60 protein-coding genes, 1 pseudogene and 1 riboswitch (1 of these 62 running past the window's edge) are annotated in these 57,671 nt (G+C 40.1%); of the genes and pseudogenes, 40 read left to right on the top strand and 21 right to left on the bottom strand.

All coding sequences use genetic code 11. The annotated features are described in order from the left end of the window. The 9 genes and pseudogenes from mreC to EKM65_RS11220 form a co-directional block, all read left to right on the top strand. Positions 1–571, top strand: partial view of a rod shape-determining protein MreC gene (mreC, locus tag EKM65_RS04895; protein ID WP_125606182.1) — the 3' portion only. Its footprint begins 290 nt before the window's first position; the window shows 571 of its 861 coding nt (coding positions 291–861); its start codon lies off the left edge, out of view; it ends in the stop codon at positions 569–571. After that, positions 572–1,096 carry a rod shape-determining protein MreD gene (gene mreD, locus EKM65_RS04890; RefSeq protein WP_125606179.1) on the top strand — a complete coding sequence of 175 codons (525 nt, stop codon included), beginning with the start codon at positions 572–574 and terminating at the stop codon, positions 1,094–1,096. Positions 1,097–1,121: 25 nt separating this feature from the next. Beyond that, on the top strand, positions 1,122–1,787 hold the full coding sequence (locus EKM65_RS04885) for a septum site-determining protein MinC (protein WP_125606176.1): 666 nt from the start codon (positions 1,122–1,124) through the stop codon (positions 1,785–1,787). Continuing rightward, positions 1,787–2,542: pseudogene (gene minD, locus EKM65_RS04880) on the top strand (septum site-determining protein MinD); the annotation flags it as partial. The gene EKM65_RS04885 and the pseudogene minD, both read left to right, overlap by 1 nt. A 740-nt stretch (positions 2,543–3,282) precedes the next feature. Continuing rightward, positions 3,283–3,930, top strand: coding sequence for an amino acid ABC transporter permease (locus tag EKM65_RS04875; protein ID WP_125606170.1), 648 nt, complete (start codon positions 3,283–3,285; stop codon positions 3,928–3,930). Between the two features lie 12 nt (positions 3,931–3,942). Next, positions 3,943–4,578, top strand: coding sequence for an amino acid ABC transporter ATP-binding protein (locus EKM65_RS04870; protein ID WP_125606167.1), 636 nt, complete (start codon positions 3,943–3,945; stop codon positions 4,576–4,578). A 9-nt stretch (positions 4,579–4,587) separates the two neighbouring features. Then, complete coding sequence (locus tag EKM65_RS04865) at positions 4,588–5,424, top strand: amino acid ABC transporter substrate-binding protein (protein ID WP_125606164.1); 837 nt, start codon at positions 4,588–4,590, stop codon at positions 5,422–5,424. A gap of 63 nt (positions 5,425–5,487) precedes the next feature. Further along, positions 5,488–5,586, top strand: a riboswitch (TPP riboswitch). 45 nt (positions 5,587–5,631) lie between these two features. Next, entirely contained in the window at positions 5,632–6,207 is a 576-nt protein-coding gene (gene thiT, locus EKM65_RS04860) for an energy-coupled thiamine transporter ThiT (RefSeq protein ID WP_125606162.1), read from the top strand. A gap of 106 nt (positions 6,208–6,313) precedes the next feature. After that, positions 6,314–6,457, top strand: a complete 144-nt coding sequence (locus EKM65_RS11220; protein WP_164506827.1) for a hypothetical protein — start codon at positions 6,314–6,316, stop codon at positions 6,455–6,457. Between the two features lie 743 nt (positions 6,458–7,200). Here EKM65_RS11220 and EKM65_RS04855 read toward each other — a convergent pair. Then, positions 7,201–7,425: a hypothetical protein gene (locus EKM65_RS04855; protein WP_125606159.1), complete on the bottom strand. Its 225-nt coding sequence runs from the start codon at positions 7,423–7,425 to the stop codon at positions 7,201–7,203. An 88-nt stretch (positions 7,426–7,513) separates the two neighbouring features. On the opposite strand from EKM65_RS04855, the gene EKM65_RS04850 reads away from it, so the two are divergent. Continuing rightward, positions 7,514–9,616, top strand: a complete 2,103-nt coding sequence (locus EKM65_RS04850) for an ABC transporter ATP-binding protein/permease (RefSeq protein ID WP_164506826.1) — start codon at positions 7,514–7,516, stop codon at positions 9,614–9,616. A gap of 397 nt (positions 9,617–10,013) precedes the next feature. On the opposite strand, the gene EKM65_RS04845 is transcribed toward EKM65_RS04850, so the two are convergent. The 4 genes from EKM65_RS04845 to EKM65_RS04830 all read right to left on the bottom strand — a co-directional run bounded on the left by EKM65_RS04845 (position 10,014) and on the right by EKM65_RS04830 (position 15,227). After that, positions 10,014–10,751: a sulfite exporter TauE/SafE family protein gene (locus EKM65_RS04845; protein WP_125606153.1), complete on the bottom strand. Its 738-nt coding sequence runs from the start codon at positions 10,749–10,751 to the stop codon at positions 10,014–10,016. Positions 10,752–10,820: 69 nt separating this feature from the next. Then, positions 10,821–11,822 (bottom strand): choloylglycine hydrolase family protein, encoded by a 1,002-nt coding sequence (locus tag EKM65_RS04840; protein WP_125606150.1) that lies wholly within the window; start codon positions 11,820–11,822, stop codon positions 10,821–10,823. Positions 11,823–11,947: 125 nt separating this feature from the next. Then, on the bottom strand, positions 11,948–12,238 hold the full coding sequence (locus tag EKM65_RS04835) for a DUF1827 family protein (protein WP_225420402.1): 291 nt from the start codon (positions 12,236–12,238) through the stop codon (positions 11,948–11,950). A gap of 760 nt (positions 12,239–12,998) precedes the next feature. Then, positions 12,999–15,227 (bottom strand): ATP-dependent Clp protease ATP-binding subunit, encoded by a 2,229-nt coding sequence (locus tag EKM65_RS04830; RefSeq protein ID WP_125606147.1) that lies wholly within the window; start codon positions 15,225–15,227, stop codon positions 12,999–13,001. A 387-nt stretch (positions 15,228–15,614) separates the two neighbouring features. On the opposite strand from EKM65_RS04830, the gene EKM65_RS04825 reads away from it, so the two are divergent. From EKM65_RS04825 to EKM65_RS04795, 7 genes are all read left to right on the top strand, one after another. Next, positions 15,615–15,800: a hypothetical protein gene (locus tag EKM65_RS04825; RefSeq protein ID WP_125606144.1), complete on the top strand. Its 186-nt coding sequence runs from the start codon at positions 15,615–15,617 to the stop codon at positions 15,798–15,800. A 173-nt stretch (positions 15,801–15,973) separates the two neighbouring features. After that, positions 15,974–16,240: a phosphocarrier protein HPr gene (locus tag EKM65_RS04820; protein ID WP_125606141.1), complete on the top strand. Its 267-nt coding sequence runs from the start codon at positions 15,974–15,976 to the stop codon at positions 16,238–16,240. Next, complete coding sequence (gene ptsP / locus EKM65_RS04815) at positions 16,240–17,961, top strand: phosphoenolpyruvate--protein phosphotransferase (RefSeq protein ID WP_125606138.1); 1,722 nt, start codon at positions 16,240–16,242, stop codon at positions 17,959–17,961. Before EKM65_RS04820 ends, ptsP begins: the two co-directional genes overlap by 1 nt. A gap of 381 nt (positions 17,962–18,342) precedes the next feature. Beyond that, entirely contained in the window at positions 18,343–19,134 is a 792-nt protein-coding gene (locus EKM65_RS04810) for an ABC transporter ATP-binding protein (protein ID WP_125606136.1), read from the top strand. Further along, positions 19,131–20,117, top strand: coding sequence for a FecCD family ABC transporter permease (locus EKM65_RS04805; protein WP_125606133.1), 987 nt, complete (start codon positions 19,131–19,133; stop codon positions 20,115–20,117). The genes EKM65_RS04810 and EKM65_RS04805 overlap by 4 nt, the downstream gene beginning before the upstream one ends. Further along, positions 20,110–21,102 (top strand): FecCD family ABC transporter permease, encoded by a 993-nt coding sequence (locus EKM65_RS04800; protein WP_125606130.1) that lies wholly within the window; start codon positions 20,110–20,112, stop codon positions 21,100–21,102. Before EKM65_RS04805 ends, EKM65_RS04800 begins: the two co-directional genes overlap by 8 nt. 120 nt (positions 21,103–21,222) lie before the next feature. Then, positions 21,223–22,179 carry an ABC transporter substrate-binding protein gene (locus tag EKM65_RS04795; protein WP_125606127.1) on the top strand — a complete coding sequence of 319 codons (957 nt, stop codon included), beginning with the start codon at positions 21,223–21,225 and terminating at the stop codon, positions 22,177–22,179. A 278-nt stretch (positions 22,180–22,457) separates the two neighbouring features. On the opposite strand, the gene EKM65_RS04790 is transcribed toward EKM65_RS04795, so the two are convergent. Continuing rightward, positions 22,458–22,655, bottom strand: coding sequence for a hypothetical protein (locus EKM65_RS04790; protein ID WP_125606124.1), 198 nt, complete (start codon positions 22,653–22,655; stop codon positions 22,458–22,460). A gap of 415 nt (positions 22,656–23,070) precedes the next feature. Between EKM65_RS04790 and EKM65_RS04785 the strand changes: the two genes are divergently transcribed. The 4 genes from EKM65_RS04785 (at position 23,071) to EKM65_RS04770 (ending at position 26,298) form a co-directional block, all read left to right on the top strand. Beyond that, on the top strand, positions 23,071–23,811 hold the full coding sequence (locus tag EKM65_RS04785) for an amino acid ABC transporter ATP-binding protein (RefSeq protein ID WP_125606121.1): 741 nt from the start codon (positions 23,071–23,073) through the stop codon (positions 23,809–23,811). Positions 23,812–24,143: 332 nt separating this feature from the next. Next, entirely contained in the window at positions 24,144–24,977 is an 834-nt protein-coding gene (locus EKM65_RS04780; protein ID WP_125606270.1) for a transporter substrate-binding domain-containing protein, read from the top strand. Further along, on the top strand, positions 24,974–25,627 hold the full coding sequence (locus EKM65_RS04775) for an amino acid ABC transporter permease (RefSeq protein ID WP_125606118.1): 654 nt from the start codon (positions 24,974–24,976) through the stop codon (positions 25,625–25,627). The genes EKM65_RS04780 and EKM65_RS04775 overlap by 4 nt, the downstream gene beginning before the upstream one ends. A 14-nt stretch (positions 25,628–25,641) precedes the next feature. Then, positions 25,642–26,298 (top strand): amino acid ABC transporter permease, encoded by a 657-nt coding sequence (locus EKM65_RS04770; RefSeq protein ID WP_125606115.1) that lies wholly within the window; start codon positions 25,642–25,644, stop codon positions 26,296–26,298. Positions 26,299–26,432: 134 nt separating this feature from the next. Here the strand turns inward: EKM65_RS04770 and EKM65_RS04765 are convergent, their stop codons facing one another. The 3 genes from EKM65_RS04765 to EKM65_RS04755 all read right to left on the bottom strand — a co-directional run bounded on the left by EKM65_RS04765 (position 26,433) and on the right by EKM65_RS04755 (position 28,319). Next, a complete protein-coding gene (locus EKM65_RS04765; RefSeq protein WP_125606112.1) occupies positions 26,433–27,197 on the bottom strand; it encodes a hypothetical protein in 765 nt (254 codons plus the stop codon). Continuing rightward, entirely contained in the window at positions 27,187–27,720 is a 534-nt protein-coding gene (locus tag EKM65_RS04760; RefSeq protein WP_125606109.1) for a sigma-70 family RNA polymerase sigma factor, read from the bottom strand. The genes EKM65_RS04765 and EKM65_RS04760 overlap by 11 nt, the downstream gene beginning before the upstream one ends. A 398-nt stretch (positions 27,721–28,118) precedes the next feature. After that, complete coding sequence (locus EKM65_RS04755) at positions 28,119–28,319, bottom strand: hypothetical protein (RefSeq protein ID WP_125606106.1); 201 nt, start codon at positions 28,317–28,319, stop codon at positions 28,119–28,121. Positions 28,320–28,547: 228 nt separating this feature from the next. Between EKM65_RS04755 and EKM65_RS04750 the strand changes: the two genes are divergently transcribed. Genes EKM65_RS04750 through EKM65_RS04735 form a run of 4 tightly spaced genes read left to right on the top strand, consistent with a single transcriptional unit; the run spans position 28,548 to position 31,296 of the window. Next, positions 28,548–28,919 carry a GntR family transcriptional regulator gene (locus EKM65_RS04750; RefSeq protein ID WP_125606104.1) on the top strand — a complete coding sequence of 124 codons (372 nt, stop codon included), beginning with the start codon at positions 28,548–28,550 and terminating at the stop codon, positions 28,917–28,919. Next, positions 28,912–29,772, top strand: coding sequence for an ATP-binding cassette domain-containing protein (locus tag EKM65_RS04745; protein ID WP_125606101.1), 861 nt, complete (start codon positions 28,912–28,914; stop codon positions 29,770–29,772). Before EKM65_RS04750 ends, EKM65_RS04745 begins: the two co-directional genes overlap by 8 nt. Before the next feature lies 1 nt (position 29,773). Continuing rightward, positions 29,774–30,535, top strand: coding sequence for a hypothetical protein (locus EKM65_RS04740; protein WP_125606098.1), 762 nt, complete (start codon positions 29,774–29,776; stop codon positions 30,533–30,535). A gap of 11 nt (positions 30,536–30,546) precedes the next feature. Further along, entirely contained in the window at positions 30,547–31,296 is a 750-nt protein-coding gene (locus EKM65_RS04735; RefSeq protein WP_125606096.1) for a hypothetical protein, read from the top strand. A 685-nt stretch (positions 31,297–31,981) separates the two neighbouring features. Here the strand turns inward: EKM65_RS04735 and EKM65_RS04730 are convergent. From EKM65_RS04730 to EKM65_RS11215, 3 genes are all read right to left on the bottom strand, one after another. Then, entirely contained in the window at positions 31,982–32,698 is a 717-nt protein-coding gene (locus EKM65_RS04730; RefSeq protein ID WP_125606093.1) for a CBS domain-containing protein, read from the bottom strand. Between the two features lie 46 nt (positions 32,699–32,744). After that, entirely contained in the window at positions 32,745–34,031 is a 1,287-nt protein-coding gene (gene hflX / locus EKM65_RS04725; protein ID WP_125606090.1) for a GTPase HflX, read from the bottom strand. An 835-nt stretch (positions 34,032–34,866) separates the two neighbouring features. Further along, positions 34,867–35,022, bottom strand: coding sequence for a hypothetical protein (locus EKM65_RS11215; protein WP_164506825.1), 156 nt, complete (start codon positions 35,020–35,022; stop codon positions 34,867–34,869). Between the two features lie 279 nt (positions 35,023–35,301). On the opposite strand from EKM65_RS11215, the gene EKM65_RS04720 reads away from it, so the two are divergent. From EKM65_RS04720 to EKM65_RS04705, 4 genes are all read left to right on the top strand, one after another. Continuing rightward, positions 35,302–36,063 (top strand): ABC transporter ATP-binding protein, encoded by a 762-nt coding sequence (locus tag EKM65_RS04720; RefSeq protein WP_125606266.1) that lies wholly within the window; start codon positions 35,302–35,304, stop codon positions 36,061–36,063. A gap of 13 nt (positions 36,064–36,076) precedes the next feature. After that, the gene (locus EKM65_RS04715) at positions 36,077–37,915 is read left to right on the top strand and encodes an ABC transporter permease (protein WP_125606087.1); all 1,839 of its coding nucleotides are present in this window, start codon (positions 36,077–36,079) and stop codon (positions 37,913–37,915) included. A 783-nt stretch (positions 37,916–38,698) separates the two neighbouring features. Then, positions 38,699–39,871 (top strand): MFS transporter, encoded by a 1,173-nt coding sequence (locus EKM65_RS04710; RefSeq protein ID WP_125606084.1) that lies wholly within the window; start codon positions 38,699–38,701, stop codon positions 39,869–39,871. A gap of 187 nt (positions 39,872–40,058) precedes the next feature. Continuing rightward, positions 40,059–40,295 carry a hypothetical protein gene (locus tag EKM65_RS04705; protein WP_125606081.1) on the top strand — a complete coding sequence of 79 codons (237 nt, stop codon included), beginning with the start codon at positions 40,059–40,061 and terminating at the stop codon, positions 40,293–40,295. Between the two features lie 260 nt (positions 40,296–40,555). Here the strand turns inward: EKM65_RS04705 and EKM65_RS04700 are convergent, their stop codons facing one another. Genes EKM65_RS04700 through EKM65_RS04690 form a run of 3 tightly spaced genes read right to left on the bottom strand, consistent with a single transcriptional unit; the run spans position 40,556 to position 43,193 of the window. Next, positions 40,556–41,218, bottom strand: coding sequence for a histidine phosphatase family protein (locus EKM65_RS04700; RefSeq protein ID WP_125606078.1), 663 nt, complete (start codon positions 41,216–41,218; stop codon positions 40,556–40,558). Between the two features lie 29 nt (positions 41,219–41,247). Then, entirely contained in the window at positions 41,248–42,153 is a 906-nt protein-coding gene (locus EKM65_RS04695) for a proline-specific peptidase family protein (protein ID WP_125606075.1), read from the bottom strand. Positions 42,154–42,200: 47 nt separating this feature from the next. Further along, complete coding sequence (locus EKM65_RS04690; protein ID WP_125606072.1) at positions 42,201–43,193, bottom strand: aldo/keto reductase; 993 nt, start codon at positions 43,191–43,193, stop codon at positions 42,201–42,203. 134 nt (positions 43,194–43,327) lie between these two features. On the opposite strand from EKM65_RS04690, the gene EKM65_RS11210 reads away from it, so the two are divergent. The 8 genes from EKM65_RS11210 to guaA all read left to right on the top strand — a co-directional run bounded on the left by EKM65_RS11210 (position 43,328) and on the right by guaA (position 51,417). Then, positions 43,328–43,489 carry a hypothetical protein gene (locus tag EKM65_RS11210; protein WP_164506820.1) on the top strand — a complete coding sequence of 54 codons (162 nt, stop codon included), beginning with the start codon at positions 43,328–43,330 and terminating at the stop codon, positions 43,487–43,489. A gap of 859 nt (positions 43,490–44,348) precedes the next feature. After that, positions 44,349–44,726: a fluoride efflux transporter FluC gene (locus EKM65_RS04685; RefSeq protein ID WP_164506823.1), complete on the top strand. Its 378-nt coding sequence runs from the start codon at positions 44,349–44,351 to the stop codon at positions 44,724–44,726. Then, positions 44,726–45,091 (top strand): fluoride efflux transporter FluC, encoded by a 366-nt coding sequence (locus EKM65_RS04680; RefSeq protein ID WP_125606067.1) that lies wholly within the window; start codon positions 44,726–44,728, stop codon positions 45,089–45,091. Before EKM65_RS04685 ends, EKM65_RS04680 begins: the two co-directional genes overlap by 1 nt. A 38-nt stretch (positions 45,092–45,129) precedes the next feature. Continuing rightward, positions 45,130–45,309 (top strand): hypothetical protein, encoded by a 180-nt coding sequence (locus tag EKM65_RS04675; RefSeq protein ID WP_125606064.1) that lies wholly within the window; start codon positions 45,130–45,132, stop codon positions 45,307–45,309. A gap of 186 nt (positions 45,310–45,495) precedes the next feature. Continuing rightward, positions 45,496–47,808: an RNA polymerase recycling motor HelD gene (gene helD, locus EKM65_RS04670; RefSeq protein WP_125606061.1), complete on the top strand. Its 2,313-nt coding sequence runs from the start codon at positions 45,496–45,498 to the stop codon at positions 47,806–47,808. A gap of 228 nt (positions 47,809–48,036) precedes the next feature. Next, a complete protein-coding gene (locus tag EKM65_RS11205) occupies positions 48,037–48,189 on the top strand; it encodes a hypothetical protein (protein ID WP_164506822.1) in 153 nt (50 codons plus the stop codon). 359 nt (positions 48,190–48,548) lie between these two features. Further along, positions 48,549–49,475, top strand: a complete 927-nt coding sequence (gene coaA, locus EKM65_RS04665) for a type I pantothenate kinase (RefSeq protein WP_125606058.1) — start codon at positions 48,549–48,551, stop codon at positions 49,473–49,475. A 388-nt stretch (positions 49,476–49,863) separates the two neighbouring features. Beyond that, the gene (guaA, locus tag EKM65_RS04660) at positions 49,864–51,417 is read left to right on the top strand and encodes a glutamine-hydrolyzing GMP synthase (RefSeq protein ID WP_125606055.1); all 1,554 of its coding nucleotides are present in this window, start codon (positions 49,864–49,866) and stop codon (positions 51,415–51,417) included. A gap of 164 nt (positions 51,418–51,581) precedes the next feature. On the opposite strand, the gene EKM65_RS04655 is transcribed toward guaA, so the two are convergent. Next, on the bottom strand, positions 51,582–52,742 hold the full coding sequence (locus EKM65_RS04655) for a tyrosine-type recombinase/integrase (RefSeq protein WP_125606052.1): 1,161 nt from the start codon (positions 52,740–52,742) through the stop codon (positions 51,582–51,584). 90 nt (positions 52,743–52,832) lie between these two features. After that, positions 52,833–53,066: a hypothetical protein gene (locus tag EKM65_RS04650; RefSeq protein WP_125606049.1), complete on the bottom strand. Its 234-nt coding sequence runs from the start codon at positions 53,064–53,066 to the stop codon at positions 52,833–52,835. Between the two features lie 262 nt (positions 53,067–53,328). Between EKM65_RS04650 and EKM65_RS04645 the strand changes: the two genes are divergently transcribed. The 3 genes from EKM65_RS04645 to EKM65_RS04635 all read left to right on the top strand — a co-directional run bounded on the left by EKM65_RS04645 (position 53,329) and on the right by EKM65_RS04635 (position 54,250). Then, on the top strand, positions 53,329–53,607 hold the full coding sequence (locus tag EKM65_RS04645) for a type II toxin-antitoxin system Phd/YefM family antitoxin (protein ID WP_164506821.1): 279 nt from the start codon (positions 53,329–53,331) through the stop codon (positions 53,605–53,607). Then, positions 53,604–53,867, top strand: coding sequence for a Txe/YoeB family addiction module toxin (locus tag EKM65_RS04640; RefSeq protein ID WP_125606043.1), 264 nt, complete (start codon positions 53,604–53,606; stop codon positions 53,865–53,867). Before EKM65_RS04645 ends, EKM65_RS04640 begins: the two co-directional genes overlap by 4 nt. Before the next feature lie 176 nt (positions 53,868–54,043). Further along, positions 54,044–54,250, top strand: coding sequence for a hypothetical protein (locus EKM65_RS04635; protein ID WP_125606040.1), 207 nt, complete (start codon positions 54,044–54,046; stop codon positions 54,248–54,250). On the opposite strand, the gene EKM65_RS04630 is transcribed toward EKM65_RS04635, so the two are convergent. From EKM65_RS04630 to EKM65_RS04615, 4 genes are all read right to left on the bottom strand, one after another. Further along, positions 54,238–54,969, bottom strand: a complete 732-nt coding sequence (locus EKM65_RS04630) for a hypothetical protein (protein WP_125606037.1) — start codon at positions 54,967–54,969, stop codon at positions 54,238–54,240. The genes EKM65_RS04635 and EKM65_RS04630 overlap by 13 nt on opposite strands. Positions 54,970–55,080: 111 nt before the next feature. Continuing rightward, positions 55,081–56,208: an Abi family protein gene (locus tag EKM65_RS04625; protein WP_125606034.1), complete on the bottom strand. Its 1,128-nt coding sequence runs from the start codon at positions 56,206–56,208 to the stop codon at positions 55,081–55,083. A 178-nt stretch (positions 56,209–56,386) separates the two neighbouring features. Next, entirely contained in the window at positions 56,387–57,001 is a 615-nt protein-coding gene (locus tag EKM65_RS04620) for a DUF4352 domain-containing protein (protein WP_125606031.1), read from the bottom strand. Between the two features lie 100 nt (positions 57,002–57,101). Continuing rightward, positions 57,102–57,485, bottom strand: a complete 384-nt coding sequence (locus EKM65_RS04615) for an ImmA/IrrE family metallo-endopeptidase (RefSeq protein ID WP_125606028.1) — start codon at positions 57,483–57,485, stop codon at positions 57,102–57,104. Positions 57,486–57,671: the final 186 nt, after the last annotated feature.

Here is a 57,671-nt window from a genome sequence, read left to right as displayed (position 1 = left end):
AACTTTAAAAAATGAAAATAACAACTTAAAGAAACAACTAAACTTAAATGAAACATTGACTGATTACACCAAAATTAGTGCGGCTGTCATGAGTCGCTCACCAATTAACTGGCAGAATTATTTAGTCATTAATCGTGGTGCCAAAGCTGGTATTAAGAAAAATATGCCGGTTGTTTCTGGTGCGGGCTTAGTTGGTCGGGTGATTGAAGTTAACGATACGAATTCCAAAGTTGAATTAATTTCTAGTAATAATAATTCGAGCAGTCGCTTTGCGGCCGAGATTAGCACCAACGCTGATACACCAGTGACGGGGTTAATCACGGAGTTTGACGATAAAACAGCTAGTTTGGTTATGAGTCATTTAGTAACGGCTGATAAAGTTAAGGTCGGTCAAAAGGTGATCACCTCGGGTCTTGGTGGCGCCACACCACGAGGCTTGTTAATCGGAACGGTCAGCAAAGTTAAAAAAGATAATTATGGTTTGGCCAATACAATTTACGTCAAACCAGCAACGAATTTGAATAACTTTTCGGTTGTGACGGTTATCAGTAGTTCGATTGGAGACAAATAAATGGAGCGTAAGTTACGCCGGCGTTGGCTTATTTTAATCGTACTTCTCGTGGGGTTCTTTTTAGATGGCAGCCTTAGTTTAGCGTTGTCGCCATCATTATTTGCTGGCGATTTACAAATTGCCCCGCAGCTCTTATTAATGGAAATGGTTCTGGCCACTTTTATGGCGCCCGATGAACCGTTCATGTTTTGGCTCGCACTATTTTGTGGTTTATTTTACGATTTATTTTATACCGGTTTGATTGGCCAATATACGTTGATTATGCCTGTTATCTATTTGTTGGTGCGCTATTTACTAAAGTATTTTCAACAGAAATTTATCTATCGTTTGGCTGCTTTCGTAATCGCGGTGTTATTGGCACAAGTAATTTTGTACGCGTTGGCGCTGTTCTTTGCCTTGTCTAATCAGAGCATTTGGGATTTCGTCAGCAATGTTTTAGCACCGACAATTTTATTTAATATCGTGATATTTGCAATTTGTTACTGGCCGAGCCAGAAATTACTCGATTTAATGATTCGAGAATAATTATTGGGGATAAGGAGCAACAGCGATGGAAAACATTTCTTTAAAGGCCAGCAACACTGGTTATCAAATTGAAATTCCGGGAACGAGTGACTTTGAACAAAGTTTAACTGAATTAAAAGCGATGTTAAAAAAAGTTCGCGGAGCGGATCAAAGTACACATGAGACTGAATTTTCTGTGAATACTGGCTTGCGTGTCTTAACTGCTGAGCAGCAAGCGGCATTAAAAGCAGTTATTATGTCGTTTGATCATTTCTCAATGGCAGAAGTAACTGCTGATGTTCAAACTAACAAGGTGGCCGCGGCGGCTCTACATGCGCAGAAAGTTTATTTCGTGCCCCAAATTATTCGGAGTGGTCAGGAAATGTTTTTTGATGGCGATGTTGTCTTATTAGGCAAGGTGCATCAAGGGGCAATTCTTGAAGCTGCTAGAAATATTTATGTCGTCGGCAATGTTGATGGTGCGGTTTTACACGCGGGTTATCCTGCCAACGATGATGCGATTATTTCAGGCGATGTTAGTAAGGCCGCACAAATTCGCATTAGTAATTTGGTCGCCATTGTGGCGGATAGCCCAGAACTTGGCCAGCAAAAATTTGCTTATATCAATGACCAGCATGAACTAGCTTACGCAGCAATGACTGATTTAGCGAAGCAAAAACCAGCACTCTACCAACAAATGGAGGCACAATAATGGGGACTGCCTTAGTTGTCACTTCCGGTAAGGGCGGTGTAGGCAAAACGACGACGACCGCCAATTTAGGTGCGGCCTTAGCGTTACTTCACAAGAAAGTCTGTGTCGTTGACTTAGACTTAGGACTGCGTAACCTTGATTCTGCACTCGGCCTACAAAATCGAATTATTTACACGATCGTTGATGTTATTCAAGGTCGTGCTGATATTGAGCAGGCTTTAATTGCTCACCCTGACTTTGATGGTCAGCTTTATTTATTGCCCGCTGCTCAGAATGCTGATAAAAACGTCTTAACTGCGCAAGCTGTCAAGCAAGTGGTTAGCGCATTAAAAAAGAATTTTGATTTTATTTTATTGGATTGTCCAGCCGGAATCGAAACTGGTTTTGAAAACGCCGTTGCTGGTGCTGACGGTGCAATTCTAGTCACCAATCCAGAAAATGTTGCGGTGAGTGATGCTGATCGAATTGTGGGCCTGTTAGAAGCACGGCATTTGGAATTTGGACCACGCTTGATTATTAATCGAATTCGCAAGAACCTGATGAACAAAGGTTTGACGATGAACGTGGCACAAATTACGGATCATTTAGCAATTCCTTTATTAGGGATTGTATTTGACGATGATGAGGTGATTGCGACTGCCAATCAAGGTAAATTAGTGGCTGTCAATGCTGATAATCCTGCTGCTCAGGGTTATCGCAATATTGCGCGGCGTATGTTAGGCGAAACCGTGCCACTGATGTCCTTAACAGACGAGACGAATCTTGCCACTGACGAGGTCGTTACTGAACCGATAAAGAATAAATCGCTGGCTAATTCAGCCACTGATCAGACTCAAGATGTTGTTGATCCAATCGCATCCGCAGCAGCGGATAAAGTTTCTGAACCAACAACTGAAATGAAAGAATTAACGCAAACCGCAAAACAGCCTGCAGTTAAAGAAGCATCTAAAACTAAAAAGTCTGCCGATTTAAGCGCAAAGACTGACACTAATGTGAAGGCGACCGCAACTGAATCCGCGCCTAAGACAGCCGCGACAACGGTTGAAAAACCAACGCCACCTAAGAAGTTAAGTTTCTGGCAACGGTTGTTTGGCCGTCGCCAATAATATTTTTACAGAAGTACTGTCAATATTTTTTATAAAAGTACTTGACTTTTCGTTCCTAACTGCTTAATATTCTCCTTATAGATTTTGATTGTGTTTTTGAATTGTCCCGGCGATAACCGCTTTGTTCAGAGAAGTCCTGGTTGGTGAAAAGGATTGATAAGTTATCGTGCACAACAATTCAACAATTAAATTTTAGTTAGAACTTTAATTAAATCGGAATCGGTTGGCCCCGTTATCAGTACAGTTTAATACTGTGTGAGTCAGTAACTGCGAAGTTGCTGTAAGTTCGAGGTGGAACCGTGTTGATCAATGATCAAATACCCTCTAGACATTTTGTCTAGGGGGTATTTTTTTATGGTCGGGTTTTATAAATAGAGGAGTGTGGACAAATGAATTGGCATTATATTAGTGAGATTTTACCCGCGTTACTTGATGGTACCAAAATGACCCTCAGTATTTTTGTGTTAACGTTAGTTTTAGCAATTCCTTTAGGCTTGTTGGTTAGTGTCGGCTTACATTCTGAATTCAAACCGTTAGCCGCCGTTTTGAAATTATACGTTTGGTTAATGCGGGGTACGCCTTTGTTGCTACAACTGATTTTTGTCTTTTATGGCTTGCCAATTGTGCATATTGTCTTTCAGCGTTTCTCGGCCGCATTATTTGCTTTCGTTATTAATTACGCAGCTTATTTTGCTGAAATTTTCCGCGGCGGCTTGCAGGGCGTTGATCGTGGTCAAATTGAAGCAGGACAAATGTTGGGTTTGAACTCATTCCAAATTTTCCGGCACATTACGCTGCCGCAATTAGTTAAACAAGTCATTCCAGCAATGGGCAATGAAGTAATTAATTTAGTTAAAGATTCTTCGCTGGTTTATGTTTTAGGATTAGGCGATTTATTGCGCGCAGGTAATATTGCAATGGCGCGCGATGTTACCTTGGTGCCATTGTTGTTAGTCGCGATTATTTATTTGTTGTTGACGGCCGTGTTGACTTGGGGCTTGCGCAGTCTAGAACGTCATTATAGTTACTATGAATAGAGGGACATCATCATGTTAAAATTAGAAAATATTACCAAACAAATTGCCGGTCGTCCTATTCTAAAAGACGTTTCTTTTGAAGTTACCCAAGGACAGACGCTCTGTATTGTTGGTCCCAGTGGCGCCGGCAAGACCACGATCTTGCGCACAATTATTGGTTTGACGAATTACGATAGTGGTGAAATTCTTTTAAACGGGCAGAAATTTATTCCGCAAATTGACAATATCAATCAAGGTGTCATTGGTGTTGTTTTTCAGGATTTTCGCCTCTTTTCACATTTGAGTACTGCTGAAAATATTAGTCTGGCACCGCGTTTGAAAACGAAGACAACGCCAAAAGAAATTCAAGCTGCCACCGAAAAGTTATTAGCACAGCTTGGCTTAACTGATAAGGCCGATTTATATCCCTTTCAATTATCAGGCGGTCAGAAACAACGTGTTGCCATCGCTCGTGCCTTAGCATTACATCCCCAAATTCTTTGTTGGGACGAACCAACCTCGGCATTAGATCCGGACATGCGCGACAATGTGGTGTCTTTAATCGAGCAACTTAAGCAAGAAAATATTACGCAAATCGTTGTCACCCATGATTTGGATTTCGCCCAGAAAATTGCTGATCAAACATATGAATTAGCACCGATAAAATAGGGGGTGACGATGTTGAAGAAGAATTGGCGTCTGTACTTGCTGAGTTGTCTGCTCATTATTTTATTGCCCCTAGTCACAGCTTGTTCGAATTCAATCCGCGACTTAAAGGCCGTCAATCAGAAGAAGACCACACTAATTGCCGGGATTGACGACACTTTTGTACCCATGGATTTTCAAGCCAAAAATGGCCAAATTATTGGCTTTGATGCTGATTTAGCTCGGGCTGCCGGTAAAAAGTTAGGTCAAAAAATAGTCTTGCAATCGATTGACTGGGATATGAAAGAAACAGAATTACGTAACGGTACCATTGATTTGATTTGGAATGGCTACACTAAAACCAAGGCACGGGAAAAACAGGTCGCGTTTTCCCAAGCATATTTACGAAATCGTCAAGTTCTAGTGACGTTAAAGAAAAGTCAGATCACGTCGTTTACTGCGATGAAGAATAAAAAAATTGGCCTACAAAATGGTTCGTCAGGACAATCTTTATTTAATGCTCAACCACAAGTTTTGAAAAATATCGTCGCGCAAAAGTCCGCGATTCTCTATGATAACTTTAATAACGCCTTTCTTGATTTACAGGCGGGGCGGATTCAAGGTGTCTTAGGTGACAGTATTTACGCCGGTTATTATATTCGCCAGCATCACAGTTCTGAACAGTATCGAGTCGTAACGGGTGGTTTTCCCGAAGAGACTTTTGCAGTCGGTTTGCGTAAATCGGATGTTAAATTGCGGCAACGACTTAATCAAGCCTTGACTGAACTTTATCAGGATGGCACGATTGCCCGTTTGAGCCAGAAGTGGTTCAAGGAAGATTTAAGTCTTAATCCCGCCACGGAGAAGTAATTGGGTCTTGACACCCGCGATAAATAACGTTTTAATAATAAACGTATAGAAAACCGAATAATTACCGTCACAAAGGGGAGCCATTTCGGCTGAGAGTGATTAAGTTCAGACCCTTGAACCTGTTGTGTTAACACACGCGTAGGAATTGTGATGGAGTGAAAACTCCTGCTTTGTTGATGGTAAAAATAACAAAGGAGGAGTTTTTTTATGCAAAGAAAAAATGATTTACGAATTTTAGTAGAAGGTGCTATTTTCGCTGGCTTGGCGATGGCCCTGGAATATGTGCCTCATGATTTAGGTGTGTCATCGATTCAGTTTAGTTATGGTTTGATTCCACTTGGTGTTTACAGTTTGCGGCGTGGTCCAGTGCCAGGTATGTTTGCCGGCCTAATCTGGGGACTGTTAGACATGTGGTTACGCGGTAGTGGGAGTTTATTGAATCCGGTGCAGATTATTTTGGAATATCCGATTGCCTTCGGAATTGTCGGTCTGACTGGTATCACCGGTGCCTATGTGCGTCGTAATTTACATGCCGGCAAGCTTAACCAAGCTGTTATCGGTGCGGTCGGCGGTTTTATCGTTGGTGACTTTCTCAAATACTTATGTCACTACTTTGCCGGTGTTTTCTTCTGGGGTTCTTATGCACCAAAGGGTCAGTCAGCTTGGCTGTATTCACTCGTGATCAACGGTGGCAGTTTTGTCGTTAACTTGATTATGGGCATTATCGTATTCGCGTTACTTGTGCGAGCAACACCACAATTGTTCACGCGAAATTTAGAATAAATATGAAAAGCGCACGGATAAATTGTCCGTGCTTTTTTGTGAACTGATTTGTTGCGTTTCTTCGCGCTTGCGCAAAGGTTGCATACGAAACGTGTGAGGTACCGTGGTGGAAAATAAATACTTGTCGCTGGAACGTAGTGGGTGTCGATTTGAGCCGATCGAAGTGCCAATCGTCTCAAATGCGAGCCTTAATGTAAGCAATAAATTGCCAACATTAACGTCATGTGCGCCTGGCATGGGTATCCACTAGACGGTGAAAGTACGTTACGGGCCACAGTAGTCGGAACTGTTAGTCAAAGGCAAGGCCTTCATCGTGAGATGGGGACTGAGGAAAGCTTGATGAACAAAGTACTGCACCGATGAACAAGAAGCAGCTATAAGCCGGAAATGACTGGATAAGGTAGCATGTTATATCGAAGTTCAACACTATTCAAAGTCATGACGGTAGAGCTAATGGTGACGTGGTACGAAAGTCGACGTTCTTACCCGGGGGGACCTGTGCACACGACCCTAGTATTCTTTAGAGAATACCCAAAACTTGCTCTTATATTGTATGTGAACCATGAAAATTCTAAACGGTTTTCGTATTGTTAGGTACATAGCACGATGATTACTCATTTTAAATATTTATTAGGAAGTAGCTGTGAAAAAATGAGTATATTAAAAGGGCAATGAATGTTTGACATAAATTCATTGCCCGAATTTTAAACTTTATACACATTTAAAAGGCTTGTGATTGTTGTATTATTATACTTAACTGATATGGAATTTGTGTTTTAAATTAGCATTTATTATTGTACAGAGATTTATTTTACTAGCCCTTCTAGAATTGAACACCGATAGTTTGCGTATCGGAAGTGAGATTTAAACTTACCCATGCAGTATTCACACCATAATGATTAGTGGCTTGTCCATATAAGTGCATGCCACGTGGTGTTTTTGAAGTCCACATTCTTTTTCCTGCAATCCAGTGCCCAACGGCTGATCCAGAATTTATCCATTTAGAAGAGACGCGGCCACTGTTAGGATATGAGTACCCTGTTCCATTAATGTAAACCAACCACTTACCCAACCACCATGGGCATGCCAGTTATAGGTTGGTTTTCTAGTAACATACCCCGATGCCTGTACTTCATTCCCCCGTGATGAAGTACTTGAGACGAATAAACCCAAAGCTAATGTAGCTATTACAATAGCAATTGTGATAAACTTCTTCATGTAAAGATCTCCTTTGTTATCTCTGTACATGTGTAATTCTATTTTTAACAATCAAAGAGGTCAACAAAAGTTTTGGGGGTGCGATAATATGTCAAAGTTGGTTATAAATTCTCTAGATATTAAATTTGAAAAAGAAATATTAAAGAGGGTATCATATGAGTTTGATTCGGGTAAGGTCTATCTCATTAAAGGAGAGTCTGGGATTGGAAAATCATCTTTATTGAATGTTCTTGGCCTTTTGCGGCGGCCGTCTGCGGGGCAAGTATATTTTAACGATGTGAATTTGTGGGATTTAAATGATTCTGACAGAGCAAATTTTAGGATTAAAAATTTCGGTTTTATATTTCAGGAACATAATTTAGTTAAGCAATTAAGTCTTGAACAAAATATTACGATTCCACTTTTAAAAACAACACTATCAGTACAAGATAGGCGAAGGATTGTAGATAATACTATTAATTCTTTAAATTTAAGCGGTAAACAAAAAGTCAACTCAAACCAACTATCTGGCGGTGAAGATCAACGAGGTGCAATTGCTCGTGCATTGGTCACTGATGCAGAAGTGTTGTTTGCAGACGAGCCTACCAACTCGCTTGATCACAACAATGCTGTTCAGCTATATGAAAAGCTACAATCTTTAGCCCATGAACAAAACAAGATTGTTATCATAGTTTCACATGAAGAATTACCTGTTGCCTACGCCGATGTTGTACTTAGCATCAATAATACAAAACTTATTGGGATATCGAATAGGTCAGTAGATTTGGCAAAGACTAACCAAGTAGAACTGAAAACGAATAAGCCAAATTTTGTGACTAGACTCGATTTTAATAGTGCGCTTCAATATAACAAAATTAATCAACAGACTCGTCGGCAGATTCCAATGTTGATATTAATTGTTATTATTGCTTTACTGAGTGTTTCTAGCCTGATATTGACAATGCCGAAAATATTAGCCAGTCAGCAAGAAGCGTCCTTGAATAGTGCGACCGATAATTCGATTTTTATTACTAATGATACGATTAAGAGTAAGAGTGGTCAGGATCTTGATCCGATGAGAGACTTTACTACAAAAGAAATATCCGAAATAAAGCATCTCCCTGATGTCATCTCACTGAATAAGTATTTCACTTTTGTATCATACGGCCTCACTAAAAACAACGTGCGTTCCGCTGTGCCCAACTCGACTTCAATCAGGGTACAAAATAAGCGCTATACAATATCTAAAACTTTTTCAATTCAGCCAATTTATAAAAGTGATTTAATCAAGAAGTACCTTTATACGCTAGGTCAAGCAAAAAAGGAGGGACATAATTTTGTTGTTAGCCAGAGTTTTCTAGCTGATAATAAAATTCCGATTCATAATATTGTGGGTAAAACTTTACGCCTACAAATCTATGTTCCTTACGCCCAATATATATCAACTAGCGAACTTCCTAATAATAATAAGAAAATTGTTAAGACAGATGGCAATATTTACACGCAGATCTTACTCGCAAGGAAAGTGACAGGTGTTTACGCTGATAACTATCCGTACAATCGTTCAGAAAATAGTAACGCGCTATTCCTTGATTATGTAACCATGAATAAGATGCTTCAAGATGCAATCAAAGAAAATATTCAAAAGAAGCGTATCTTCCCCGAATTTAAACAGCGTGGCTTTGGAGTGAGTGCATTAGTTGTCCAAGCAAAAAACTTTAACAATATGACATCATTGACGCATGCAGTTCAATCAATGTCACCTATCTATAATGTGAGTTCAATAGCACAAAATGTTGATTCCTTGAACGATAGCGTTAAAAAAACTCAAAAATCTGTTACGAATATGGCACTGATGATAATAGTCGGTACTATCGCAACACTCACGATTACATTTTTCCTAACCAATAAAAATAGATTTGTGGAAATTGGTATTTTGAAGGCGATTGGTTTCACCACTGCCGATATTCGGCGAATCTTGTTAATAAATGGTATTCGCTATAGTGTGATATTGTTCGTGTGTTCTGAAATCCTTGATGTTATTTCGATGCTATTCATTAATAATGTAGTGCCGATTGATTTGATAAAAGTACTTTTATCTGCATTTGTTACAAATGTATTTCTTAGCTTTGGAATTGTATTAATAGCAAGTTTACTGCCCATCCATAATTTGAGTCATATTGATCCTTTGGAGATAATTAAGAAACATTAACGGTCAAAAATATTTTGTTTTATAGGCTCTCAAATACAAGGTGACATTGTTTATTCTTTAGATAAGTGATGATAACTGGTTTTCTTAGTTCGATAATTTTTAACAATTTTAAATTTCAATTAAAGGATATTTTTCCATAATAAAAGGCTCCAAATCAGTTAGTTCTTGCCTAACTTTTTGGAGCCCTTAAAATTTTGAGAAGTATAAATTTGCGGTTAAGCTGTACTAACGCACTTTTATCAGTGCCGGAGGGAAATCGCAGTCAGCCGCGCAAGCTCGCAGCGTTCCACCAGCATATTTTCCGTAGGCACGGAGAATCGCAAGATAACAGTTCTAGGACTTAGCACTTAATCAAGGCCAGGTTGACACTAAGCCCAATATTTTGCGTACACTATTTTTAATAAGCTTGGACAAATAAGGTGATGGCCAGAATAATAGCGCCGATGCCGATTAGGATTTTTAATAGATGGGTTGAGGTGTGACGGACGATAATAGGACCAATGTAACCGCCGATTAGAAAGCCTAGGGCTAGCGGAATAATCCAGCGCCACATTAATTGGATGTGTGTGCCATAAATAATTGCTGATAGCACATTAGCAACAGCGAAGATCATGTTTTTCTCAGCATTGTATTTAACGAAAGGTTCGCTGCTAATCACGCCAAGCAGGGCCAGCATCAAAACACCGGCGGCGGCACCGAAGTAGCCTGAATAAACGCCGACGAAAAAAACACCGATTAACGCCCAAACTTTAGCACCAGGCTTGGCAGTCTTACTTGGCTGACGGTTAAAAGGGATTAATTCAGCGATTGCCGCGAATAGAATAAAGAACGGGACAACTCTTTCAAAAGTTTTCGCGGGAATTGCAAATAGTAACAAGGCGCCAACAATACAGCCTAAAAGTGTAATCGGCAAAAAAGTCCACAATTCGTGATGTGCGCCACGCAATTCTTTTTGAGATGATACAGTTGCGCCAATGCCTGAAAAAATCAACGCCACTGTATCCGTAACGTTGGCGGCAATTGGCGGTAAGCCCAGCGCCAATAATGCCGGGTAGGCGACTAGAGATGCCAGCCCTGCTACGGCGTTACAAATTCCTGCTAAAACACCCACGATAATTAAAATAAATCCTAACAAGTTATGCCCAACTTCCTGTTTATTACTTAATTACAGTATAGGTTTTTTTAGACCATTGTGAAACCATTTTTAATTAATTATTGGTGTCGCCAATGGTTGGATCGTCTGTTGTTGAGGAATTGAAAAAATTAATGGCCGAGTCGCAGTCAATAAATAATCCGCTAAATTAAGACTATAAATTGTTTGATCTTGATAGGGTTGTAAATAATAAGTCGTGGTTTCCAGGTTGAAATAAGCCCGGTACTGTGTGTATTCTTCGGTACCATCGGCCATTAATTTAACACCTTTAACAATATCGACATTATTTAAAATATGACATAGGGTATTGATAGCCGCTAAATCGTTAGCAGGTTGTGCTGCAAAACCTCTGAGAAAGCTTGCTCTAATAAAACGGGCAGTTGAAGTGTAATCACCGGGTAATCCCAAAGTACCAGAGCCTGGTCCTAAATCTTTAACCGTTAAATTGTGATAGATCCGCTGTGGATGTGGTGTTGGCTGTAGTTGTGTGTAATTCTGTAAATTTCTAAGATGCCATTCAAATTCTGGTGAATTCGTCAGTACACCGACGGGATTTTCAATTAATTTTAAACCCTCAGCGTGTGCTTCTAAAACATAACAATTACCGGTCCGATCGGCTAATAGCCAATGTAGCGGCACGCTAATTTGCAACAGGCGGTTGGGAATACCAACAATATTTAATTGCGGTAGGTAGTCAGTTAATTCTGTTACCTCACGCAAATTGCCTAAGAGCCAATTTAAAACTTCGTGGGTTGCTAAATTAATTTTGCCAGTATCAGTATTGGGTTGAGTTTGGTAGACTGACTCGTTGAGGTAAAGGGCAGCGCCGCTGAGACCATGCTCATTGACGCCATCGATTAAAATATTATCACCAACATTTCGTCCCGTGCCAATAAAGCCATATTTGGTTGAATATTGCGTTCCTAAATCACTCGTAAATGTGTGCTCGCGAGGAATGAAGATGGGGTGCGCCGCTAATTCAAAATCAAAATCCATTGTACGTGCTAAAAAGTGATGTTGTTGCTGGGATTGTAAAGTAAGACTGGTACACATGCTAATCCTCCTAACTAAAATTGTCGTGGTAAAAGTAGAAATACCCCATCAGTGTTAGACCAATGCTAGCAGTGATGGGGTATTTAGACCAAGTTTTGAGTCATATTGGATAGCCGACCTTTTAATTATTGCGCAATAGGTAATGTGATTGAAACTTCGGCAATGTTTTTGCCATGAATAGTTGCAACTTGATTGGGTTTAGCATTGGTCAAGTTGTTAACGACGAATTCGATTTCGTCATCGCGGATATTACGATGGTCACTTTTGAGTAAAATTTCTTCGTGAGTTGGGGCTTTTGTATAGATCACGGTAAGATTACCAAGTGAGTAGACCTTGACTAACTTGGCATCGGTTCCAGCCAATTGGTTGTGTACGAGATCGCGAAAATTGTTAGTTACGTCAAAAAGCCGCATCATACCACTCCTAAAAAATATATTTGCCTTAATTATAAAATAAAATTGTGACGCATACCATTGATTAGACTTAAATATTCGGAAACTTTTTGCACCTTTGTAAACGATCTCATTTCTTCTCTGCCAAAGGGTTGTGGTTGGTTTTAAGCTGGATAAATCCAATCGCAACGTTTTATTGTGAGCGGCAAATCCTAGAACTGTTATCTTGCTGTTCTCCGTGCCTACGGGAAATACGCTGGTGGAACGCTGCGAGTTTGATTTGAGCCAAATCAAAAACGATTTGTCTCAAATACAAACTTTCTTGTAAGTGGTAAACCACCAACAAGAATACCGCGGCTGACCGCGATTTCCCTCCGGCACTGATGAACGAGCGTTAGTGCAACCAAACTTCAAGCTTATACTTCTAAAAATTGGATAGTGATTCAACTACTCGTTAATTCAGCGCTTGCGCAAAGGTTGCCATCTTGCTAGCTCAGTGGCGGCGAAATAATACCGCTCAGTAGTGAAATTATTGTTGGTGATTTATCACCTACAATAAGGTTCGTATTTGAGACGATTTGTACTTTAATCGGCTCAAATCGACACCCACTACGTTCCAGCACAAAGTATTATTTCGCCGCCACGACAGCGCGCACGTTTCGTATGCAACCTTTGCGCAAGCGCGGAAAACCACAACAAAACAGTCCTAGTTTCCACTGTCTTAATCAGCAACGCACGACAAAAAAATCCCCTGCAAAAACAGCAGGGGATAAAGCTAGCTTAATTAATCAGTTGTTGTTGCGTTAACGGTTGCTTCGGCTTGATCAGCACGTGCGGTGGTAATTTTAATTTCACCATTTTCAATCCGAGCTTCTAATTGCTTATCTTTAGGATGATCAAGATAAAAGTCAGCAACACGATCTTCGATTTGCTCTTGAATCACACGCCGAAGTGGCCGCGCACCCATCTTGGGATCATATCCAAGTTCAACCAATTTTTCTTTAACCGGCTCAGTCACGTGAATAGTTAAACCTTTGTCGGCAATCATATTGTTGGTATCAACAATCATCAAGTCAACGATCCGGTTCAAGTCTTGCTTAGTCAATGAATTGAATTCGACAATATCATCGAAACGATTCAAGAACTCAGGCTTGAAGAATTCAGTTAACTTGCTAACAACAGAGTGCGTTGAACCACTTGCAGCGGCGCCAAAGCCAACATTGGCTTCGACATCACCTTGGCCGGCATTAGACGTCATGATGATAATCGTATCCTTAAAGGAAACGGTCCGGCCTTGCGAGTCGGTCAAACGGCCATCATCCAAAATCTGCAAGAACATATGCATAACGTCAGGATGCGCTTTTTCAATTTCATCAAGCAGAATTAAACTGTAAGGATTACGCCGAACTTTTTCGGTTAATTGGCCTGCTTCTTCATAGCCAACGTAGCCTGGAGGCGAACCGATTAACTTAGACACACTGTGTTTCTCCATGTATTCACTCATGTCGAAACGGATCATCGCGTCTTCAGAGCCGAACAGTTCCTTAGCCAATTGCTTAGCTAATTCAGTTTTACCAACACCAGTAGGGCCAACGAAGAGGAAAGAACCGATTGGTCGACCGGATTTGTTAAAGCCAATCCGATTACGCCTAATGGCCTTGGCGACTGTCGCTACGGCTTGATCTTGACCAACCACATGTTGTTGCAGATCAGAGGCTAAGTTCTTCAATTGTGCTTGCTCTTGTTCACGTAATTCACCGACAGGAATATTGGTTTTTTCTTCGACAATTTTTTCCATATCTTTTTCGTCAACAACGGCATGATCGCCATCAGAACCAGCTTGGTTGTTCTTCATCTTATTGAGCTTTTCGATTTGATCGCGGAAATAAGCGGCGCGTTCATAATCTTCTTGCTGCAATGCCTCTTGTTTTTGTGATTCGGCTGATTGAATCTTTTCTTCCAATAACTTAGGATCAACATTGGTTAAGGTCAAATTCTTCTTCGATCCAGCTTCATCGAGTAAATCGATGGCTTTATCAGGTAAGAAACGATCTTGAATATAGCGTGCCGAAAGTTTAGCTGCAGCATCAATCGCAGCCTCGGTATATTTGACATGATGGTAATCTTCGTAGCGAGGTTGCAAGCCGTGCAAAATCTTAATGGTTTCGTCAATTGTCGGTTCATCAACCGTAACAGGCTGCAAACGACGAGCCAAAGCTGAATCTTTCTCAATCGTGCGGTATTCATTTAAGGTCGTTGCACCAACTAATTGAATATCACCACGGGCGAGCGCAGGTTTCAGAACGTTTCCAGCGTCCATGCCACCTTCTGCATTACCAGCACCGACGATTTCGTGAATCTCATCAATAAATAGAATAATATTTGCGTTCTTCTTCAATTCTTGAATTAATTGTTGCATCCGTTGCTCGAATTGACCACGGACACCTGTGCCTTGAACCAGAGAAACAACGTCTAAACGAATGACTTCTTTATTTTGTAGTTTGGCAGGAACATTGCCGTCAGCAATTTTTTGTGCTAAACCTTCAACAACTGCAGTTTTACCAACACCAGCTTCACCAATGAGAACTGGATTATTTTTTGTACGACGATTCAAAATTTCGATGACGCGGGCGATTTCCTTATCGCGACCGATCACGGGATCGATCTGACCTTGACGTGCTTGATCGGTTAGGTTAACACCGTATTGTGCAAGGATGCCATTCCCGCGACGACCACCACGTCCACCTTGTTGCACTTGTCCTTGTTGCGGATTTTGTGCTTGCTGGAATTGGTTAGCATCGTTAGGATTTTGACCACCCATTGCACGGAAGAGATCATCTAAGTTTGAAAAGCCAAATGGATCTTGTGCCATACTTGGTTCACTTCCTTGAGCAACTTGATTTTTGAGTTTTTGATAACAGTTCTGACAAAGATCAATTTCGCGACGTTGACCATTTACAGTGGTATATAAATGAATCGTCGCTTCATTCTGTTGACAATTTTGACAAAGCATTTTATGCATCACGCCTTTCAGATCTGCTTTGATCAGTTATGATGATCAGAAAAAATAGTTTGACCATTTCTGACCTATGTTGATATTATAGCTTTAGCACTCTTGATGTGCAAGTGCTAAGCCTCGAACAATTTATTTGCTGGACAACAGGAAATATCCATGCTTAAATGAAGGAGTTACGCGAATTGGAATTAGCAAAAAATTCCGACTCTTTTTTGTTTTAGGTTGTCGCAAAACGAAAGTCTGAGTGTTAATGTCTTAACGACATCACGCTGTTTATTCAAAAATCTGGGTAGACAGTGTTGCTAGATTAAGCATTGAACTCAATTTGACTTTCGTCTTACTTCTTCATTATTTTCTAACATTGGCTGAAAGAAGGCAAAAATTATGACCGAAAAATATCAACAAGATTTAGCAGATTTGTTAAGTGGTCAGGTTAGTGAAGTTGTGGTTCAGGCGAGCGACTTTAATGAATTCGTTAAAGTATGGGAGCAATTGCCACAGCGTAAAGAAATTGTTGGCAATGCACAACGAAATGGTACAGTAATTTATCACTTGTCTGAAAGCGTTTAACATCAACCGACATAGGAAATTACAACGCTTTATTTAACGAAAATTCTTGTAGTATTGTTCAAAAAATGTTAGCATTTAAGTTGAAGTGAACAGACTCCACCAGGGGACTGTTTCCTGGTTTGACTTTTTGGTCAAACCTAAAATTTTTTATATCACAAAGGAGTTCATATATTATGGAAAAACGCGATTTTCATATTGTTGCTGAAACTGGTATTCATGCACGCCCAGCAACTTTATTAGTACAGGCAGCAAGCAAGTTCAACTCTGACATCAACCTTGAATATAAAGGCAAATCAGTTAACTTGAAGTCAATCATGGGCGTTATGTCTCTTGGTGTTGGCCAAGGCGCAGACGTTACAATCTCTGCTGAAGGTACTGATGAAGCTGATGCCATCAACGCAATCGTTGATACGATGAAGAAAGAGGGACTTACTGAATAATGACTAAGACCTTGAAAGGGATTGCGGCTAGTGACGGCATTGCAATTGCCAAAGCCTATCTCCTTGTTCAACCTGATTTGTCATTTTCAAAGTCTGCAATTGATGATGTAACAAAAGAGACTGATCGTTTGCAAAGCGCCATCGATAAATCTCACGACGAGTTACAACAAATTCGTGATAGTGCCGCTAAATCCTTGGGTGAAGAAGAAGCCCAAGTTTTTGATGCACATATGATGATTTTGGCAGATCCAGAATTTACTGGCGCCGTTAAGTCAAAGATCACCGATGAGAATGTTAATGCTGAGGCCGCATTGGACGAAGTATCAACAACTTTCATTAAAATGTTTGAAGCAATGACCGATAATCCTTACATGCAAGAGCGTGCGGCAGATGTTCGCGACGTTACGAAGCGTGTGATGGCTCATTTATTAGGCGTTGAATTACCTAATCCAGCGTTAATTCATGAGGAAGTTGTCATCGTCGCACATGATCTGACGCCGAGTGATACTGCTCAGTTGAATAAGAAATACGTAAAAGCCTTTGTTACTGATATTGGTGGTCGTACCGCCCATTCCGCAATTATGGCCCGGACGCTTGAAATCCCTGCTATTGTCGGCGCTGAAAGCGTTACGACAGATATTGCGGCTGGCGATGAAGTCATCGTTGATGGTAACACTGGTGATATTGTAATTAAGCCAAGTGCTGAAGAAGTAACGAAATATCAAACTGCTGCTGAAGCTTTCGCAACACAAAAAGCTGAATGGCAAAAGTTAAAGAATGCGACTACTGAAACAGCAAATGGTGTCCACTTCGAATTAGCCGCTAATATTGGAACACCTAAAGATTTACAAGGTGTTCTTGATAATGGTGCAGAAGCTGTTGGCTTGTATCGAACTGAATTCTTATATATGGATTCAGCCGAATTACCATCAGAAGATGATCAATTCGAAGCTTACAAGGCTGTTCTTGAAGGAATGAATGGTAAACCTGTTGTTGTACGAACAATGGATATTGGTGGAGATAAACATTTACCATACTTACCACTTCCTGAAGAAATGAACCCATTCTTAGGTTATCGTGCTATCCGAATTAGTTTGGATCGTCAAGATATCTTTAGAACTCAGTTGCGTGCCTTATTACGCGCATCTGCATTCGGTCGTTTGCGAATTATGTTCCCAATGATCGCAACCTTGCAAGAATTCCGTCAGGCTAAAGGTGTTCTTGAAGAAGAAAAAGCCAAGTTAGTCGCTGATGGCGTCAAAGTTGGTAACATTGAAGTCGGTATCATGATCGAAATCCCAGCTGCAGCAGTGTTAGCTGATCAATTTGCTAAAGAAGTTGACTTCTTTAGTATCGGGACTAACGACTTGATTCAATATACAATGGCTGCTGATCGTGGTAACGAGCACGTTTCCTATCTCTATCAACCTTATAACCCTTCAATTCTGCGCTTAATTAAGCACGTCATTGATTCTGCACATGCAGAGGGTAAATGGGCCGGTATGTGTGGCGAAGCTGCTGGCGACCCAATTATGGTACCTTTGCTAGTTGGTTTGGGGTTAGATGAATTCTCAATGAGTGCGACTTCAATCTTGAAGGTTCGTTCATTGATGAAACATTTGAACACTGACGAAATGGCTAAACTTACCGAAACAGCATTGAATGTTTCTTTGACCAATGATGAGAATATCAAGCTAGTTAAAGAAAACGTTAAATATTAAGCGATAATAAACTAACAGCGCAAATTCTAATATTGAATTTGCGCTGTTTTTCTATGCAATTTTTTGATTTTTGTACATAAAGAAGTACGCACTTCAATTGACAGAATTACGCCGCAAAATTTTTTCAGAATTATTTTTTAATCGTTCGAATTTACCGGCAATATTTTTAACTGCAGTACGCGCATTCTATTAAAACTACATAAGAATTGTTCTAAGTAGAATCACGCCAAACTCGCTTATTTCAAACGATTAATTCCTGACACACCGTTTATCATCATATCGAATAATGATATTATTAATTATCGGAATAATTATTTAAACGTGTTCTGAAATGCCCCGACTTATTTTTCGACTAAGTTAGCGAATGGAAAGGTCTTTTAAATGAACGCAATTGTTGGTCAAGAGTTAACGATTGGTTATGGTAAAAAAACAATCATTCAAAAGCAAAGCTTAAAAATTGCGACCGGACAAATTACAGGGTTGATTGGGCCGAATGGCAGTGGTAAATCAATGCTACTGAAAGCACTTTGCGGGATTAATCCCATAATAAGTGGTTCGGTGCTTATTAATGAACAACAATTGGCAACGATGCCGAACAAAATGCGGGCGAAGATGATTGCTTATTTAGCCCAAACACCAATTGTGCCCGGTGATTTAACCGTCTTGAATCTTGTTAAAATGGGACGTTACGCCTTTTATCACGGACTAATGAATCGGGATGAATCCGGGAAGGCACAAGTTTATCAAGCCATGGTTGCAGCTAAAGTTGATGACTTGGCCAATCGCCGGATTGATTCGCTGTCTGGTGGTCAAAGGCAGCGTGCTTTTATCGCGATGACATTGGTGCACAACAGTCCGATTATTATGCTCGATGAACCAACGACATACTTGGATTTAACGCATCAACTGGGAATTTTGAATTTGCTAAAGGAATTAAATTTAACTCAACAAAAAACGGTCGTGCTGGTCTTACACGACTTGAACCAAGCCGCCCAATATTGCGATCAGTTATTGTGTATTCAAGACGGCCGTATTATTAAAACTGGTACGCCAAAAGAAGTTTTGACAGCGTCATTATTGGCCAAAACATTTCAAGTGACGGCAGATATTACTTATCACTCAGCCCGGCAATATCCACAATTGCAAGATTATGAAACGCTGGTGCAATCATGAAGATTGCTAGATTAGCGCGCTTAAATTTATTATTGGTTATCTTGCTTATTGTCGTTTTTATTTTGAATTTAGCCGGCGGTGTTCATTGGTATGCACCAAGTTTATTATGGCAATCTCAGCACACACTAGCGCAACAAATTATGTGGTCAATTCGCCTGCCGCGCGCTTTGGCCGCAGCGCTGGTTGGTGCCTTATTAGCGTTGAGTGGTCAATTAATGCAAACGTTGTCCAAAAATCCAATTGCAGATCCATCAATTCTAGGCGTGAACGCGGGAGCAATGTTGGCACTCATGCTGGGGTCGGTTGCTGGGATTACGCTGTCGGTTATCAATACTATTTGGTTGAGCATTGTCGGTGCAACACTCGCCTTTGTGGTTGTTTTGATGTTAGCGATGACGCGCCAGGGTTTGGATCCTTTGCGCTTTATTTTAGGCGGGACAGTTTTTTCTGGTTTTGTCAGTTGCCTTGCTTATGCTGTCAGTTTATTGACCAATACGACGATGCAGTTCCGCAATTTATTAGTTGGTGGTTTTAGTGATACGACTTTTAAACAGGTTATTTTTTTAGTGGTGGGCTTGTTTGTGGTGACGTTGATGATCACCTTTAATCGCAAAAGTTTAACGCTCATGGTCTTTGATGATGCAACGGCGCGTTCATTAGGGGCACGACCGGGATTGACACGGGCAATCGGTGCTTTGGTGATTGTCATTAGTGCTGGTTGTAGTGTGGCTGTGGCCGGAAATATTGGTTTCGTCGGCTTGGGAATTCCAGCTATCATTCATTATTTGCATCCAGATTCTTTGGAACGCAATATCTTACCCAATTTGTTACTGGGTGCTGTTTTTATGTTACTGATTGATTTCGTTGCGAAAACTTTAGTGGCACCGACGGAACTGCCATTGGCGGCTTTAAGTGCGATTTGCGGCGGCGCATTTTTGTTAATCGTGATTGCCCGCGAAGGTCAGGTGTTAACCGATGAGTAAACGACGCATCATTGGCTGTCTTTTAGGCTGTGGGTTATTGCTATTGCTGTTGTGTGTGGCGCTGTTGTCACTGGGTGAAATTCGTCTTGGTTTTGGTGCCACATTGCGAAGTATGTTTGGACGGTCAACCGATCAACTGACTAATTTGGTGATTTGGGATATTCGCATGCCTTATCTAGGAGCAGCACTAATTACTGGTAGCTGTTTAGCAGTTAGCGGTTTAATTTTACAGATATTAACCGGCAATCCGCTGGTTGATTCCAGTATCTTAGGCGTCAATGCTGGTGCTAGTTTAGGTGCGGTCATCCTGATTGGTTTAGCCAGCCGTTTTAAAGGCCTAAATATTGATCAATGGTTGCCATTAGCAGCGTTGATTGGCGCAGTGCTGAGTTTTATCGTGGTTAGTGCCATTAGCAGAAACGGTGCCAAGATGAAAATTCTACTAGGTGGCGTTGCCCTGACCGCTTTGTTGAATGGCATTATTTTAATGATCGAATTAAGTTTGAACAAGTTCGATTTTGATAAAATTTTAGTTTGGTTAAGTGGCAGTTTTTGGAACACCGATCGTAAATTCCTTTTGATATATGGCGTACTGACACTGATGCTTTTGTTAGTGACGGTGACAGTTCATTCGGAGTTAGCAACATTTGTGCTTGGTGAACCAATGGCCCAAAGTATCGGCGTCAACGTTAAATTTATGCGCTACTTGCTCATGTCGCTGGCTGTTGCTTTGGCAGCAGTTGCAGTGTCTGTTGGCGGCGCAATCAGCATTGTTGGTCTGATGGCGCCGCGTATTGCTAAGCGACTAGTCGGCAGCCAAATGCGCGTGCTATTACCGGCTAGTTGTGTCATTGGTTGCATCATAATGGTTTTAGCTACATTGGTCGCAAATAATTTATTTTTACCGTCGGTTTTACCTGTTGGTCTAGTAACTGGCGTGATTACGATGCCATATTTCTTATATTTATTATTTAAAACAAACTAGGGCTGTGTCTCGACTGGGCGAACTTTGCCTTAGTCGAATGGACGCCGTCACGAACATCGGAAGTTTCTTAGTGTTTTTTGCTAAGAAACGATCATTAGAGTGAGTTAGGAGAAATTAATAATGATGAAAAAACGTAGCATACTTGGTATCGGTTTGTTATTTTTAAGTTTAGCGATGGCTGGTTGTGGCAAGGCAACGACGACAAAATCAGCCAATGCGCAAACAACAACAACACGTACAATTACGGCTGACAACGGTCAGGTTAAAGTCCCGCTTCATCCGCAACGTGTGGTTGCAACAGTTTATACTGGTGAAGTCATGGCGTTGGGCGTCAATGTCGTTGGGTCAACGAGTATGGATTTAGCCAATCCGTTTTTGAATCAGCGGACTGTCCATAAAGTCAAAAATTTAGGGAACGCCTTAAATGTTGAAGCTGTTTTAAAGTTGAAACCAGATTTAATCATTACCAGCAATGAAGCGGATGTTAAAGCTTTGAAAAAAGTGGCACCAGTTGTGTATCTTAAATATGGCACCAAGGCTAACGTTTATCAAACGTTGACGAAGTTTGGTCGAATTTTGAACCGCTCGACTCAGGCCAAAAAAGTGGCCACAGATTTACGAACAACTAGTCAAAAAAATGTAACCAAACTAAAAGCAGCCGGCATCAATCCCAACGTGACTACAGTTGGCTTCTATGAGATGCAGAATAATAAATTATATGTACAAGGTTCAAGCTGGGGACGGGGCGGCGAAGCTTTAATCAGTGGCTTAGGTTTCAAACTACCTACTTCAATCGCTAAAATTCAAGAAGGCATTGGTTACAAGCAAATTTCTACAGAATCGTTACCACGATACGCCGCGGATTGGATGCTATTCACCAGCTTTAGTACTGCAAAAAAGGGCAATACACAAGTGATTAACGACTTGAAAAATAATGTCGTTTGGCAAACATTACCAGCGGTCAAAGCCAAACACGTCATCGAACTGCCATTCAGCAAGATGTACTATTATGACCCAGCAGCAGTCAAAGGTCAGATTAAAATGATTACCAACGCGATGTTGGCCGCAAATAAATAAAAGTACGAGGAGTTGAGAATTTTTTCTCAGCTCTATTTTTTTGGCTGAAAACAGCTATGTTGTGCTTCTTCGTACCTACGGGAAATGCGCTGGTGGAACGCTGCGAGTTTGATTTGAGCCAAAACAAAGCCCGATTTGGCTCAAATACAAACTTTCTTGTAAGTGGTAAACCACCAACAAGAATTCCGCGGCTGACCGCGATTTCCCTCCAGCACTGACGAAAGTGTGTTAGTGCCAACTTAAGCGCAAATTTACACTTCTTAAAATTGAAAGGTAATTCAACCACTTGTCAATTCAGCGCTTGCGCAAAGGTTGCCCTCTTGTCTGTTTAGTGGTGGAAAATAAATACCGCTCAGTAGTGACATTAATGTTGGCAATTTATTGCTTACATTAAGGCGCGTATTTGAGACGATTTGTATTTTAATCGGCTCAAATCGACGCCCACTACGTTCCAGCGACAAGTATTTATTTTCCACCACGGTACTCGCATGTTCCGTATGCAACCTTTGCGTAAGCGCGAAGAATTACAACAAAACAGTTTTAGTTGCAACAATTTTAATCAAGCAGTGTCCACCACGTTCCAGCGACAAGTATTTATTTTCCACCACGGTACTCACCACATTCCATACGCAACCTTTGCGTAAAGCGCGAAGAATCGCAACAAAGTAGTTTTATTTTTCATCACCACGTCAATGTTACTTAATCCTTGCAATACACCTCACATTCGGGTTAAACTTGGCATATTTAATCAGTAAAACACGAATAATAACTGTTATTAATACTGACGAGTTCGTAAATATGTCGGGATACTTGCACTCAGACTTATTTTACCGTAATATAATAAATATATTATTTAAGAAAACTTTTTATAAAAATAAGGAGGGTCTTATAATGTCAATGATTGAATTTCATGATGTTAATAAGTACTATGGTAAGTTCCACGCGCTAAAGAATATTAATCTGACTGTTGAACGCGGTGAAGTTGTGACGATTATTGGACCTTCCGGATCCGGTAAGAGTACTTTATTGCGCACAATCAACGGACTTGAACATATTTCTTCTGGCCAATTATTGGTTGATAACTTTGACTTGGCTGATCCTAAAACAAACATGAATAAGATTCGCAAAAATGTTGGCATGGTATTTCAACATTTTAATTTGTACGCCAATAAAACTATTATGGAGAACATTACCTTGGGGCCGATCCAAGTACTGAAGGTGCCTAAAAAGGAAGCCGAAGAACGCGCCAATAAATTGTTGGGGTTAGTTGGTCTTCAAGATCAGGCTAACAAGTTGCCGGCCATGTTATCAGGTGGACAACAACAGCGTATCGCCATTGCCCGAGCGTTAGCAATGCAACCCAAAGCAATTTTATTCGATGAGCCAACATCGGCACTTGATCCAGAAATGATTGGTGATGTTTTGGACGTTATGAAGAAAGTTGCCGATCAGGGCATGACGATGATTGTTGTTACTCATGAAATGGGTTTCGCTAAAGAAGTCGGTGATCGTTTAGTCTTCATGGCCGATGGTGAGATTCGTGAAGACTCTGATAATCCTAAGGAATTCTTCCAGAACCCACAAGATCAACGGGCCAAAGATTTCCTAAGCAAAATTATTCACGCAGATTAAGCCATGTTTCAACTAGGCGAATTTCGCCATAGTTGAATGGACACCGCCACGAACATCAAAGTTTCTTAGCTTGTTTTGCTAAGAAACTATCATTAGAGTGAGATAGGGCCATGTTTCAACTAGGCGAACTTCGCCATGCTATGTTTCTTGCGTCATGAATTTTGCCACAAGAATAGACAACGTCCGTAGCATCAAAGTTATTTGCGGTCTGTGCAAATAACTGTCCTTGGCTGCGGAGTAGCAGTTGAATGGACACCGCCACGAATATCAGAAGTTTCTTCACAAGGTTCGCTAAGAAACTGTCATCTAAAAAATGAGATAGGAGGTGCATGATGAGAAATAAGCAGAAAAGTTGGGCAAAACTTTGGCTATTGCTTCCGTTACTGAGTTTATTGATTGCCTTGTCCGCATGCGGCAAAAACATTGCTCAGGAAGACGTCGTGCAGCGCGTTAAAAAGACTAATGAGATTACTTGGGGCGTGAAGAGTGATACACGTTTATTTGGTCTGATGAACATTAAAACGGGCAAAATTCAAGGCTTTGACGTCGATATTGCGAAAGCTATTTCTAAAGAAATCTTTGGCGATCAAGTTAAGATTAATTTCGTGCCTGTAACAAGTAATACTCGCTTGCCATTGTTGAAGAATGGTAATGTTGAAGGATTGGTTTCGACGATGACGATTACGCCTGAACGCAAAAAAGAAATTGACTTCTCTGATGTTTATTTCAATGCCGGCCAAGCTATCATCGTTAAAAAAGGGAGTAAGATCAAATCAGTTAAGGATTTAACGAAGGGGACTAAAGTTATTGGCATTCAAGGCTCTAATTCGGTTGATAATATTAAAAAAGCCGCGCCAAATACACAAGTCTTGCAATTATCTGATGCGGCCCAAGCCTTCACTGCCTTGAAATCTGATCAAGGCGACGCGATGACAACTGATAATGGTATTTTATATGGTTTGGTTTCTGATGATCCTAGTTATCAGGTTGTTGGGGGAACGTTTACCAGTGAACCTTATGGAATTGGCATTAATAAAGGTCAGAAGAAATTCCGGACAGCCATCAATCAGGCTTTAAAGACTATTGAAAAAGATGGTACTTATCAAAAAATTGTCGATAAATGGTTCAAAAAGATTTCTGGGTTTGATGGGAGTGTGGTCAAATGATATCAATCTTAACAAACAATTGGTCAGCATTACTGGAGGGGATCAAGTATACGCTTGAATCAAGCTTAATTGCGTTGATTGGTAGTTTGATTCTAGGTGTCATCTTTGCCATGTTGGAAATCAGCCCCAACAAAACGGTTCACATTATCGGTCGTACTTACGTGGAAATATTCCGGAATATTCCTTTATTAGTTGTGGCCATGTTTTTTTACATTGTGATGCCACGTTTTATTCCCGGTCTGGATGGCTTTACTGCGGGCACAATCGGCTTAACCATCTACACGTCGGCTTTTATTGCTGAGACAGTGCGCGCCGGTATCGAAAGTGTGCCAGTTGGTCAAATGGAAGCTGCTCGCAGTAATGGGATGGCTTATTTACAAGCGATGCGCTTCATTATCTTACCGCAAGCGATCAAGATTGTCGTACCACCATTAGGTAATCAGTTCGTCAATTTGGTCAAGAATTCGTCGGTGCTCGCTTTCTTAGCTGGTTTCGACCTGATGTACCAAGGTAATTTAATTGCCTCGACAACGTTTAAAACAACCGATACGTACTTAGCAGTCGGCTTGTTGTATCTGGTGATGACAATGCCGCTGAGTTATTTAATGCGTTACTTGGAAAAACGTTGGGCTAAAAACCAACAGGCTTAAGAGGAGGAAGTGCCATGCAAAATTTCATTCAAGCTTATAGCTGGATTAACCTGCGCTTTCTTTTAGAAGGTTTGTGGGTAACCATTTACGTTTCCGCTATTTCGGTTGTGCTTAGTTTTTTAATTGGTTCGGTTTTAGGGATTATTCGTTATATGAAGATTAAATACGTTTCGATGATTGTGGGTTTAGTGATTGACATCATTCGCAATCTACCACTTTTGTTGATCATTTTCTTTATGTATTTCGGTTTGCCGAGTACTTTTGGGATTCGGTTAAGTACGGTTGGTGCTGCGATCGTGGCCTTGACAATTTTTGAATCGGCGATGTTGGCCGAAATTATTCGGAGTGGGATTCAATCAATTGATGCTGGTCAAATGGAAGCCGCCCGCAGCAACGGATTAAGTTACCTCCAAGCTTTGTGGCATATTATTTTGCCACAGGCATTTCGTAATATGGTGCCACCAATTGTTAGCCAGTTTGTTTCGCTGGTTAAGGATTCGTCGCTAGCAACGATTATTCTGCTGCCAGAATTGATGTATCATTCGCAGATTATTTATGGACAGAATACGAATTACATGATTCCCATCTTTATTGCCATGGCGGTTTTCTACTTTATTATCTGCTTCATGCTATCACGTCTGTCACAGCGCCTTGCTATGCGGCTGAAATAGCCAGTTAGTTATTTTAAGAAGATTAAAAAAGCCTGTTGCGATTTAAGCGCAACAGGCTTTTTACATGGATTGGTTTGAAAAGTTCGCTTACCGGTTCAATTTGGGGTTGAACTAGCATGCAGAAAATATTGTTGTTAAATCGGGCTCCCAGTAGAGATCCAGTTCCATAAGAAATAAAGTGCTAGTCCACCTAGCCAAATAATACCGAACCACATAAAGCAACCATATTGACCAGCAACATTACTAAAATACATGTCTAATTTTTTAATACGAGTCACTCTGTCGGTAATTGAAATATTTTTCATTGCCGGAATAGTTAAGGTGTTCTTTTTAAATAATTGACCATTTTCAGAAGTAAGAATTTCGGTGAAGATATGCCGGTCATCCGTTTCAAAATCAAGTGTGTACCACGCATCGGTAACACGCTTTAATCCTCGATGGTCAGTCGGGACAACTTGAGAATGACGCTTTAATTTAATCGAATGTAATGCGGAATACTCATAAGAGAAATATTGATTAGGATCATCGAGAAATTCGATTACAATGAAAAAAATCATGCGTTTATTTGTGAAAGCCATAATTCGATTACCGCGTAGGCTATCTTGCTCATGCATATATTTTTGAGCAGCTGTAGTTTTTGGATGATACATGCCCATCACGCCGCCAGTTGCAAATTGTGAGTTTTGCTCGTCGGTCATGGGCATGAAGTTAATAATTTTTTCATCAGGTTCAAGTAGCTTAGTAAGTTGGTCAAGGACTTGTTGCATGGTGATGTACAGTGCCGCTTGACGTTCACGATATTTCTGACGTAAATAAGGTGTTGCTGGCTTCACAAATGATTTTGCTGTTAAACCGTTCATATTGCTAACAACTTCAATAAAAGGATTACTAAAAATCATGTTGATTGACCTCCTGCTTTAGCTTGCGACGTCCGCGAGATAAATGTTTGTAAACGGCTAACGAACGCATATTTAATGTTTTCGCGATTTCTTTAGTCGTTAAATCATCAATGAAGTAAAGTTTAAAAATTTTCCGTTCAGTTTCTGAAAGAGGCGCAAATAATTCGTCGTAATCGAGGGGCTCTTCGGTAGTACTAACGGCATCATCAACCAAGAAGTTTTCATCAATGGCTAATGTTTGAAATGTTCCCTTAATACCACGCTTATAATCAATAGCTTGGTTCTTAACAACAGTACCCAGCCAAGCCTTGAATTCTCCCTTCGTTGCGTCATAGGTGGTAATTTTTGACCAGACTTGATAATAACAACGGTTCTCAACATCTTGTACAAAACCACGTTCATACGATGTCGGTAGATTGTGTAGAATGACTTGTTGAATAAAATCCCCATAATTTTCGATCAATTGCCCTAGCGCTTTTTCATCGTGATGACGCAATGCGTCGATCACATCTTGCTCGTCCATCCATTCCACCTTCTTTGTCGTTCAAAGTAAATTTGCTAACCTCGATCAGTAGTAGTCATTCAATAGCTATTGTGTCCTACACCCTATATTACGTGAAGTGTGAGCAAAAGTTGACATTATTTACAAAAGAAATTTTTGGTTTGTTGTTTAAATGAGAAATACCGAGCTCTAGAACTGTTGCGTTGCTCTTCTCCGTGCCTACGGGAAATGCGCTGGTGGAACGCTGTGGGCTCGACTTTAAGCCAAATAAATTTGTCTTAAAGCTCGGCCTTGTCGTAAGCAATAAATTGCCAACGACAATTTCACAGCTGACCGCGATTTCCCTCCGGCACTGACTAACAAACTATGGTGTGATTTAACTTCAAGTCTGTATTTCTCAAAATTTTAAGGGGGGTAATTCAACCACTCGTCAACTCAGCGCGTGCGCAAAGGTTGCTAATTTGCTTAATTAGTGGCGGCGAAAGAATACCGCTCAGTAGTGAAATTAATGTTGGCAATTTATTGCTTACATTAAGGCTCGCATTTGAGACGATTTGTCCTTTAATCGGCTCAAATCGACGCCCACTACGTTCCAGCGCAAAGTATTCTTTCGCCGCCACGACAACGCGCCACATTCCATAGGCAACCTTTGTGCAAGCGCGCAGAACCGCAACATGACAGTTTTAGTTCTGGCGCATTAAATCAGTAACATCAAAAAATACCAACTCAAAAATAAAAGTTTTAATCGATAAAGCGTTGACAAAAATTAGTTATGGTTATATAGTTAGCTACATAAGTAATTAACCTATTGAAAACCACGTTTGTTTTTTGACGGTGAGGTGAGTCAGTTGCATTTTGATTTTAGTAGTGCGGAATCGTTATATTTACAAGTTGCGAATCAAATTGAAGAGGCGATTTTTTCTGGGGCGTTTGCTGAAGGAACACAAATTCCTTCAACGACAGAAATTTCGCGACAGTTCAAAATTAATCCGGCAACTGTTTTAAAGGGTATGAATATCTTGGTTGAACAACAATTGATCGAAAAAAAACGAGGATTGGGGATGTTTGTCATGGCAGGGGCACAGACCAAAATCATCGCCAAACGTAAAGCCTCGTTTTTCGAAGATTATGTGGCATCATTAATCGTTGAATCAAAAAAATTAGGATTATCAAAGGCAGATTTACAACGTCTGATTGAAAGAGGGTACGGTCATGAGTGAAGTTGTCGTTAAACATATTCAGAAGAAATATCGGAAACACCAAGTTTTACAGGATATTAGTTTTACATTGGAACCGGGTAAAATTTATGGGTTATTAGGACGTAATGGTGTTGGGAAAAGTACTTTGTTGCGGATCATTAATAATCGTGCGTTCGCTAATAATGGTGAAATTACCCTTGATGGGCGGTCAGTCGTTGATAATGAAGCAGCCCAGCGGCGTTTTTACTTAATGAGTGATACTGACTTTTATCCGTCAAGTATGAAAGTTAGGCAAGCGTTTCAATGGTTGAGCAAGTTTTATGGCACCTTTGATTGGCGCTACAATGAACATTTGGTTAAAGTTTTTGATCTAGATGTCAATCAGAAGATTGCTAAATTATCAACTGGTTATCTGACGATCTTCAAATTAATCAATGCGTTATGTTTACCGGTTGAATTTATTTTCTTAGATGAGCCGGTGTTAGGACTTGACGCGAATAACCGCGAACTGTTCTATTCGGAATTATTGAGTACTTATGAAGAACGGCCGCGAACATTTGTCATCGCCACTCATTTAATCGAGGAAGTTGCGAATATTGTGGAACATGTTTTGATTGTTGACAAGGGCGTGATTAAGAAAGATTGCGATGCGACAGTTCTGTTGAATCAAGCACACGTTATTTCTGGCCCGCAAGCAGCCGTTGAAGAATTCGTGGCTGGTTATCAAGTTTTGCAACGTAAACATTTAGGTGAGATTGAAATGGCCTATGTTTTAGGTGAATTGCCCCGCGACACGCGAACAAGTTCCGTTGCAATTCAGCAAATGTCGCTCCAAGAATTATTCATCTGTCTGACTGGCAAGGTAGGTGATTAGCATGACTAAAACGAGTTGGCAATTTCATTGGCGGCGCTTATTTCTTGAAAATTATAATTATGCCTTAGGACTTTTCGGCCTGTGGCTATCAATTGATCTATTAGACTATGTTGTTGGAATTAACCTTCGTTTATTGGATGTCAAATCGGTTTGCAGTGCGGTATTATACGTATCCATGGCCGATCTGGCTATCTTAACCAAAGAAAATACCACTTTTTTCTTACAAATGGGAATCCCGCGGCGCCGTAGTTGGTTCATGCAATGGCTTTCAGTGTTGCTGAGTACGTTTTTATTGGATGGCATGATCACACTTTATTTAAAAATTGCTACCAGAGGTCAGGTACCGATTAATAATTTTGCTGGCATCTTTAAATCTTATCGAGCAGCTTTCAATCAGCCTTGGCAATTTGGTCTTTTTCTCTTTTTAATGTTTGCCTTTTTCATCATGGTGATGTTGTTGTTAGGTTTCATTTTTGGATTATTGCTCACACAAACGAACTGGATTGTTGCACTTTTTAGCGTGTATGGCGGATTTGTGACTGTTCCTGGATTAATTGCCGGCGCAATCGGCTTGGTTTATTGGCAAGCTAATACAACAACGAAGCAACATATTACAGCGTTCTTGTATCGTTTAATTGGTCGTTCCACAGATGGGGTACGCGCTTGGCCATTGTTAATTACTCTGTCAGTTGTCGTGGCTATTTTAAGTGGCGTTAGTTATTTATTTGCCCGCCGCTTGCAAGCTAAAATTCGCAAAGGTTAGGAGGGGTCACGATGGAAACTAGTAAGCTTTGGCAATACCAAGTCAGAAATTTAGGCAGAACTTTTAGTTTTTATATTGCAATTATGACCGGAATCACTATATTTCTAACCGTCACGTTAATGATTGCTTTTCACTGGCAAGCTACGGCGATTGTGTCGTGGTTTTCTGCGACATTCCAAGTTATGTTCGTCTTTTCGTTGGTCCTGTTATCATTTCAGTTAGTATCAAATTGGCGTTATTTGCTCGAGTTCGGTTACAGTCGGCGACATTTATATCGTCAAGGTTGGCAACTGGTTTTGTTATTTTCATTAGGCTGGACGCTTTTGGTTTTTGCTGGGAGTCTGATTCCTGGTGTCAATCAACTGCTGATTTTTCGCTTATTTAGTTTTGGTGACTACCAGTCTTGGTTCAGTATTAACGCATTGAATTTGCTCGTCATTTGTTTGTTGAACAGCGCGCTTATTGGATTGATCATTGAGGTCGCTTCATTACTAGCAATTTTACAAGTAGAATTTCAAAAAAAACTTTTCTTGTCGGTTTTAATTTTGATTTACGCGCTTGGTGCAACCATATTTATTTTACCTAATGCAGGAATCAATTCAGTGGTAGTTCAGAGGGTTACCGCGGTTCTATTAGGTTATAATGCCAGTGGCCCTGATGATCCGTTGCGCTTATTGCTGACAACGGTCGTTATCGGTGGCGTTATCTGGTTTGCCAATTGGAAATTGTGGCTTGGCTATGAGAGTAGAAAAATTAGTTAAGGTATTTATTGCCGCAACCATACAAAAAGAGCCGGGATTTTTATCCCAGCTCTATTCTTTTGTTCTAAATTTATGCCAAGCCTGTTATGCTCGTTATTCTCCGTGCCTACGGGAAATGCGCTGGTGGAACGCTGCGAGCTTGATTTGAGCCAAATCAAAAACCGATTTGTCTCAAATACGAGCTTTCTTGTAAATGGTAAACCATTAACAAGAATGACGCGGCTGACCGCGATTTCCCTCCGGCACTGACAAACGAGATGTGGTGGTGTGATTTAACTTCAAGTTTGGATTTCTAAAGAGTTTGAAGTGATTAAACCACTCGTTAATTCAGTGCCGGCGCAAAGGTTGCCATCTTACTGGCTAAGTGGCGGGAAATAGATACCGCTCAGTAGTGAAATTCTTGTTGCAGCTTTAGCTGTTACAAGAAGGTTCGACTTGAAGACAATTTGTTTTTTAATTGGCTTCAAGCGAGCCCACTACGTTCCAGCGCAAAGTATCTATTTCCCGCCACGGTACTCGCTACGTTCCCTAAACAACCTTTGCGCAAGCGCGACGAGGTGCAAAATAACAGTTTTAGGTTTTGGTGAGGCAGCAGCTCACGTGTTCTATGCGCAATCCTCGTGTAAACATGAAGAACTACAATCTAGCAGTTTTGCTTTCTGCACAGAACCTGAGAATGGTAATCTTACAAATTCGCAATGATTTCGGGCATATCCCAAGGCGTGATGATACCTGTAATATCATCGGGATGATCGACGTGATTATCCGAAGACATCAACAAAATAAATGACGATTTACCTTCTTTTATTTTGCGCATGAAAATATCGTCGATATCGTAAATTGACGTCTCTTCGTTGACGACCATGAAGGAATCTTTCCGTTTGTCGAGTGCCAGAATATTTTCTAAATGAACTGATTTGATTGAGATTAAATCTTCTTGTAATTGACTAGCCATGAACTTCGTAATGCCGTTATCCGTGACCACGCCAACCAAATGATCCTCCGCAAAAACAGGAAATTTTGTGTAACCATATTTTTTAACCGCTTGTAAAACATCGTGAAGATTATCCGTCAGTTTAAAAGAAATAACCTGTGAACGAAAGAGCGCCTTGATTTTCTTGGCCTCACGAATTTTAGTCGTCAGTGTTTCAACTTTCTCGATTAAATAATCGCTTGGTGTGGCGATTTCACCCTCAGCTTGAATGCCTTCATGAACGAGAATATTACGAAAGTTCCGCAAGAAATCTAATTCCTGATAATGTGAGGTGATCAGCTGATCGTGGGCCTGTTGAGCAATACGCAATAATGCACCGAGATTGTTTTTGGCGTCAACTTGCAAACGATGTTGAATAACACGCTCTAGTTCATTAAAAACCTGCAAAAAGCGTTGATAATTATCCATGAGAGCTGCTCCTTTAGCCGGTTGATTAATACCACAGAATTGGTATTTACTGAATGAACTTTTGATATTTATTGTAGCGAATTGGATCGAGAACAACTTTAACTCGCGTACCTTGTTCCGTGTAGTCTTTATCAATAATGCTTGTGTGCGCCTCTAATTCGGCAAGAATACGAGCTTCACTGAAAGGAATTAATAAGTTGACAGTATGGTAGCCGGCGAAAATATGTTTGGTGATTAATTTGGCCAACGCTTCAATGGAAGCAGGATCTTTGGCAGAATAAATGAAATCATCGCCAGTGTTTTCCGGATAATTCGTATCGGGACGCAAATCGGCTTTGTTAAAAGCAACAATCATTGGAATATTAGTAATGCCAATTTCTTGAAGTGTTTGTGTGGTAGTCGCCATCATGTCACGGTAATTAGGATCGGCGTAGTCAACCACTTGAATGAGTAAATCGGCATCGGCAGCTTCAGCCAAGGTTGATTTGAACGAAGCGATTAAACGATGAGGTAAATGACTGACAAAACCAACCGTATCACTTAGCAAGAATTGTTGCTTGTTGGGTAGCTGGATGGTACGGACACTTGTATCTAGAGTGGCGAATAACATATCTTTTTCAAAAACTTGTTTCTTTTCACCGTCTAATTGATCGAAGCGGGCCAACAGTTGGTTCATTGTCGTGGATTTGCCAGCATTGGTATAACCAACTAAGGCAACTTTAGGAAGGCCACTTTGTTGACGTCGTTCACGCTGCGTCGCTGCACTTTTTTCTAGTACGGCCAAATTCTGTTTCAAATCACTGATGCGTTTACGAATGACACGACGATCCAATTCGGATTGTGTTTCACCAGCACCACGGTTACGGAGACCGCCACCACCGCCATGTTGCTGATCTAAGGAATTAGCAGACGGGTGAATTCGCGGCAGTTCATATTGTAAGCGGGCAATTTCGACCTGCGTTTTGGCTTCACGAGTTTTTGCACGATCAGCGAAGATTTCTAGAATCAATTCAGTTCGATCGACAATTCGTAGTTTAGTTTCTTTTTCAATATTAGAAATCTGTGATGGCGAAAGTTCGTCGTTAATGACGAGCGTGTGGACATCTAAGGCGTTAGCTAATTCGCCAATTTCTTGCACCTTGCCAGAGCCGAAATAAGTGGCCGCATCCATTCGATCTAAATTTTGAACAACTTGGTCAACAACTTCCATATTGTCAGCCTTAGCCAATTCACCAAGTTCATTCAGTGTGTAGTCAAAATCAGGCGCTTTACGGTTCAACCCGCCAATCAACACACGTTCTTTTTGCGGTTGTAAATTAATAATTTCAGACATATATTTTCCTCCAAGTCGTGAGCCACAACGAATTAAGTTTGAAATCTAAAGTAGGCAAAGGAGAAATTCAGAATGAATTTAGTCCTCAACAGTTGATGCATCAATCACAGTTGCGGCGAACACGTTTAAAAATAAGTAGTGAACGTCAACATTTCAAACTTGGCAACCAAGCTCAGCAAGCGCTGAATTCAAAACGAATTCAGTATTTGCTAGCTTAGACGTCAATTTCAGTTGACGCGAATACGGCTAAATAGCGTGATAAATAGTTGATGCCATTTTCAGACAACAAAAAAGAGCCGACCGAAGCCGCCTCTAAGCATACAAAAGTATACAAAAAGAATCTGCCATCAATCGTTTAATATCGCGATTCATTTAACGTACTGACAATAACGAAGCTCCTCTTAAACGCATTGTCGACAGTCCTCTCTACGTGAATTTACTAAATAAAGCATACCATGAACCACAAAAAAAAGCACGTTTCAAATCAGAGTGCGAAAAGCACGGGTTGGCAACATTTTTCAAAATCCGTGAACTATATATATTGAGTTTCTTCGTGTCTCCAGAAAATACGCTGGTGGAACGCTGAGGGCTCGACTTCAAGACAATCTTTGATTGTCTTGAAGCTCGGACTTGCCGTAAGCAATAAATCGTCAACGACAACGTCACAGCTGACCGCGATTTTTTCCGGAACTGACAAAAATATGTTAGTAAAATTTAGCCGCAAGTTTGTGCTTCTAAAAATTGAGAAAGATTTAACTACAATTTTATACGACAACAAAATGGCGGTGCTTCAACCGCATATCAATTCAGCGCTTGCGTAAAGGTTGCCCTCTCATTAATTTAGTGGCGGCGAAGAAATACCGCTCAGTAGTGAAATTATTGTTGTAGCTTTAGCTATTACAATAAGGCTCGCATTTGAGACGATTCGCACTTCAATCGGCTTAAATCGACGCCCACTACGTTCCAGCACCGAGTATTTCTTCGCCGCCACGATAACACCAAATCTCATAGACAACCTTTGCGCAAGGCGTGAAGAACCACAGTAAGATAGTTTTAGTTCTCGCTGTCCTAATTAAACAACGTCCACACAATCAAAGCCGTTCCGAACAATAACAGGCATCAGCAAGCTTGTCAAGGGCCGAAAGACTCGGATTTAGCTAACAAGTCTGTAAGTTTAAAAGCAGTTTTGTTAGGAAAATGGTGCGAAAAATTACACGCGATTTTGTATACTTAAGTCATCAATTAATTAAGTGAGCGATTTTTGGAGGGAATTAAATTGGCAAACGACGTTGTAACGGTCAATAATCTAGTTAAAACATACGGTAAAACAAATGAAAAACAATACACGGCTTTAAAAGATGTTTCTTTTGCAGTGGAAAATGGTGAATTTGTCGGCATCATGGGTGCTTCCGGCTCCGGCAAAACAACATTGTTAAATATTTTATCAACTTTGGATAAGCCGACTTCAGGTGAAGTGCGAATTAATAACCGCGATGTAACAAAATTAAAAGGAAATCAAATGGCAGATTTTCGTAGCAAGCAAGTTGGTTTTATTTTCCAAGATTTCAATTTATTAGAAAACTTAACGGCTTACGAAAATATTGCCTTACCTTTGTCATTACAAAATATTGCACCACGTAAAATCAAACCGCTAGTTAATCAAATTGCGCAGCGTCTATCAATTGAAAGTGTGCTCGATCATTATCCAACCGAACTATCTGGTGGACAGAAACAGCGAGTTGCTGCCGCGCGGGCTTTAGTGCATCAACCGGCAATCTTATTTGGTGATGAACCAACTGGTGCGCTCGATTCTAATTCGGCGCGGGAATTATTGGAAACGATGGACTCGTTAAATCACGAAGATCAGGTTTCAATTTTATTAGTCACTCATGATCCTTTTTCAGCGAGTTATTGTCAACGAATTCTCTTTATTAAGGACGGTAAAATCGGTCAAGAATTAAAACGCAATGGTCGACCACGGGCGGAGTTTTATCAAGAGATCTTGAATTCGTTAGGGACGTTTGTCGATTAGGAGGGGTGAGTAGATGTTAACAAAATTAGCTTTGACAGGAATCAAAAGCCGCCTCAAAGATTACATTGTCCTTTTTTCGGGCTTAATTGTTTCGGCAGCGACTTTTTATATGTTCATGACTCTGGCTACTAACAAGAATTTTCTTGGCAACAATTCAATGTTGTCCGCCAATAACACGATGTTTATTTTCGGCTTTGGCGCGGTTTTATTGGGAATTATTACGTTGGTTTATCTGATTTATGCCAATTCATTCTTAATGAATATGCGCCAGCGCGATTATGGTATGTTCATGATGTTAGGCGCCAAGTCTCGCAAAATTGCTCAATTAATCTTCGTGGAAACATTCTCAATTGGTATGATTGCAACATTAGTTGGTTCGGCAATCGGCGTTGGCTTGTCACAAGTTGTTGCTAAGTTGTTAGTGCGACAATTAGGATTGACGTTGCATAACTTTAACGCATTCCATCTACCGGCGATGCTCATCACATTAATTTTCTTCGGTGTTTTGTTTGTTCTATCAGCCTTTTGGAATAGTGCCAAATTAGTGAAGACGCCAGTTATGAAGTTATTACATCAAGCGTCGCAACCAAGTCGCATGCAAGTTAAACCGGTCGTTTTGATTTTACAAGCGTTGTTAGGTTTAGCCTTATTAGCGGTTGGTTACTGGTCCATGGCTAGTATTAAGTTGTTAAATTTAATTGCGATTCCGTTGGCACTGGTGACAATCGTGCTGGGCAGTTACTTCACATTCAATGCAACCTTTATTTGGCTAATCAGTTTATTGAAGCGCAATTCAAAGTTTGCCCTGAAAGGATTACGCAATTTCACGTTATCACAATTGAACTTCCGTATTCATGACTATACGCGAATGTTGGCGATGATTTCCATTTTATTCGCCTTGGCATTGGGGGCGATTACGGTTGGCTTAGGTTTTCAGAATGAGATTAGTGACTTGGCAGCGGCCACGGCACCATATGATTTGATCGTCTATCATCAAGATCAACAAGTTAAAACGGCAGTTGCACAACTTGATCTTAAATCTAAAGCCGTTTATCACTATAAGGTTGTCGATGGTGCCACTTATTATAGTGTTACTGAATTACAACAGCAGCCACTTTATTATGTTGATTATGGCAAGTCCACCGGTGCAGAGATGGTCATGCCAACAATCAAACGTTATGCAGCTCAGGATTATCTGAAGCAAGGTTCAGCAGCCCGTTATGACGCTGCCCGCTGGTTAGCAACTAAGTCCGAGCAATCTACCGAAATTAACGTTAAATTCGTTTCAGCGGCTAAATTTGCTGCTTTAACAGCACCTACGCAACACCTGCAATTGATTCGTGTTCACGATTTTCTCAAAGATAGTAAGAAGATCGGTCAGATTGAAAGCGCGCAAGCCAAAGCAGCACCGCAATTCAAATCAGTTTTGGCAAACAGTAAATATGTTGGTTACGGTGTTTACAAATCCTTATTCTCCGGCATGACCTTCATGGGCTTCTTCTTAGGTATTTCTTTCTTGGCAATGCTGGCAAGTTGCTTAATGTTCAAAATTTTGTCAGGTGCTTATAGCGATGTTCGCCGCTACGAAATGTTGAACAAGATGGGCACGCGCAGAGGTACCTTGAAACATTCTGTTGCCATTGAAATCGGGGTTCTCTACGCATTGCCTGGTGTTTTGGGTGTTTGCCATGTTTTGTTTGGTTTGCAGTTGTTTAAAATGCTGATGATTAATCCTTATCAAGGTATTTGGTTGCCGTTTGCCATTTTCATCTGTTTATATATCGTCTATTATTTGTTAACGACCTGGTTGTATCGGGGAATTGTTATTCCCGCAACCGAGATTGAAAAATAGTTTTGAATTAAGTTGTCGCGAGTTATTTCGCGATAGCTTTTTTTATTGGTGCCGAATTGTTGTGTGGTAGTTCTTCGTGCCTGCGGGAAATATACTGGTGGAACGCTGTGGGCTTGATTTGAACCAAATGAAAAACCGATTTGTCTTTGAATGTGAACTTTATTGAGAGCAGCAAACCCTAGAACTGCTATGTTGCTATTCTTCGTGCCTACGGGAAATGCGCTGGTGGAACGCTGTGAGTTTGATTTGAGCCAAATCAAAAACCGATTTGTCTCAAATACAAACATTCTTGTAAATGGTAAACCATTAACAAGAATGCCACGGCTGACCGCGATTTCCCTCCGGCACTGACAAACGAGATGATGTGGTGTGATTTGACTTCAAGTTTGGATTTCTAAAGATTGGAAGTGATTCAACCAATCGTTAATTTAGCGCTTGCGCAAAGGTTGCCCTCTTGCTTGTCTAGTGAGGGAAAATAAATACCGCTCAGTGGTGAAATTGTTGTTAGTAATTTATTACTTACAACAAGACCTGTCTTGGAGACAATTTTGCAAAAATTGGCTTCAAGCAGTGTCCACCACGTTCCAGCGAAAGTATTTATTTTTCCTCACGATACGCGCGACACTTTGCATACAACCTTCGCGTAAGCGCGAAGAACCGTAAAATAACAATTCAAAATCTAAGACTAAGAATATTAAAACGGTGGCGAAAAATTACACCTTGACTTTTGAGAGCGCATCCAGAATAATGAACTTATTTAATTCAGGAAATTTGGGGTAGGACATGTTTTCGTTACTTTTAGGGATTATTTATCTGGCTTTCATTAGTCTAGGTTTTCCCGACTCGTTAATTGGATCAGGCTGGCCGGTGATGCATACGGCTTTACATGTACCGGTTGCTTACGCGGGAATCATTACAATGATCATCTCGGCCAATACGATTATTTCCAGTTTGTTATCTGATCGTTTAACACGCAAACTTGGTGCGGGAATGGTTACCGCGATTTCTGTGTTGACAACTGCTGTCGCTTTGTTTGGGTTTTCTATCTCACCTAATTTTATTGGTCTGTGTTTTTGGGCAGTTCCTTATGGGTTTGGTGCCGGTGCAGTGGATGCGGCATTGAATAACTTTGTCGCCTTGCATTATGATTCGCGACAAATGAATTGGCTGCATTGTTTTTGGGGTGTTGGTGCCGCGATTAGTCCTTATGTGATGAGCATGAGTCTGACTCATAATTTAGGCTGGCGGTACGGTTATCGGTTGATTGGCATCATTCAATTAGCACTGACAATTGTTTTATTTACTAGTTTGCCACTGTGGCGTAAAAAAGCTTATCAGTTCAAAAACGCTCATCAAGATGTTGAAACCAGACCAGCGTTAAGTCTTGCTAAAATTTTACAGATTACAGGTGTTAAATCTGTTTTACTTGCTTTTTTTGCTTATTGTGCCTTGGAATCAACTGCTGGATTGTGGGCCAGTAGTTTTTTAGTTCAAATTCGCCACGTTGATCCAGAAATTGCCGCCAAATTTGCCGCATTATTTTATATGGGAATTACAATCGGCCGTTTTCTTTCTGGAATTTTCGCCAATCGTTTCGGGGATCGTTTCTTGGTTCGATTTGGCGCTGGCGTTTTAACGTTAGGCGTTGTTTTGATGCTGCTTCCTGGTTCTGACTTTTTCGTTTTGGTTGGCTTGTTAATTGTTGGCTTTGGTTGTGCGCCAATTTATCCTTCGATCATTCATTCGACAGGTGCTAATTTTGGTTCGGAAAATTCGCAGGCGATCATTGGCGTACAAATGGCGGCGGCTTATACCGGCTCAACTTTAATGCCACCTTTATTTGGTTGGTTGAGTAATCATTTGAGCTTGGGTAGCTATCCGTGGTACTTATTATTCTTTGCTGTTGTAATTATGGTCAGCACAGAACAATTGCGCCGTAAAATCGCTAGCCAATAGTTTGTCTGCAATTTTTTGTACCTTTGAAAAAAGTGTTGGTAGTACGTTACAAGTATTGGTTTGCGCCGAATCAAACTCAATTTATTTTAAACTCAAGTTTTATTATGAACGCTAAGATCTAAAACTGTTATTTTGTGTTTCTTCGCGCTTGCGCAAAGGTTGCATATAAAACGTGCGTGGTGCCGTGGTGGAAAATAAATACTTGTCGCTGGAACGTAGTGGGCGTCGATTTGAGCCGATTGAAGAACAAATCGTCTCAAATACGCGCCTTAATGTAAGCAATAAATTGCCAACATTAATGTCACTACTGAGCGGTATTTATTTTCGACCACTAAACAAACGAAACGGCGACCTTTGCACAAGCACTGAATTGACGAGTGGTTACACTACCTTCCAATTTTTAGAAATACAAAATTGCAGTTAAGGTTGCACTAACGCTCTTTCGTCAGTGCCGGAGGAAAATCGCGGTCAGCCGCGGCATTCTTGTTAGTGGTTTACCACTTACAAGAAAGTTTGTATTTGAGACAAATTTATTTGGCTCAAATCAAACTCGCAGCGTTCCACCGGCGCATTTTCTGTAGGCACGAAGAAACTCAAAACAACAATTTTAGATTTTAACATGCTAACGAAGTGGCAATGAAAAAACGGAGTCAGGATTTTTTATCCCGACTCCGTTCTTGATATTTAATTAATAGCTTCTAAGCGATTATAATAAACAACCTCAATGCCCTGATCTGTCAACAGAATTTTGGTAACACTGGCATTGCGTGGTGCGATGGTGGCGTCGAATCGACCGGCACCAAACTTTTCAACAATGCTGCGAATGGTTGTGCCATGGCTAACTAATAGCACATTATCACCATTAAGATTTTGTTCACGCAACATTTTGAAGCCCTTGCTGAGACGCGTCCAATATTGTGTTGCCGTTTCAGCATCATGGAAAGGATCAGCATCGTTCATAAAATCCTTTGAGGCATCAATATTATATTTTGAAATGAGTTCTTTAAATGAACGCGCGCCATGAGGAGCACCGACTAGATACCAAGTTTTAGCAGAATCTTCGCCTTCAAAATAACCGTAGAAAACTTCACGGAAGAATGCCGTGGTTGTGTAGGGAACAACGGTGTTCATATTTTTACCGAGAATGATTTCGCAAGTATGCATTGCTCGGGTGGTGTCAGATGAGTAAGCATGTGTGAACGTCAGATGTTTCAGACGTTCAGCGGCTTCCTTGGCACCGTCAATGCCGGCAGGAGTTAGCGGCGAATCGGACCAACCTTGCATCTTGTTGAATTTGTTGAAATAAGTTTGACCATGACGAACGAGATAGACTGTGATTGTTTTCATCTGTGGCTTCCTTTTAGAAATAAAAATGATTAGGCGCGGAACTGACCACTTTCAACATCAAGAATGAACTGCTTCAAATGGGCAAAATAAACGTCAGGATTATCAATCATATGATGATGGCCGCCATCAGGAGTTGTTTCCAAGCGCGCATTCGGAATTTCTTGCGACATGCGCAATGCTGAAGAAAGTGGCATAGTTTCGTGTTGACCAAATGTTAATAGGGTTGGCACGGTAATGTTGTGGATTTCCCTTCGCAAATCGAAGTCCTTTAATTTACCAGTGACAACGAATTCGTTATCGCCTTGGAAGGCGTTGTAAACAGGTGTTGCCATAGTTGAAATCAAATGACGAATTGCCGGTGGCTGCCGACGATCAACGTAGCCACGATTCAAAACGTCCACGTAGGATTGATAACGCGGATCATCATAATTACCGGCGGCTTCGCAACGCTTCATGTAAGAAACAGCTTCAACAGAAAGTGCTTCATCACGAACTTTGTTAATGTGAACGACGTATTCGGGAATATTGTCAACCATGCTGGAAATAATGGCACCTTTTAAATGGTTGCCATATTTCAAAGCGTATTCCATCGTAAGAGCGCCACCCCAAGATTGGCCAATCAGGTAGAATTGATCCAGACCCAGTTTTTGCCGGACTTCTTCAACTTCACCTAAGAAATAATCATTGGTTAAATATTTGGCCGCAATTTCAGGATCATGATAATCTGGTTGGTCAGAGTAAAATGAACCTAATTGATCATACATATGCACTTGAACGCCAATATCAGCTAATTTTTCGCCGAAGTTTTCGTAGTATTCGTGCGTGCCACCAGGGCCACCATGCAAGCAAAGTAAATGAATGTCGCCTTGACCTTGGGTATTGGTCCATAAATGATAGCCATTATCCAATGTTAAAATCGTTGTTCCTTGTTTCATTTAACCACCCAATTTCTTTTTAATATAACTACCTTAAGTATAGCATGTTACTGTTTAAGAATTGCATTGATTGCGGAAACTTCATCGTCACTAAATTCGAGATTTTGCCCAGCTTCAATGTTGGCCAGCAAATTCTTTTCACTGGTCGTTCCAATGATGACGCTGCTGACTGTTTGATCGCGTAAAATCCAAGCCAGTGCCATTTGTGCAAGAGTTTGTTGGCGATTCTGCGCAATCTTATTCAATTGATTCAGTTGAACAACGACTGCTTCTTTGCCATTGGCGAAAATATCGGCGTTGCTCCAATGAATTGGGAAATCAGCGGGAATGCCATTTAAATAACGGTCAGTTAATAAACCTTCACATAGTGGGCCATAAGCAACAAAGCCGCGATTGAAATCTTTTAAGGTTGCCAACAAGCCATCATCTTTGACGCGCGTTTGTAGCATATTGTATGAAGATTGGTTAACAACAAACGGAACTTGCAAATCTTGCAGTAATTTTACCATCTTCTTTGTTTGTTCAGCGTCATAATTACTAATCCCGATATAAAGTGCTTTGCCTGCTTGAACAATTTGGGCTAAAGCAAGGGCAGTCTCCTCAAAGTCAGTGTTAGGATCAGGACGATGACTGTAATAAATATCCACATAATCCATTTGTAGATTGGTCAGACTACGATCGATAGCTTGTAAAATGTTTTTGCGAGAATTAAATTGCGCATAAGGACCAACGCCAGTTTCAAAACCAACCTTAGTTGTGACTACTAATTCATCACGATAAGGTTTTAAACTGTCTTGGTAAACTTGACCAAATAATTGCTCAGCAGAGCCAATATCTGGTTTGCCATAATTATTCGCATTGTCAAAACTAAAGATACCGTGATCAAAGGCCGATAAAATGATTTGTTTGCGGTCAGCGTAGGGATCAGAACTACCATAATGGCGCCAAAGACCAAGACTAATAATTGGCAGTTGTAAACCGGTGTGGCCGACCCGACGAATCGGTAAAACGTCGTAACGATTATTTGCAGCAACGTACATGTGATTGTCCTCCAATACTTGAATGATTACCTTTTCATTGTAGAAGTTATCTGAAGTTGGGTCAACTTTAGACCGTCATTGGTACGTTTTCATTGAGGCCGAACTATAATAAAGGTAGTCGAGGAGGAACATAAATGATGGGACAAAACAAAATAATCAACGTGCTTTTTGTGATCTGGTGGGCGGTTACCTTATATTTAGTCGCTACGGGTAAAAATATGTTGGCAATGTATGCGATGGCGGTGGGGATGTTAGTTGAAGAGGTACTACCGCTATTAATAAAATCACAGAAATGAATTTGCACTGCATTGAAGTTTAAACTTCAATGCAGCTTTTTGTACTTCTCCGCGCTTGCGCAAAATTGCTTGTGGAATGTGGTGCGTTACCGTGGCGACGAAAGAATGCTTGGCGCTGATTAAGACAGTGGAAACTAAAACTACTATTTTTTGCTTCTTCGTGCTTGCGCAAAGGTTACCTACGGAACGTGCGGGGTATCGTGAGGGAAAATAAATACTTTCGCTGGAACGTGGTGGACACTGCTTGAAGCCAATTTTTGCAAAATTGTCTCCAAGACAGGTCTTGTTGTAAGTAATAAATTACTAACAACAATTTCACCACTGAGCGGTATTTATTTTCCCTCACTAGACAAGCAAGAGGGCAACCTTTGCGCAAGCGCTAAATTAACGATTGGTTGAATCACTTCCAATCTTTAGAAATCCAAACTTGAAGTCAAATCACACCACATCATCTCGTTTGTCAGTGCCGGAGGGAAATCGCGGTCAGCCGTGGCATTCTTGTTAATGGTTTACCATTTACAAGAATGTTTGTATTTGAGACAAATCGGTTTTTGATTTGGCTCAAATCAAACTCACAGCGTTCCACCAGCGCATTTCCCGTAGGCACGAAGAAGCACAGGATAACAGTTTTAGGACTTAGCATATACGGAAGTATTTGAGTTCGAGCCGAATAAACCAGCGTTCCACCAGCGCATTTCCCGCAGGCACGAAGAACTGCGACATAACAGTTTTAGTATTGACAGTATCTTAATTCAACACTAACCAATGTTTTAACCACACCACTTTCAAATTCAAAGCGACTAGACAACATCACTGATTTGGTGGGATAATCAAATAATATTTTGACGAGGTGATGACGTTGACGACTTTAATGATTGCTTTCTTTGGGTTTTGGGGTGGCGTGGCTCGTCTATATGGCACTTATCTCCTGCCTTCACCATGGAGCACATTAACTATTAATTTACTGGGTGCTTTTTTATTACCTTTGTGGTCAGAGTTCTTGGGACCAAGGTTGGCTAAAAATCGCCGTTGGTTAGTTTTAGGTGTTGGAACTGGATTCTTCGGAGCTTTCACGACTTTTTCTAGTTTTTGTTTAGATTTTGTCAAGTTAATCATGGCTGACCGTGTTAGTAGCGCGCTAATTTATTTAAGCATTAGTATCATTGGCGGTGTTTTGGTCGCTTGGCTTGGCGCAACTTCAGCACAAAGATTAACGATGAAGGAGATGCGCTTCTAATGACGAACTGGGTAATAATTGGCTTGGGTGCCAGTCTTGGTGCAGTGGGCCGTTATCAATTCACTAACCGCTATAAAAAATTTCAACCCGAATTCGGTTATCGTGCAACATTGATCATTAATCTTTCCGGTGCTTTTATGCTAGGACTACTGTTTGCCTTAGCGTTAACTGATTCGCTCTATGGTTTTTTAGGCGTCGGTTTTTGCGGCGGCTGGACAACCTTTTCCACATTAAATAGTGAGATTGCTGGCCAAATTGCTTCTGAAAAATGGGGTCGCGCGCTGACATACATTGCGCTAACTTATGGATTAGGTTTACCGCTGTGTGCATTGGGTTGGTGGCTTGGCCATAGTTTTTTTAGTTGATTGATGTTAAAATGATGTCAATTATGCGGAGGACAACTATGAATCGTAAATCTATTATTACTGGGATCACGACGTTAATCGGTTTTTTGTTAGGCCTGTATTTTAAGAAGATTTTTATGTACACGATGATGGGTTTAGCAGTCGGTTATTTAATTGTCTATTGGATTCCTTATTTCAGCGCCTGGCGGCGGAAAAATAGAACCACACGGAAAAAATAAATTTGTGAAAAATTATGACGGTAGGCTGACAAAATAAGGTCAGTAAACACTGGAGAATAGACGTTTTGGGCCAAGTGTGCTAAACTTGTTCAATACGTTTTTTTGTTTGGAAAAATTTAGTCAGTTTGCGACGTAATTTTGATTGTTAATTTGTTAAATGCTATTTTAAGTAAAGGTTGTGGAATATTGGGAGATTCACATGAACCAGTTCGTAACACACGAGTAGCTGAACAGCAGTATTTAGATAAGGTTGTTCAAAAAATTGGGCAAGCGCAGAAGAAGACCCAAGCTTCCATTGATCAAGCAGCTGATGATGAGAAATCAATCAATAAGCACTTTGGTGAGGAAGTAAAATTAAACTTCGGTGATTATTCCACCAATTTGGGAACAGCATTGTCAATCCACCAGCAACAACAAATGTTAACTGAACGCGAAAATAGTTGGCAACAATCAACACAACGATTGAACACGTTGAAGCGCTTAATTAGCAATCCTTATTTCGCGCGGCTTGATTTCCACGAACATGGTGAGCCGCGTCAAGAAACCATTTATATTGGCCTCAGTTCATTTACAGATAAGAATGACAAGTTCTTAATTTATGACTGGCGCGCACCAATTTCGTCAATCTATTATGATGGTAAATTAGGCGATGTTACTTATCAAACGCCAGATGGTGAGCAATCAGTTAACATCACGTTGAAACGGCAATTCTTAATCAAAAACGGTCAGATTGAATCAATGTTTGATACCTCCGAAACAATTGGTGATCAAATGTTGTTAGAAGTGTTGGGTGAAAAATCCAGCACGCAAATGAAATCAATTGTCACGACGATTCAAAAAGAACAGAATAAAATTATTCGTAATACTAAAGCCGATTTATTATTTGTCCAAGGTGCTGCCGGTTCCGGCAAGACTTCGGCGATTTTGCAACGGGTCGCTTTCTTACTCTATCGTTACCGCGGTAACTTAACGTCTAGCCAAGTGGTCATGTTTTCACCCAACCAGTTGTTCAATGATTATATTGAAAATGTGCTACCTGAACTTGGCGAGCAAAATATGGTGCAGATGACCTATCAACAATATGTTGGTCGCCGCTTACCTAATTTAGCCATCGTTAATCCAGCGACTCATTTTGAAACACCGCAAACCCAAACCGCAAAGAAGATTACCCATCTCAAAACGGAATTGAAGTTTTTCAAGGTCTTGGAAAACTATAGTCGTTTACTTGAACAAGGTGGCATGTACTTCCGTGATTTAAAGTTTCAGGGACAGCCTTATCTTAGTAAAGAAAAGATTGCCGAAATTTATTATAGTTTCAACGAGAATTATCATTTGGCTAACCGTGTCGATGCAACTAAAGAAAAACTAATGCACATGCTCAACAGTCGGATTACACCGGAAACTAAAAAAGCTTGGGTTTCAAAAACCATCGAAGATATGGATCAGGAACAATTGCAGGCCATGTACGACCGTCCCGACCAGGAATTCGAGTCCAGCGATGCTGAATATAAATTCTTATCGCGTAAGATTGTGACTCATGCCTTGAAGCCGGTTGGTCAGGGAATTAATCGGATGCGTTTCTTTAACATTCAAGCACAATATCTACATTTTCTGATGCAGGTGCCTAATCTAGTCAATTTGGTTGATTATGGTTTAACCGAGGCCGATTGGCGAACTGGTGTTGAATCTGTCCGGACTAATTTTAAAGATCATGAGATTAATCTTGATGATGTGACGCCGTTTCTTTTCTTATTTGACTTAATTACTGGTAAGAATGGCGAGCGGTCGATGCGTTTCGTCTTCATTGATGAAATTCAGGATTATACGCCGTTTCAGCTAGCTTACTTACAGAATCGTTTTCCTAAAGCTAAATTCACCATGTTAGGTGATTTGAATCAAGCAATATTCACGCGGACGGAAAGCCGCTCATTGTTAAGCCAAGTGCAGAAATTATTTGATCGTGATAAAACCGAAGTTGTGCAACTAACCCGTTCATATCGGTCCACAAAGCCAATCACTGAGTTCACTCGAGCCATCTTAAAAAACGGTCAAAAAATTGATACGTTTGAACGAAAAGGTGACTTACCCAACATCTTTGTGCGCGATAATGAGTTGGTCTTGCAAGATAAATTGTTGGCACAACTGAAATCTAACGATGAACGCAAAGTAACGACCGCAATTATTTGCAAGACTAAACTGGAGAGTGAAGCTGTTGCGAAATATTTGCAGGTGCAAGACTATCCTGCAACATTGATCCAGTCGGAAAATCAACGCTTAGCCGCGGGAACGTTAGTAATTCCTGCTTATTTAGCTAAGGGGTTAGAGTTCGATGCCGTTATTTTGTGGGATCTTTCGGCTAAGAATTATCCAGATGAAGATGATCGCCAATTAGTTTATACAATTGCCTCTCGAGCGATGCACCGCCTGACGATCTTTGCGAAAGATCAATTAACACCAATTCTTGAGATCGTTCCAGAAAAATTGGCAGTATGCGAGTAGATTTACTAATATTGAACCAGCGTACCGAAAACTAGAACTGTTATGTTGAACTTCTTCGCGCTTATGCAAAGGTTGCATACAAAGTGTTGCGAGTGCCGTGAGGGGAAATAAATACTTTCGCTGGAATGTGGTGGATCCTGCTTGATTAAGATAGTGGTAACTAGACCTGTTTTGTTGTGGTTCTCCGCACTTGCGTAAAGGTCGCATATGAAACATGTGAGTACCGTGGTGGAAAATAAATACTTGTCGCTGGAACGTAGTGGGCGTCGATTTGAGCCGATTGAAATGCAAATCGTCTCAAATGCGAGCATTAATGTAGGCGATAAATCGCCAACATTAATGTCACTACTGAGCGGTATTTATTTTCCACCACTAAGCTAACAAGAGTGCAACCTTTGCGCAAGCGCTGAGTTGACGAGTGGTTGAATCGATTCTAATTTTTAGAAGTACAAATTCGAGGTTAGATTACACCATATCATCTCTTTTGTCAGTGCCGGAGGGAAATCGCGGCCAGCCGCGGAATTCTTGTTAGTGGTTTACCACTTACAAGAAAGCCGAGCTTTAAGACAATCTCTGATTGGCTTAAAGTCGTGCTCGCAGCGTTCCACCAGTGATTTTCCGCAGGTACGAAGAAGTACACTTAGCAATTTTCCACAGGTGTGAAGAACCGTTAGCTTCATCGTCGTGTACCAGAGTATCATCAGCGTATCGTTAATCTTGATTGGTTGGGAGTAATTCTGATGGCTTTACCTGATAATTATAATTATTTCACGCGTGAGCAGTGGGCCAATTTTCATGGCCGCAATCAGCTGAATACGGTCACTGCAGATGAGTTGTCGTCAATTGCAGCTTTGAATGATCGCATTTCGTTGAATGATGTTCAAGAAATTTACGTTCCACTGCGCCATCTCTTGCATATTTATATTCGTCGTTATCAGCAGTTAATGAATGACAAGGCTGATTTTATGGGTCAGTCTACGCATAAGACCCCGTTTTTAATTGGTATTTCTGGAAGCGTGGCTGTTGGCAAGACCACAACGGCGCGGTTGCTACAATTATTGCTCAGTCGTTCCTTCACGAATCATAAAGTACAATTGATCACGACTGATGGCTTTTTGTACCCCAATGCTGAATTGGAACAGCGGGGAATTTTAGATCGTAAGGGATTTCCTGAAAGTTACGACATGGAGCATCTTTTAACTTTTCTTGATGAGGTTAAAAGTGGGCGGCCCAACATTGAAGTCCCGCGTTATTCACACCAGATTTATGATATCGTGCCACAAGGTTATGATGTGATTGATCAGCCGAACATACTGATTGTTGAGGGGATTAACGTCCTGCAATTGCCTAGCAATCAACAATTATATGTGAGTGATTATTTCGATTTCTCAATTTATGTTGACGCTGATCCGGTGCAGGTTGAGAATTGGTATATTGAACGTTTCGAGACCTTGCTAGATATGGCTGCTAATGATCCAACCAATCATTATTATCATTATGCAGTTGGTGACCGGGCAATAGCGTTAGCTGATGCTCATCAGATTTGGCGCGATGTTGATTTGAAAAATTTAGATGAATTCATTTTACCCACTCGTAATCGTGCTGATTTGATTTTGCACAAGACAGCGCATCATGTGATTGATACGGTGGGGTTGCGCAAGTATTAAAGCAGAGTGCAGAGGAAGTCGGGTTGACAATGAGCATTAAGAAAGCAATGAAAAAGTTCGTATTGTGAACTTATTCATTGCTAGCTTAAGCGGAATTGTCAGACTTTCGTAGCACATTTCAAAGCAGAGTGCAGAGAACAACGGGTTGATTGCGTAGCCTTAAAGAGAAAGCGCGGCTGGGTGTCAACCCAGATGGGATTTTTCTTTAAGCATAGCAAGCAGTTGGCTTGAGCACGTTTCAAACGAAGCATATTAACCAATATTTTTCGATGGTGCATTAAGTCTTAAGATTCAATTTACATCATCACAGAAAATCGTTATGATGGTAGAGAAGAATTATTGTTTATTCCCATTTTAAATACAAAAATGAAATTGGAGCGTGACAAACATGGCGCAAGCCGACGCACAAAATGTCGACAAGATTATCGTTCTTGATTACGGTAGTCAATATAATCAACTTATTACTCGCCGTATTCGTGAATTCGGTGTCTATTCTGAATTGCTGCCCAACACGATTACTGCCGCTGAAGTAAAAGCAATTAATCCTAAGGGTATTATTCTGTCTGGCGGTCCAATGAGTGTCTATGATGAGGGAGCCTTTGATGTTGATCGAGAAATTCTCAACTTGGGTATTCCTGTCTTAGGTATTTGCTATGGCATGCAGTTATTAGCCTACAAGTTAAACGGCAAAGTTGAATCGGCTGACAATCGTGAATACGGTAAGGCTGTGATTACGGTAACGGATTCTGAATCGCCACTTTTTAAAGACTTACCAACCGAACAAACAGTTTGGATGAGCCACGGTGATTTAGTGCGTGAAGTACCAACCGGTTTCCATGTGGTTGCCACCAGCAAAAACGCGCCAATCTCGTCATTTGCAGACGATGATCGGAAAATGTACGGCATTCAATTCCATGCTGAAGTGCGGAATACTGAATATGGTAACGACATTTTGCGTCACTTTACTTTCGACGTTTGTGGTGCAGATGCGAATTGGTCAATGACTGATTTCATCGACCAACAAATTGCCAAAATTCGTGAGACGGTCGGCGATAAAAAGGTCTTGCTAGGTTTGTCCGGTGGCGTTGATTCTAGTGTTGTCGGTGTCTTGTTACACAAAGCCATTGGCAACCAGTTGACGAGTATTTTCGTCGATCATGGTTTGTTGCGTAAAGGCGAAGCTGAACAAGTAATGGCTAGTCTTGAGGGTAAATTCGGCTTGAATATTATCAAAGTCGATGCTAAAGATCGCTTCTTAGGTAAGTTGGCCGGCGTTTCCGATCCTGAAAAGAAACGCAAAATTATTGGTAACGAATTTATTCAGGTTTTTAATGATGAAGCTGCCAAGTTAAATGGTATAGATTTCTTAGCACAGGGGACGTTATACACAGACGTCATTGAAAGTGGCACGAGTACCGCGCAAACTATTAAGTCACATCATAATGTTGGCGGTTTGCCGAAGGACATTCATTTCCAATTGATCGAACCATTACGGACTTTATTCAAAGATGAAGTGCGTGATTTGGGTGAGAAGTTGGGCATGCCGCACGATTTAGTTTGGCGCCAGCCATTCCCTGGTCCTGGCTTAGCCATTCGCGTTCTTGGTGAAATTACCGAAGATAAATTAGAAATTGTCCGCGATTCCGATTTGATTTTACGTGATGAAGTTAAAAACGCCGGTCTTGATGAAGAAATCTGGCAATACTTCACAGTTTTGCCTGGCATTCGCAGTGTTGGTGTGATGGGTGACGGTCGTACTTATGATTACACCGTTGCGATTCGCGCCGTCACGTCAATCGACGGCATGACCGCCGACTTTGCGCAAATTCCTTGGGACGTTCTGCAAAAGATTTCCGTCCGCATCGTTAACGAAGTCGCACACGTCAACCGCGTCGTGTATGACATCACGAGCAAGCCACCAGCAACGATTGAGTGGGAATGAGCTGTTAACGTTTCAAACGAATTAAGCCCCATCACAACCGATTAAAAGGTTATGATAGGGCTCTTTTTGTATACTTAAAATCGGATAGAAGCTGTTTAAAAAAGATGAAAAAGTGGTAACTTTGGTGGTAACTTTTATAATCAAGAAAAGTTACCACCAAATCATCACTTTATGTTATCAACAGTAGTATATAAATCAAGTGATTCTCCAGAAGTTGGCCTTGTGTAATCGGCAGTCATTTGCAAATTACTGTGCCCCAACCAATGCATAACTTCAATATCCGAAGCTTTTGAAGCCATTCCTTTTGTAGCAAAATAATGTCGAAGCATATGTGGTGTAATGTGAATGCCACTTGCATCATTAACTCGTTTAGTTACTCTGTTAGCGTGATATGGGTGAAGTGGTTCGCCTTTATCGTTTAGCCATAGCCAATTATGCTCGGCGTGAATATTGTTTCTCGCTCGTAAATTATCTGATGTTATGATCGCGTATTTTATATAACTGATTATCCAGCCGTTGACCCAAATGGTGCGATAGGAACTTTTTGTTTTCAAACCAGTTCCGTTAGGAAAGTCTGTTGTTCTTTGTAGATCTATTTTGATTCCACAAATTTCTGTACCATCTTTTTGCTTTTTAAATTTAAATGAATCGGTTCGCAAACCCATTAATTCGCCACGGCGTTCACCAAGCGAACCAATATAAATCATTGATAACATGTACTTATCTAGTATTTGTTGCGCTGAGTTGATCCATTTTTCATAGTCTGCTGTTTCTACCGTTAAATCTTTTGGTTCGCGTCCTTTGATTAACATGCCTTTGAGTTTATTTTTAAGTATAATATCTTCATTTTCGGCAGAGTTCATTATATTTAACATTATTGAAGTGATCGTTCTTATTGTTGTATTTGCTAGGCCATGAAGTGCCAACTTATCAAGAAATGATTGGAAACTAGATCTAGACACGTCGTTTAGTGCTTTAGAACCAAATTTTGGTTTTAGATACTTATCATAATATTGTTTCTGCATTTTAAAAGTTGATTCTTTCCATATTTCAAGTTCAAGTTTTCGTTCTGACATCTTTTTCCAGTATTGGTCAACTGTTACTTTTTGAGCCGTTATTGAAGACATGTTATTCATTGCTAAGTCGGCTTCAAATTTCTTCAAAACAATGTCCGCATCTCGCCAATTTTTAAAGCCTGATTTTGTGAACTCGTCGGGCTTTCCTACACTATTTGTGTATTTTCGCCTAATCCGATATCTTTTTCCACGGTTAGTTGAATACTCATAAATGTTAGGGTGGCGTGGCATTTTTTTATAAACGTACATAACCATCAGTTTCCTTTCTTGTGTAGTTTTTTAGCCAAAATACACAAACGTATGTTCTTTTTGACTTTAAAAAAATAAGCCCTGTTGGCATTAACCTAATTCATCTATGTTAATTGTCGGTGCAGTGTCTTTTCTGCTGCGCATGATTTCTAAAATCTTGCGGGTGTAGTTCAAGCATTCTAAATATTCCTCTTCGTTATGTGGTACTGCTAAATCAAAAGCAAAGAAATCGGGACTATTCAGGTCTGCTCTCAATCGCTCAATTAGTTGGTTATAAGTCATGAAATCATTGTCATACATCCAGTCCATACCGTGTATTTTCATGTTAATCCTCCAATTATCTCCCTAAAACGGGGATATTTATTTAAATTTCAAAATATCTCTTTAAAATGTTAAAAATGAAGAGATAAATCTTACTGTTGGAATCGAACCAACACTAATCACCAGAATAAGAGATTAACTTTGCTGGGCTTTAAATAAACATTCTTATCTGTTAATAAAAAAGCGGTGAAAGATTATTGACGTACGTAATAACGTACGCTATAATGTTCCTGTAAGCAAATTAAGTATGGAATGGGGAGTTAATATGGATATTTACACACCAACAAAATTTCGCCAAGAAATATATGCAATCCTAAAAGATATCAACAATAATAATAAGACGGTTACCATCACTAAAGCTAATGGTAATGACGAAGATTCAGCAGTTGTTATTAGCAAAAAAGATTGGGAAGCGTACCAAGAAACAATGGCATTGCTAGCCAACGGCCAGCTACAAGCTGCTATACAAGCAGAGAATGAACCTGGCGGCATTGATATCGATGATCTTATCAAAGAAACTGATGCAGAGGACGCAGCTAAATGAGTTGGGAGGTAATTGTTAAGCCTGGTGCAAAAAATGATATTAAACGAGCTTTGCGTAGTCCCCTAAGAGCAAAACTATTGGATATTATCGCAACTCTCAAAGATAACCCGTACACTCCAACACATTCATTAGAAAAGTTAAAGCCGCCAATAGAAGGAAAGTATTCTAGAAGGCTAAACGGTCAACATCGAGTTGTCTATAAAGTGGATAAAGAAAATAAAACTGTCTATATATTATCGGCATGGTCACACTACGAGTAACGCTCTCTATTAGGGGGGCGTTTTTTTATTTGGATAAGCCTGTGGAAGGCTATTCCCACTACCGGAATCGAACCGGTACTAACCATCAAAGTGGGAGATATAGTTTTTTATGTTAAAATTAGGTGAAATAAATTCATCTAAAAAAATTATAAGTGAAAAACGCAAAGGAGAATTCTATGAATTTTTATAATCTAGAATATTTTCACCAAGAAGCTATTGATAGCATTGAGAGTTTAAGAGTGGAAATCAGTAATTGCGATGATATTGGTAAGATAGAAACTGCAATATATGAAATGCAACGGATTAAGGGTGAGTTAACGGATACAGACCAAGTTTGTGGGATAGAAGGACTACGTGGCATTAGAAAAAATCAATCAAATTGATGAACGATTTTTTGAATTGATTTTTTTGCCTCCGGGTTGGCAATTCTTTCCCATTCCAACAGAAAGTGTCTAAAGTCTGAAGCTTTTGTAATTGTCGCGATATCAGGAACAGATTTCCAAAGCACACTACTTTTTTCAAAAATAGGCAATAGTTTTATTGCAAAATACCGGTTCTTTAAACGGTCAACATCGTTACTTGCAAGATAACTTGCTAACGCTGAGTTTTTTCCTGCTTCTGTTAAAGATACTTTTTTGACATCTAGTATTGCTGAATTAAAGTAGCTTTCAAAGGCTGAATGGTAAGATTTTTTCTGTAATGAAATTGATGCATTCCAATATTTGCTCATTTGTTTTAAGAAGAACAAGGAGCTTAGTTCACATAGCGTTTCTTCGAACCATTTATAATTTTGTATTTTAATTCCTTCGTAAAGGTAGAAATGGCATAGCTCATGACTAAGTTGATACGTGATCTGTGCCCAATAGCTCGGACCTGCTGGGTGTAGAAAGATATTTATATGGTCGCCTGAATACATCGGATAGTCTTCATCCCATATAGTAATTGCCATTTGTCTTTCAAGTGGTATAGGCGCAAATTGATTAAATACTTCTAATAAATCGTCGACCACGAATTTAAAATCAGCGAGATCTTCAGCGGAATCATTATAGCCGAAGAACCAATTTTTATTCACCCTCGATTGTTCGCGGATTATAGCTGTCATATCATCACCTGTAATTTAAAATATTTCAATTCAAGAGAAGTAACAAATTTAAGTAGATAATTCCCACCGTCGGAATCGAACCGACACTAGTCACCAGAGTAAGAAGGGTAATTAGAATAATTTATAGAAATCTTGATTTTGTTCTTGAATTGTTTTTTCAATCTTAATATTGCGTAATCTAGTAACGAAATTATTGGGTAACCCACAGCTAGCGATAAACTTGGAGAAATTTTCTTTTTCAATTTCTGTACTTGTATTGATCTTTTCCCAAGATGCTAATTGTTCAATAAAGTATTTTGAATCGTACTTATCAAGCAGAATAACTAATGAGCTCATGAACGCAAATAGTTCATTACGACAAAGGTTGTTGTTTAAAAATTCTTTATCTGAAAATACAGCTTCATTAGCAAACAGTCTTAAAGGTTTGAGATTAAGTTTTTGAGAAGCTTTGAAATGTATTAATCTACTTCCGTGCGCCAAGTTATTACGAAAGTTGTAAATAATTGTGATCATATTTCTAGTAAGCTCTAAAAGATCTCCGACTCCGCTGTCAATTAATTCATTAATTTGTTTCCCATCAACGTCATCACGATCAATGTATTCATCGAATATATCTTCTTTGATAAAGTAATAAGGTTGAGGTTCTTTGTAACTTTCAAATTTATGAACAGGCAAGAGTTCGCCTGCAACATATTCTGTCATTTGTCGAGGAAAAATAGAAAGCAACATCCTTGTTTGTCCCAAGGAAGTATTACTTAATAAAATCCACGGGGGAACTTGGTTGTATTCTTTTTTATAATATTTAGTTGGGTCATCGTTACAAGTATCAATGTTAGCCTTTAAAAATTTAGTAATGCTGATGGCTTTATTTTTTCTGCGATAATTCATTGGATTAAGATAGTCATCGGTTTTTACGCCAAATTTTTTAGCCAAGATATATGCCATTGCTTCTTTTAAACGTTGTTCAAAATTGATAGTAAACTTGAAAAGGATATTTCTTAAATCATCTTCAACTCTATGGTAATAATATAAGTCAGTAAGATGAACATTTTCTCTATATGTTTTAGTCTCTGCATTGTAGAACTCTTCTTTATAGCGATTTATTAAATTGTAATAACCGCGTGATTTCAAAATACTGATTGCCAGCTGAGTGTCATCAATTATTAATCCTTTAGAATGCAGCTTTTCAATCATATAAGAATAGTCATGGAAGCAAAGTTCCTCATGATTTTTGGACAACGAAAAACACCTCACAGTAGTTTAATCTACTATGAGGTGTTTATGCGACCTGAATATGGTTACAGGCATTTCAACTTACCTACATAATAGATGAAAATATTCTAATTGTCAATAATGTCAGATTTAATTCCCACCGCCGGAATCGAACCAGCGCAGGTCACCAGATTGGGGACGTTGATTAGTTTAGAGTTACATCAACAGTTTTATCATTCCAGAATGATGTTTGATATTGTAGTTTTAACTTAGCGTCTTTGCTTGCTTGTCCTACTAAGTTTCCAGATACAGTAGCGTCTTTATCTAGCGTGCCGTCATGTAGAGCATCTTTGCTATATTCATCATTCATAAGTATTTCATCAAAATCAGTAGAGTTACCATCTGCATTCAATTTAAAATCATATGGGTTATAGTCTTGCTTTTCGTCACTCTTATTAGTAATTGTTACGTTAACGATTACGTATTGTTTTCCACTATCTGGAGTGTCCATATCATCACCAGCCCAGAACTTAACGCTATTAACCTTGAATGAATAACCCTTGTAAGTAGCAGTTTCTCCGACTTTGTATGAATCTTTTAATTCAGCTTCAGATTTTTTTGAAGAACTTGATTTTTTAGTCTCCATAGTCTTTTCAGATGTGTCTTTAGCACCGCTATCATCGTTGCCGCCCATTTGTGATCCAACGATTGCTACCGCAATCACAACTAAAATCCAGAACCATACACGTTTGTAGAAAGGTTTCTTCTCCTTTGCCGTATAGATTTTTCCGTCATCCCCTGTGATTTGTTTCTTTGCCATAATATATTCCTCCCGTACCAGTATTCTGGTATAATTATTTTTGTAACAAGCGTTATGTAATGCCTAGCACATTCTATTCCCAGTAGAATGTGTTTTTTTATTACATCAAATGATATAATTTGCCAGCTTCGTGAAGATATGAAACTTGTACGCCTAATTCATCAGCGACTTCAAAATCGCTGTCTATTTCTTTAGCTTTGTATTTGTTAATCGAATCGATAGGCAATAGATGTTTAATCCCCCAAGATCTAGCTTGTTGTTCTTGTTTCATATTATCTAAAGATGAATATTCACTAATATCACCAACAGAAGTTTCAACGTGTCCTAGTTCTTCATATAACCACTGTAATTGCTCTTGCTGTGGTATCTCATTGTTAATAGTAATCTGATTACCGATTGCAATGCCCTTAAGTCCGCTAGGCATATGTTCAAATTTCAAAGTCATATCTGGATAGTCAGACATGATCTCGTCAAATCTATCCATATATAATCAGTCCTTTTCGTGTTGCTTGCGATATTGGGCTTTTTTAAATTCCCGGATTTACAATTCAAGTGCAACACCAAATAACTATACCAAAAGTATACAAATAGGTCATGGAGACCTACACTTAAAGTGACTAAACTCAAGAAAGGACAACTCCATGACCCAACATAAGAATACCACCATTAA

Source organism: Lapidilactobacillus bayanensis, from assembly GCF_003946695.1.
In the GTDB taxonomy this organism is placed as follows: Bacteria; Bacillota; Bacilli; order Lactobacillales; family Lactobacillaceae; genus Lapidilactobacillus; species Lapidilactobacillus bayanensis.
Note: the sequence above shows the minus strand (reverse complement) of the source record. Positions and strands in the feature narration are given on the sequence as shown.

Excerpts from the sequence above, each read along its gene's own strand:
- mreD (WP_125606179.1), top strand. The coding sequence starts at position 572 with ATGGAGCGTAAGTTACGCCGGCGTTGGCTTATTTTAATCGTACTTCTC.
- EKM65_RS04885 (WP_125606176.1), top strand. The coding sequence starts at position 1,122 with ATGGAAAACATTTCTTTAAAGGCCAGCAACACTGGTTATCAAATTGAA.
- EKM65_RS04875 (WP_125606170.1), top strand. The coding sequence starts at position 3,283 with ATGAATTGGCATTATATTAGTGAGATTTTACCCGCGTTACTTGATGGT.
- EKM65_RS04870 (WP_125606167.1), top strand. The coding sequence starts at position 3,943 with ATGTTAAAATTAGAAAATATTACCAAACAAATTGCCGGTCGTCCTATT.
- EKM65_RS04865 (WP_125606164.1), top strand. The coding sequence starts at position 4,588 with ATGTTGAAGAAGAATTGGCGTCTGTACTTGCTGAGTTGTCTGCTCATT.
- thiT (WP_125606162.1), top strand. The coding sequence starts at position 5,632 with ATGCAAAGAAAAAATGATTTACGAATTTTAGTAGAAGGTGCTATTTTC.
- EKM65_RS04855 (WP_125606159.1), bottom strand. The coding sequence starts at position 7,425 with ATGAAGAAGTTTATCACAATTGCTATTGTAATAGCTACATTAGCTTTG.
- EKM65_RS04850 (WP_164506826.1), top strand. The coding sequence starts at position 7,514 with ATGTCAAAGTTGGTTATAAATTCTCTAGATATTAAATTTGAAAAAGAA.
- EKM65_RS04840 (WP_125606150.1), bottom strand. The coding sequence starts at position 11,822 with ATGTGTACCAGTCTTACTTTACAATCCCAGCAACAACATCACTTTTTA.
- EKM65_RS04835 (WP_225420402.1), bottom strand. The coding sequence starts at position 12,238 with ATGATGCGGCTTTTTGACGTAACTAACAATTTTCGCGATCTCGTACAC.
- EKM65_RS04830 (WP_125606147.1), bottom strand. The coding sequence starts at position 15,227 with ATGCTTTGTCAAAATTGTCAACAGAATGAAGCGACGATTCATTTATAT.
- EKM65_RS04825 (WP_125606144.1), top strand. The coding sequence starts at position 15,615 with ATGACCGAAAAATATCAACAAGATTTAGCAGATTTGTTAAGTGGTCAG.
- EKM65_RS04820 (WP_125606141.1), top strand. The coding sequence starts at position 15,974 with ATGGAAAAACGCGATTTTCATATTGTTGCTGAAACTGGTATTCATGCA.
- ptsP (WP_125606138.1), top strand. The coding sequence starts at position 16,240 with ATGACTAAGACCTTGAAAGGGATTGCGGCTAGTGACGGCATTGCAATT.
- EKM65_RS04810 (WP_125606136.1), top strand. The coding sequence starts at position 18,343 with ATGAACGCAATTGTTGGTCAAGAGTTAACGATTGGTTATGGTAAAAAA.
- EKM65_RS04805 (WP_125606133.1), top strand. The coding sequence starts at position 19,131 with ATGAAGATTGCTAGATTAGCGCGCTTAAATTTATTATTGGTTATCTTG.
- EKM65_RS04800 (WP_125606130.1), top strand. The coding sequence starts at position 20,110 with ATGAGTAAACGACGCATCATTGGCTGTCTTTTAGGCTGTGGGTTATTG.
- EKM65_RS04795 (WP_125606127.1), top strand. The coding sequence starts at position 21,223 with ATGATGAAAAAACGTAGCATACTTGGTATCGGTTTGTTATTTTTAAGT.
- EKM65_RS04785 (WP_125606121.1), top strand. The coding sequence starts at position 23,071 with ATGTCAATGATTGAATTTCATGATGTTAATAAGTACTATGGTAAGTTC.
- EKM65_RS04780 (WP_125606270.1), top strand. The coding sequence starts at position 24,144 with ATGAGAAATAAGCAGAAAAGTTGGGCAAAACTTTGGCTATTGCTTCCG.
- EKM65_RS04775 (WP_125606118.1), top strand. The coding sequence starts at position 24,974 with ATGATATCAATCTTAACAAACAATTGGTCAGCATTACTGGAGGGGATC.
- EKM65_RS04770 (WP_125606115.1), top strand. The coding sequence starts at position 25,642 with ATGCAAAATTTCATTCAAGCTTATAGCTGGATTAACCTGCGCTTTCTT.
- EKM65_RS04765 (WP_125606112.1), bottom strand. The coding sequence starts at position 27,197 with ATGATTTTTAGTAATCCTTTTATTGAAGTTGTTAGCAATATGAACGGT.
- EKM65_RS04760 (WP_125606109.1), bottom strand. The coding sequence starts at position 27,720 with ATGGACGAGCAAGATGTGATCGACGCATTGCGTCATCACGATGAAAAA.
- EKM65_RS04745 (WP_125606101.1), top strand. The coding sequence starts at position 28,912 with ATGAGTGAAGTTGTCGTTAAACATATTCAGAAGAAATATCGGAAACAC.
- EKM65_RS04740 (WP_125606098.1), top strand. The coding sequence starts at position 29,774 with ATGACTAAAACGAGTTGGCAATTTCATTGGCGGCGCTTATTTCTTGAA.
- EKM65_RS04735 (WP_125606096.1), top strand. The coding sequence starts at position 30,547 with ATGGAAACTAGTAAGCTTTGGCAATACCAAGTCAGAAATTTAGGCAGA.
- EKM65_RS04730 (WP_125606093.1), bottom strand. The coding sequence starts at position 32,698 with ATGGATAATTATCAACGCTTTTTGCAGGTTTTTAATGAACTAGAGCGT.
- hflX (WP_125606090.1), bottom strand. The coding sequence starts at position 34,031 with ATGTCTGAAATTATTAATTTACAACCGCAAAAAGAACGTGTGTTGATT.
- EKM65_RS04715 (WP_125606087.1), top strand. The coding sequence starts at position 36,077 with ATGTTAACAAAATTAGCTTTGACAGGAATCAAAAGCCGCCTCAAAGAT.
- EKM65_RS04710 (WP_125606084.1), top strand. The coding sequence starts at position 38,699 with ATGTTTTCGTTACTTTTAGGGATTATTTATCTGGCTTTCATTAGTCTA.
- EKM65_RS04700 (WP_125606078.1), bottom strand. The coding sequence starts at position 41,218 with ATGAAAACAATCACAGTCTATCTCGTTCGTCATGGTCAAACTTATTTC.
- EKM65_RS04695 (WP_125606075.1), bottom strand. The coding sequence starts at position 42,153 with ATGAAACAAGGAACAACGATTTTAACATTGGATAATGGCTATCATTTA.
- EKM65_RS04690 (WP_125606072.1), bottom strand. The coding sequence starts at position 43,193 with ATGTACGTTGCTGCAAATAATCGTTACGACGTTTTACCGATTCGTCGG.
- EKM65_RS11210 (WP_164506820.1), top strand. The coding sequence starts at position 43,328 with ATGATGGGACAAAACAAAATAATCAACGTGCTTTTTGTGATCTGGTGG.
- EKM65_RS04680 (WP_125606067.1), top strand. The coding sequence starts at position 44,726 with ATGACGAACTGGGTAATAATTGGCTTGGGTGCCAGTCTTGGTGCAGTG.
- EKM65_RS04675 (WP_125606064.1), top strand. The coding sequence starts at position 45,130 with ATGAATCGTAAATCTATTATTACTGGGATCACGACGTTAATCGGTTTT.
- coaA (WP_125606058.1), top strand. The coding sequence starts at position 48,549 with ATGGCTTTACCTGATAATTATAATTATTTCACGCGTGAGCAGTGGGCC.
- guaA (WP_125606055.1), top strand. The coding sequence starts at position 49,864 with ATGGCGCAAGCCGACGCACAAAATGTCGACAAGATTATCGTTCTTGAT.
- EKM65_RS04655 (WP_125606052.1), bottom strand. The coding sequence starts at position 52,742 with ATGTACGTTTATAAAAAAATGCCACGCCACCCTAACATTTATGAGTAT.
- EKM65_RS04650 (WP_125606049.1), bottom strand. The coding sequence starts at position 53,066 with ATGAAAATACACGGTATGGACTGGATGTATGACAATGATTTCATGACT.
- EKM65_RS04645 (WP_164506821.1), top strand. The coding sequence starts at position 53,329 with ATGGATATTTACACACCAACAAAATTTCGCCAAGAAATATATGCAATC.
- EKM65_RS04640 (WP_125606043.1), top strand. The coding sequence starts at position 53,604 with ATGAGTTGGGAGGTAATTGTTAAGCCTGGTGCAAAAAATGATATTAAA.
- EKM65_RS04635 (WP_125606040.1), top strand. The coding sequence starts at position 54,044 with ATGAATTTTTATAATCTAGAATATTTTCACCAAGAAGCTATTGATAGC.
- EKM65_RS04630 (WP_125606037.1), bottom strand. The coding sequence starts at position 54,969 with ATGACAGCTATAATCCGCGAACAATCGAGGGTGAATAAAAATTGGTTC.
- EKM65_RS04620 (WP_125606031.1), bottom strand. The coding sequence starts at position 57,001 with ATGGCAAAGAAACAAATCACAGGGGATGACGGAAAAATCTATACGGCA.
- EKM65_RS04615 (WP_125606028.1), bottom strand. The coding sequence starts at position 57,485 with ATGGATAGATTTGACGAGATCATGTCTGACTATCCAGATATGACTTTG.